This window comes from Desulfolithobacter sp. (genome assembly GCF_054025815.1).
This window is the reverse complement of the sequence record NZ_JBPMMS010000021.1, coordinates 1-57,671: the sequence shown is the minus strand read 5'-3', so window position 1 is coordinate 57,671 and position 57,671 is coordinate 1. Positions and strand designations below refer to the sequence as shown.

45 protein-coding genes and 1 tRNA gene (1 of these 46 running past the window's edge) are annotated in these 57,671 nt (G+C 57.1%); 19 read left to right on the top strand and 27 right to left on the bottom strand.

The genetic code is table 11. From position 1 onward, the window contains the following. The 6 genes from ACXJJY_RS06050 to ACXJJY_RS06025 all read right to left on the bottom strand — a co-directional run. On the bottom strand, window positions 1–2,117 hold the 5' portion of the coding sequence (locus ACXJJY_RS06050; protein WP_456385997.1) for a hybrid sensor histidine kinase/response regulator. It extends 310 nt beyond the left edge of the window; the window shows 2,117 of its 2,427 coding nt (coding positions 1–2,117); it begins with the start codon at window positions 2,115–2,117; its stop codon lies off the left edge, out of view. Window positions 2,118–2,132: 15 nt separating this feature from the next. Continuing rightward, complete coding sequence (locus ACXJJY_RS06045; protein WP_456385995.1) at window positions 2,133–2,501, bottom strand: response regulator; 369 nt, start codon at window positions 2,499–2,501, stop codon at window positions 2,133–2,135. Further along, the gene (locus tag ACXJJY_RS06040; protein ID WP_456385993.1) at window positions 2,467–5,580 is read right to left on the bottom strand and encodes a transporter substrate-binding domain-containing protein; all 3,114 of its coding nucleotides are present in this window, start codon (window positions 5,578–5,580) and stop codon (window positions 2,467–2,469) included. The genes ACXJJY_RS06045 and ACXJJY_RS06040 overlap by 35 nt, the downstream gene beginning before the upstream one ends. 461 nt (window positions 5,581–6,041) lie before the next feature. Then, window positions 6,042–6,118: transfer RNA gene (locus tag ACXJJY_RS06035), tRNA-Arg, on the bottom strand. 89 nt (window positions 6,119–6,207) lie between these two features. Continuing rightward, window positions 6,208–8,586, bottom strand: coding sequence for a cysteine--tRNA ligase (cysS, locus tag ACXJJY_RS06030; protein WP_456385991.1), 2,379 nt, complete (start codon window positions 8,584–8,586; stop codon window positions 6,208–6,210). Window positions 8,587–8,739: 153 nt separating this feature from the next. Then, window positions 8,740–9,231 carry a DciA family protein gene (locus ACXJJY_RS06025; RefSeq protein ID WP_456385989.1) on the bottom strand — a complete coding sequence of 164 codons (492 nt, stop codon included), beginning with the start codon at window positions 9,229–9,231 and terminating at the stop codon, window positions 8,740–8,742. A gap of 180 nt (window positions 9,232–9,411) precedes the next feature. Between ACXJJY_RS06025 and ACXJJY_RS06020 the strand changes: the two genes are divergently transcribed. The 3 genes from ACXJJY_RS06020 to ACXJJY_RS06010 all read left to right on the top strand — a co-directional run bounded on the left by ACXJJY_RS06020 (window position 9,412) and on the right by ACXJJY_RS06010 (window position 13,480). Next, the gene (locus tag ACXJJY_RS06020) at window positions 9,412–10,755 is read left to right on the top strand and encodes a TolC family outer membrane protein (RefSeq protein ID WP_456385987.1); all 1,344 of its coding nucleotides are present in this window, start codon (window positions 9,412–9,414) and stop codon (window positions 10,753–10,755) included. 85 nt (window positions 10,756–10,840) lie between these two features. Continuing rightward, complete coding sequence (locus tag ACXJJY_RS06015) at window positions 10,841–11,512, top strand: transglutaminase-like cysteine peptidase (RefSeq protein WP_456385985.1); 672 nt, start codon at window positions 10,841–10,843, stop codon at window positions 11,510–11,512. Between the two features lie 12 nt (window positions 11,513–11,524). After that, entirely contained in the window at window positions 11,525–13,480 is a 1,956-nt protein-coding gene (locus ACXJJY_RS06010) for a bifunctional diguanylate cyclase/phosphodiesterase (protein ID WP_456385983.1), read from the top strand. A gap of 28 nt (window positions 13,481–13,508) precedes the next feature. On the opposite strand, the gene ACXJJY_RS06005 is transcribed toward ACXJJY_RS06010, so the two are convergent. Further along, complete coding sequence (locus ACXJJY_RS06005) at window positions 13,509–13,838, bottom strand: hypothetical protein (RefSeq protein WP_456385981.1); 330 nt, start codon at window positions 13,836–13,838, stop codon at window positions 13,509–13,511. 102 nt (window positions 13,839–13,940) lie between these two features. Here ACXJJY_RS06005 and ACXJJY_RS06000 point away from each other — a divergent pair, with 102 nt between their 5' ends. The 3 genes from ACXJJY_RS06000 to ACXJJY_RS05990 are packed head-to-tail and all read left to right on the top strand — an operon-like array spanning window position 13,941 to window position 18,150. Continuing rightward, window positions 13,941–16,115 carry a type I secretion system permease/ATPase gene (locus tag ACXJJY_RS06000; protein ID WP_456385979.1) on the top strand — a complete coding sequence of 725 codons (2,175 nt, stop codon included), beginning with the start codon at window positions 13,941–13,943 and terminating at the stop codon, window positions 16,113–16,115. Window positions 16,116–16,122: 7 nt separating this feature from the next. Beyond that, window positions 16,123–17,493 (top strand): HlyD family type I secretion periplasmic adaptor subunit, encoded by a 1,371-nt coding sequence (locus ACXJJY_RS05995; protein ID WP_456385977.1) that lies wholly within the window; start codon window positions 16,123–16,125, stop codon window positions 17,491–17,493. Between the two features lie 6 nt (window positions 17,494–17,499). Beyond that, window positions 17,500–18,150, top strand: a complete 651-nt coding sequence (locus tag ACXJJY_RS05990; protein ID WP_456385975.1) for a response regulator transcription factor — start codon at window positions 17,500–17,502, stop codon at window positions 18,148–18,150. 38 nt (window positions 18,151–18,188) lie between these two features. On the opposite strand, the gene ACXJJY_RS05985 is transcribed toward ACXJJY_RS05990, so the two are convergent. The 6 genes from ACXJJY_RS05985 to ACXJJY_RS05960 form a co-directional block, all read right to left on the bottom strand. Further along, window positions 18,189–20,891 (bottom strand): Ig-like domain-containing protein, encoded by a 2,703-nt coding sequence (locus ACXJJY_RS05985; protein ID WP_456385973.1) that lies wholly within the window; start codon window positions 20,889–20,891, stop codon window positions 18,189–18,191. A gap of 674 nt (window positions 20,892–21,565) precedes the next feature. Further along, entirely contained in the window at window positions 21,566–22,897 is a 1,332-nt protein-coding gene (gene glnA / locus ACXJJY_RS05980) for a type I glutamate--ammonia ligase (protein ID WP_456385971.1), read from the bottom strand. A 147-nt stretch (window positions 22,898–23,044) separates the two neighbouring features. Further along, window positions 23,045–25,666, bottom strand: coding sequence for a [protein-PII] uridylyltransferase (glnD, locus tag ACXJJY_RS05975; RefSeq protein WP_456385969.1), 2,622 nt, complete (start codon window positions 25,664–25,666; stop codon window positions 23,045–23,047). A gap of 49 nt (window positions 25,667–25,715) precedes the next feature. Beyond that, window positions 25,716–26,054, bottom strand: coding sequence for a P-II family nitrogen regulator (locus tag ACXJJY_RS05970; RefSeq protein ID WP_456385967.1), 339 nt, complete (start codon window positions 26,052–26,054; stop codon window positions 25,716–25,718). Window positions 26,055–26,233: 179 nt separating this feature from the next. Next, window positions 26,234–27,451: an ammonium transporter gene (locus tag ACXJJY_RS05965; RefSeq protein ID WP_456385965.1), complete on the bottom strand. Its 1,218-nt coding sequence runs from the start codon at window positions 27,449–27,451 to the stop codon at window positions 26,234–26,236. A gap of 177 nt (window positions 27,452–27,628) precedes the next feature. Beyond that, a complete protein-coding gene (locus tag ACXJJY_RS05960; RefSeq protein WP_456385963.1) occupies window positions 27,629–28,843 on the bottom strand; it encodes an ammonium transporter in 1,215 nt (404 codons plus the stop codon). A gap of 463 nt (window positions 28,844–29,306) precedes the next feature. On the opposite strand from ACXJJY_RS05960, the gene ACXJJY_RS05955 reads away from it, so the two are divergent. Further along, window positions 29,307–29,675 carry a PilZ domain-containing protein gene (locus ACXJJY_RS05955; protein WP_456385961.1) on the top strand — a complete coding sequence of 123 codons (369 nt, stop codon included), beginning with the start codon at window positions 29,307–29,309 and terminating at the stop codon, window positions 29,673–29,675. A 7-nt stretch (window positions 29,676–29,682) separates the two neighbouring features. Here ACXJJY_RS05955 and ACXJJY_RS05950 read toward each other — a convergent pair whose 3' ends face one another. Both ACXJJY_RS05950 and ACXJJY_RS05945 read right to left on the bottom strand, forming a co-directional pair. Beyond that, window positions 29,683–31,113 carry a mannose-1-phosphate guanylyltransferase/mannose-6-phosphate isomerase gene (locus ACXJJY_RS05950; protein WP_456385959.1) on the bottom strand — a complete coding sequence of 477 codons (1,431 nt, stop codon included), beginning with the start codon at window positions 31,111–31,113 and terminating at the stop codon, window positions 29,683–29,685. A gap of 71 nt (window positions 31,114–31,184) precedes the next feature. Further along, complete coding sequence (locus ACXJJY_RS05945; protein ID WP_456385957.1) at window positions 31,185–32,558, bottom strand: phosphohexomutase domain-containing protein; 1,374 nt, start codon at window positions 32,556–32,558, stop codon at window positions 31,185–31,187. A gap of 157 nt (window positions 32,559–32,715) precedes the next feature. Between ACXJJY_RS05945 and rfbA the strand changes: the two genes are divergently transcribed. Both rfbA and rfbD read left to right on the top strand, forming a co-directional pair. Further along, window positions 32,716–33,609, top strand: coding sequence for a glucose-1-phosphate thymidylyltransferase RfbA (gene rfbA, locus ACXJJY_RS05940; protein ID WP_456385955.1), 894 nt, complete (start codon window positions 32,716–32,718; stop codon window positions 33,607–33,609). Continuing rightward, window positions 33,606–34,484, top strand: coding sequence for a dTDP-4-dehydrorhamnose reductase (gene rfbD, locus ACXJJY_RS05935; protein WP_456385954.1), 879 nt, complete (start codon window positions 33,606–33,608; stop codon window positions 34,482–34,484). Before rfbA ends, rfbD begins: the two co-directional genes overlap by 4 nt. Window position 34,485: 1 nt before the next feature. Here rfbD and ACXJJY_RS05930 read toward each other — a convergent pair whose 3' ends face one another. Further along, complete coding sequence (locus ACXJJY_RS05930) at window positions 34,486–35,247, bottom strand: UPF0280 family protein (protein ID WP_456385953.1); 762 nt, start codon at window positions 35,245–35,247, stop codon at window positions 34,486–34,488. A gap of 72 nt (window positions 35,248–35,319) precedes the next feature. Between ACXJJY_RS05930 and ACXJJY_RS05925 the strand changes: the two genes are divergently transcribed. Together ACXJJY_RS05925 and ACXJJY_RS05920 are read left to right on the top strand one after the other, a co-directional pair. Then, the gene (locus tag ACXJJY_RS05925) at window positions 35,320–35,961 is read left to right on the top strand and encodes a TIGR04282 family arsenosugar biosynthesis glycosyltransferase (RefSeq protein WP_456385952.1); all 642 of its coding nucleotides are present in this window, start codon (window positions 35,320–35,322) and stop codon (window positions 35,959–35,961) included. After that, window positions 35,924–36,601, top strand: a complete 678-nt coding sequence (locus ACXJJY_RS05920) for a TIGR04283 family arsenosugar biosynthesis glycosyltransferase (RefSeq protein ID WP_456385951.1) — start codon at window positions 35,924–35,926, stop codon at window positions 36,599–36,601. The genes ACXJJY_RS05925 and ACXJJY_RS05920 overlap by 38 nt, the downstream gene beginning before the upstream one ends. Here the strand turns inward: ACXJJY_RS05920 and ACXJJY_RS05915 are convergent. Next, on the bottom strand, window positions 36,592–37,158 hold the full coding sequence (locus ACXJJY_RS05915; protein WP_456385950.1) for a CvpA family protein: 567 nt from the start codon (window positions 37,156–37,158) through the stop codon (window positions 36,592–36,594). The two genes, ACXJJY_RS05920 and ACXJJY_RS05915, sit on opposite strands and share 10 nt — an antisense overlap. Before the next feature lie 121 nt (window positions 37,159–37,279). Here ACXJJY_RS05915 and ACXJJY_RS05910 point away from each other — a divergent pair, with 121 nt between their 5' ends. Then, the gene (locus ACXJJY_RS05910) at window positions 37,280–38,164 is read left to right on the top strand and encodes a 4'-phosphopantetheinyl transferase family protein (RefSeq protein WP_456385949.1); all 885 of its coding nucleotides are present in this window, start codon (window positions 37,280–37,282) and stop codon (window positions 38,162–38,164) included. Continuing rightward, window positions 38,148–38,990: a bifunctional DNA-formamidopyrimidine glycosylase/DNA-(apurinic or apyrimidinic site) lyase gene (mutM, locus tag ACXJJY_RS05905; RefSeq protein ID WP_456385948.1), complete on the top strand. Its 843-nt coding sequence runs from the start codon at window positions 38,148–38,150 to the stop codon at window positions 38,988–38,990. The genes ACXJJY_RS05910 and mutM overlap by 17 nt, the downstream gene beginning before the upstream one ends. Window positions 38,991–39,217: 227 nt before the next feature. Here the strand turns inward: mutM and ACXJJY_RS05900 are convergent, their stop codons facing one another. The 10 genes from ACXJJY_RS05900 to ACXJJY_RS05855 form a co-directional block, all read right to left on the bottom strand. Then, complete coding sequence (locus ACXJJY_RS05900) at window positions 39,218–40,426, bottom strand: molybdopterin molybdotransferase MoeA (protein WP_456385947.1); 1,209 nt, start codon at window positions 40,424–40,426, stop codon at window positions 39,218–39,220. A gap of 59 nt (window positions 40,427–40,485) precedes the next feature. Next, window positions 40,486–41,154 (bottom strand): methylenetetrahydrofolate reductase C-terminal domain-containing protein, encoded by a 669-nt coding sequence (locus ACXJJY_RS05895; RefSeq protein ID WP_456385946.1) that lies wholly within the window; start codon window positions 41,152–41,154, stop codon window positions 40,486–40,488. A gap of 98 nt (window positions 41,155–41,252) precedes the next feature. Next, the gene (locus ACXJJY_RS05890) at window positions 41,253–41,663 is read right to left on the bottom strand and encodes a hydrogenase iron-sulfur subunit (RefSeq protein WP_456385945.1); all 411 of its coding nucleotides are present in this window, start codon (window positions 41,661–41,663) and stop codon (window positions 41,253–41,255) included. 18 nt (window positions 41,664–41,681) lie between these two features. Then, entirely contained in the window at window positions 41,682–42,242 is a 561-nt protein-coding gene (locus tag ACXJJY_RS05885; protein WP_456385944.1) for a 4Fe-4S dicluster domain-containing protein, read from the bottom strand. Between the two features lie 305 nt (window positions 42,243–42,547). Continuing rightward, window positions 42,548–42,781, bottom strand: coding sequence for a hypothetical protein (locus ACXJJY_RS05880; RefSeq protein WP_456385943.1), 234 nt, complete (start codon window positions 42,779–42,781; stop codon window positions 42,548–42,550). A gap of 74 nt (window positions 42,782–42,855) precedes the next feature. After that, window positions 42,856–44,202, bottom strand: a complete 1,347-nt coding sequence (locus ACXJJY_RS05875) for a sigma 54-interacting transcriptional regulator (RefSeq protein ID WP_456385942.1) — start codon at window positions 44,200–44,202, stop codon at window positions 42,856–42,858. Further along, complete coding sequence (locus tag ACXJJY_RS05870; protein ID WP_456385941.1) at window positions 44,195–44,788, bottom strand: hypothetical protein; 594 nt, start codon at window positions 44,786–44,788, stop codon at window positions 44,195–44,197. The genes ACXJJY_RS05875 and ACXJJY_RS05870 overlap by 8 nt, the downstream gene beginning before the upstream one ends. An 11-nt stretch (window positions 44,789–44,799) precedes the next feature. After that, a complete protein-coding gene (locus tag ACXJJY_RS05865) occupies window positions 44,800–46,239 on the bottom strand; it encodes a sensor histidine kinase (RefSeq protein WP_456385940.1) in 1,440 nt (479 codons plus the stop codon). Between the two features lie 6 nt (window positions 46,240–46,245). Beyond that, on the bottom strand, window positions 46,246–47,178 hold the full coding sequence (locus ACXJJY_RS05860; RefSeq protein ID WP_456385939.1) for a VanZ family protein: 933 nt from the start codon (window positions 47,176–47,178) through the stop codon (window positions 46,246–46,248). Window positions 47,179–47,182: 4 nt separating this feature from the next. Then, window positions 47,183–48,889 (bottom strand): bifunctional sulfate adenylyltransferase/adenylylsulfate kinase, encoded by a 1,707-nt coding sequence (locus tag ACXJJY_RS05855; protein WP_456385938.1) that lies wholly within the window; start codon window positions 48,887–48,889, stop codon window positions 47,183–47,185. 700 nt (window positions 48,890–49,589) lie between these two features. Here ACXJJY_RS05855 and ACXJJY_RS05850 point away from each other — a divergent pair. The 6 genes from ACXJJY_RS05850 to ACXJJY_RS05825 all read left to right on the top strand — a co-directional run bounded on the left by ACXJJY_RS05850 (window position 49,590) and on the right by ACXJJY_RS05825 (window position 57,422). Beyond that, on the top strand, window positions 49,590–49,844 hold the full coding sequence (locus tag ACXJJY_RS05850; RefSeq protein WP_456385937.1) for a ComEA family DNA-binding protein: 255 nt from the start codon (window positions 49,590–49,592) through the stop codon (window positions 49,842–49,844). Between the two features lie 363 nt (window positions 49,845–50,207). Beyond that, entirely contained in the window at window positions 50,208–51,119 is a 912-nt protein-coding gene (locus tag ACXJJY_RS05845) for a hypothetical protein (RefSeq protein ID WP_456385936.1), read from the top strand. A 74-nt stretch (window positions 51,120–51,193) separates the two neighbouring features. Then, window positions 51,194–53,362: a tetratricopeptide repeat protein gene (locus tag ACXJJY_RS05840; protein ID WP_456385935.1), complete on the top strand. Its 2,169-nt coding sequence runs from the start codon at window positions 51,194–51,196 to the stop codon at window positions 53,360–53,362. 131 nt (window positions 53,363–53,493) lie between these two features. Further along, the gene (locus tag ACXJJY_RS05835; RefSeq protein ID WP_456385934.1) at window positions 53,494–54,291 is read left to right on the top strand and encodes a cyclic di-GMP-binding domain-containing protein, MshE-related; all 798 of its coding nucleotides are present in this window, start codon (window positions 53,494–53,496) and stop codon (window positions 54,289–54,291) included. Window positions 54,292–54,467: 176 nt separating this feature from the next. Next, complete coding sequence (locus ACXJJY_RS05830) at window positions 54,468–55,649, top strand: PKD domain-containing protein (protein ID WP_456385933.1); 1,182 nt, start codon at window positions 54,468–54,470, stop codon at window positions 55,647–55,649. A gap of 24 nt (window positions 55,650–55,673) precedes the next feature. Next, the gene (locus ACXJJY_RS05825) at window positions 55,674–57,422 is read left to right on the top strand and encodes a fibronectin type III domain-containing protein (RefSeq protein WP_456385932.1); all 1,749 of its coding nucleotides are present in this window, start codon (window positions 55,674–55,676) and stop codon (window positions 57,420–57,422) included. Window positions 57,423–57,671 lie beyond the last annotated feature (249 nt).

Below are 57,671 nucleotides of genomic sequence, written 5' to 3'. Positions count from 1 at the left end.
TCCACCAACATTCTTTGTGTCATCAGGGCCATTTCCTGCTGGTCATCGACCACCATCACCCGCTCCCTGCCTCCTGACTGAAAAAGCCCGTCGGCAAGCATGCCACTCTCCCTGGTGCTGGTCACCCGGGGCAGATAAACATGAAAAGCTGTTCCGATACCCTTTTCACTGTACACCACCAGATGCCCGCCCAGGCACTGAATTACACTGTTCACAATGGCCAGCCCCAGGCCGGTCCCTTCTCCCTGCGGCCTGGTGGTAAAATAGGGATCAAAAATCTTTTCCCGGATTTCGCGCCCCATACCGCATCCCGTATCGCCAACCTCCAGGCGAACGAAATGCCCGGTTGGCAGGTCAGAGGACAGACCCGGAACATCCGCGGCCTCCACATCCACCGGATTCAAAGAGACACTCAACCGCCCTCCACCCTCCGCCATAGCCTGGATTCCATTGACACAAAGATTCATAACCACCTGGTGCAGCCGGGTTGTGTCGGCCAGAATCATCCCGGAGTTCCGGATGTCTTCACAAATCTGCACCGTGTCCGGAACAGAGAGCCGCAATAGCCTCAGAGCCTCTTTGACGACCTGATCAGGCCGTACACGATAGACTTCCTCTTCACCCTGCCGGCTGAACATCAGGATCTGCTGGACAAGTTTCCGGGCCCGGTGACCGGCCTCAAGGACCATACTCTGCTGCCGCCAGGCCTCGCTGTCTGGCGGCAGTTCACGAAAAACCATCTCGCCATAACCAAGGATGGCCGTAAGGATGTTATTGAAATCATGAGCGATACCACCGGCAAGCGTGCCAATGGCCTCCAACTTCCGAGCCTGGGCCAGCTGCGCCTCCAACTTTCTCTGCCGCTGTTCCTGTTGTCTACGCCTGGTGATATTGCGGCTGATGGAGCGCAGATTGACCACCTGCCCATCTTCAACCTGAACAACCGTGTTGACCTCGACAAAAACATGATCTCCGTCAGCGCTCAGATAGACAGTTTCATAGGTGGCCGACTCCCTGCCCTCAAGAAGCTCCCGAAAAATGGCCGCCACCCGGTCCCGTTCCTGCGGATGGAGAATCTCCACCAGGGCACGCCCCACATAGTTTTCCCTCTCATAACCCAAAGTCGTCAACTCCACCGGATTGACATCCTGTATCACTCCCTGTGGATCAACGATGTGGATCATGTCCAGGGCCGTATCAAACAGAGAGCGGTACTTCTGTTCGCTGCGGACCAGGGCCTCCTCGGCCTGTTTACGCTCTGAGATGTCCTGCACCGTACCCATGGAGCAGATCGGTCGCCCCTCGTCATCGAAAATGGTCTGCCCCCGTTCATGAACCCATCGGATAAGGCCTTCACCTGGCACGAGACGATACTCGATTTCGTAACGGGTCTTTTTTTCCTGTGAATTACGGTGCATGTTCTCGACCAGTTCTCGATCCTGGGGATGAATACGGCTGAAAAAAACGCTGCGCGATGCATCACCAAGCTGAGGGGCCAGGCCGAGAATCCGGTACAGCTCGTCGGACCACCGCATTTCATTACTCTCCAGGTCAAGTGCCCAGTGCCCCAGACCCGCAATCTCCTCGGCTTCCCTCAGCCGCCTCTCCGATTCTGCCAGAGCCCGCTGTTCTTCCTGCAGTTTTTCCACAGTCTCCGCAAGTTTACGGGTTACACTGCTGTCATACAGGCGCAGAAGAGTTTCTTCATCTTCCAGAGGCGCAACCGGCACCGCAAGCTCTCCCCGGCGTTGCTCTTCCAGAACCTCGTCAAGCATCTCGACAAACCGTTCACCTTCTGCCGGTTTGATGATGAAACGGGAGGCTCCCAGACTCATGGCCAGCTCCTCGTCCTCCTTGTCTACAAAGGTGGCCGTATAAAAAACAAAGGGAACATCTCTGAGACGGGGGTCATTTTTTACCTCCCGGCACAACCTGAATCCGTTCATCCCCGGCATCATGATGTCTGAAATGATCATCTCAGGCATTTCCCTCCGGGCCAGATCCAGAGCCTCGGCCCCGTCTGCAGCACAGACAACCTGGTGACCCCGGGCGACAAGGAGTCGCTCCAGCATGTAGCGGCTTTCGTAATGGTCTTCAACAACGAGGATTCTGCTCATTCATGCTTCCTCCCGTCAGGTGAGATATTGCTGAACCTGTACAACAAACGTATCAGGATCAATAGGTTTTTCGATATAGCCCTCCGAACCGGCAGCCAGAACTGCTTCCCGGTCGCCGGCCATGGCGTAGGAGGTTACGGCGACGATGGGAATAGCCGCGGTCGCCGACTGCTGTTTCAATCGCCGGGCCACTTCATAACCATCCATCTCCGGCAACTGAATATCAAGGAGGACAAGATCCGGATGTTCGGCAACCGCCACCGCAAGACCCTGACGACCGTCACGCGCCTGAAGAACCGAAAAACCAGCCGCTTCGAGCAGAAAAGTGACCAGGTAGAGATTCTGCTCGTTATCCTCGATGACCAGAATTTTTTTCTGCCCCATGCCCATGTTCTCCTGCCAGCGGTATGGTGAATGTAAACCTGGATCCCTGCCCGTACGTGCTCTGCACAGATACTGTACCGCCAATCATTTCAACAACGCGTTTGCAAATCGACAACCCCAGTCCGGTACCTCCATACTGGCGGGTTATTCCGGCGTCCAGCTGCTGAAAAGGTACAAAGAGTTGTTCGAGATCCTCTGCCCGGATACCGATACCAGTGTCGGTTACCATCACATCAACCCACTTCCCGCGCCGGACGCAGTCGATGCGGACCTTCCCGTGGTCAGTGAACTTGATTGCGTTATTGACCAGATTGATCAGCACCTGACGAACCCGACGCTTGTCACTGATTATCCGATCGATTCCGGAGTCGATATCCACCTCCAGGGAAAGCCCTTTCTGACGCGCGAGGGGCAAGAGCGATTCAACCACCTCTCCGATCAGATCGCGCAAGCTGAAAGAACTCATGGAAAGAGATACCTCCCCAGCCTCAATCTTCGATATGTCAAGCACATCATTTATAAGCTGCAAAAGATGTCGGGCGCTGCCCTGCACCATTTTGAGCTGTTTTTTCTGCTCCATGTTGAGCGGTCCGGCCAGCTCTTTAAGAAGAATACCGGTAAAACCGATAATCGAGTTAAGTGGAGTGCGCAACTCATGCGACATGCTTGCCAGGAATGCACTCTTGACCCTGCTGGCGGACTCGGCTATGTCTCTGGCCGCCATCAGTTTCCGCTCAGCCACCTGTCGAAGAGACACTTCCCGGGCCAGCCGCCGATTCCAGAAAAAAACCGCCAAAACAACCAGAAATGCACCGGCGGCAATCTTCCACAAAAGAGTATAATCGACCCTTCGCTCATAAGTAACCGCCATCCAGCGCTGATAGATGGCGTTGCGCTTTTCTTCGGGAATGGCGGCCACGGCCTTTCTCATGAGACCAGCAAGCACAGGCTCATCGCCGCGAACCGCTACAGAAAGATCAAAGCTGTAAGGTGTTTCTCCGGAGACCTTGAGATTGGCCAGCCCCTCGCGGCCGATAACATGACTGATAGTAGCCAAATTGCCGACAAAGGCATAGGCCGCCCCCCTGGAGACGGCATGGAGCCCGGCCCGCACATCATCGACCGGAAGCAGGGTCAGTTGCGGATGGCTGGTCGCAAGAATCTCATGGCTCACGTACTTCCTGACCACCGCAACCCTGTGGCCCTGCAAATTATCGAGTCTGCCGATATATGGTGCTTCCCGGCCGGTAACGATAACCATGGGAAAATGGAGATAGGGTTCTGTAAAGCGCAAAAATTTCTTTCTGCCCGGTGTCGGAGCTGCCGCCGAAAGGATATCGAGCTGACCCTGCCTGATCTTTTCCATGGTCGCGGACCAGCTGTCAGGCGGGGCCGGATCGATCCTGACCCCGATAATTTCGCCGATCAGGGTCATGAAATCCGCTGAAATACCGACAAAGCGGCCCTGGCCATCCAGATATTCCACCGGAGGTCTTGCGACATCATATCCCAGGCGCAGGACAGGGTGTTCCCGGATCCAGGCTTTTTCCCCGGCGGAAAAAGAAATGGTTATGCCCGGCTCTTCAGAATCGCCACCCAGCCATTTCCTCAGAATACCGCTGACTTCATCCCGATTCATGTCATCAAGGGCGGCCTGAAGGATATCGCGCAGGACAGGCCAGTCCTTACGGACACCAATGGCGTTGACCGAGGCCACCTCTTCGACCTTTCCCATGGCCCTGAGCCCGGCAATGAGCTCCCGCTCCATAATGTACATGGCCACGGCCCGGTTACCTACAAAGGCGTCCGCCTCACCCTTGATCACTGCATCCAGGGCATCGCTGGTGGAGCCGAACTCCAGCACCCTGATCGACGGCCAACTGTCACGCAGGATCCTGACAAGAAAAAAATCACGCTCCACTGCCACGCTACGACCATCCAGGTCGGCAAGCTTGTCGTAATAAGGCCCGTTGGACGGGGCGAAGATAACCTGGGGCACCACCAGGTAAGGCCTGGTAAAATTGAAATAGGGGTCTCGCTCCGGTCGCGGAGTGATATCCATCAAGGCGTCGACCCGCTTTTCCCTGACCGCGCTATACATTTCCCCCCAGGAAAGCGGCACGATTTTGAGGATATTGCCCAGGCGCCGGTTCAGAGCAGCGATGAAATCCACTCCCACGCCCCGGGGAACACCCTGACCGTCCACATAGTCCATGGGAGGCCAGGCCTTGTTTATGGCAATGGTTATCTGAGGGTGATCAGCCAGCCAGGACAACTGCGCCGCAGTGAGTCCCGACAGGAAGCGGGAGACCTTTTTGGCCGGCGCCATGATTTTTTCCAGTGCCTGGTAATAAACGGAACCAGGATCCTTCTTTAATTCGACCAGACGAGTGTCAATACGATCAAGAATATGCCGGTTTTCTCCTCTGGGAGCGGCAAACATAAGTCGAGAGGGATAGAGCACGACGCTGGTCTCGCAAAGGCCGAAATTACGCATCTGCTGGGCTCCAAAAAGCCTATTGACCACCCCGGCATCGGCAACACCATTTTCCACAGCGGCAAAGACGCCGATCATACTGTCCATCTCCAAAAAAACCGGTTTGATACCAAAAGCCCCGGCATCTTCCTGGAGACGACTCTGTTGAAAAGACCCCCGGACCACCGCGACCTTTTTCCGGTCCAGATCAAGGATGGAACGAACACCAGTTCCATCCAGTACATAAACAACAGACCAGTTTCCAAGAACCACCTCCCGGTTGAAATCAAACCGGCGGGCCCGTTCCGGAGTATGGGCCACATCCATCATCAGGTCCAGAGAGCCCCTCTCCAACTCTTGCAAACACTGGGCCCAGACACATGGTATATACTGAATATCCCACCCTTCGCTGCGGGCGATATCCTCAAGAACGGCCGGAAAAAATCCTGCCGGATCACCGTTGCCATCGAGATAGAGCTTGGGTGGGTTCTGGTAAATCCCCACCCGTAAAGAAGCCGGTTTCTCACCCGCAACCGCATCGGACAGGGTACAGAGAAAAAGAGGCAGAACAAATGATAAAACCGTGACAATGATAGACTTCATGCAGAGCTGCTCCCTTACAGAGCATGAGGGCAAGATCATCCCGGCCAGGATGGCAGGATTTCACAAAAAACAATGGAGGCAGGTTGCCGGGGAAACATTTCAACGTGGCAGCAGGTCAATAAGTCGAGAATTATATTCTGCTGATCCTGTGGCAAACTGGAGAGAGAGCCTCTGCCCGGTCCGACCGGCCCTTGTCCTTACACTTACAGTGTAGAAGAAATCAACTCCCTGATCAAACCGATAAACAGATCCTGGCTCTTTTCCGGCACTGACACAATACTGCAATTTCTTTCGCCCATACAGATCAACGATATTGGAAGAGGCCGTGATCACTGGAACTCAATGAATCAGGCCCCTTCCCTCCGGGAAATATTCCCGAAGGTGTCACTGCCGCCCTCCGCATTCCGGCCACAAAAAAAGCCCGGCCGGGAAAAACTTCCTGGCCGGGCCTGCGTAGCCTCTGGCGCGCCAGGGAGGATTCGAACCCCCGACCTGCGGATTAGAAGTCCGCTGCTCTATCCTGCTGAGCTACTGGCGCAATTACTTTTTTTCTTGTCCCGATCCGAACCCGTCGGGCGGGTGGATCTGTTAATGTACCGGGGAGTTGGGCGGAAATCAATATCCAATTCATCTCTCTTCCAGGGCCGGCAGATTTTTCTGCAACGGTTCCACCCTGTCACACAGCCGACACACATCCGCCTGTTCCCAGACCGGCCCGCTGGCGGTGTCGTGGATGGTAATGCCGAGTCGCTGAAGTTCCTCACGCACCTCATCAGCCCGCTTCCAGTCCTTTTTCTTCCTTGCCTCCTCCCGTTCCCTGATGAGGCGGTCGATTTCCGGAGCCAGGGGGCACTGATCAAGCGACATGATGCCAAGCACGGAATTGATCCGGCGCAGCAGGTCAAATATATCTCTCTTCTGTTCCCGATCCAGGCTGGACTGCTGGAGTACCGGATTGGTATGCTTGATAAAATCAAACAAGGCACCTATGGCGCCCGAGATGTTGAGGTCATCATCCATAGCCTCGAAGAACCGCTTCTCCAGCCGGGAGACGTACACGGTGACCTCAGGATGAGGCAGTCCCGGCGGCAGACAGAGCAGCTTGCGGGTGAACTCATCGATGCGGCGCAGGGCAGTGCGGACCGAGTCGAGTCGGCGATAGGAAAAATGGAGTGGCTTTCGGTAATGGACTCCGAGAAGAAGAAAACGGACCTCACGACCCGTGTAGCCCCGCTCCAAAACCTCGTCAAGAATGACCACGTTGCCGGCTTCGGCCGACATCTTGCGCCCATCCTTGAGCAGCAGTCCGGAATGGAGCCAGTACCGGGCCAGCGGTTTGCCGGTCAGAGCCTCGGCAATGGCGATTTCGTTCTCATGGTGGGGAAAAATCAGATCCTGGCTGGCAGTATGGATATCCAGGGTCTCACCGAGGTACCGGGTAGACATGGCGGAACACTCGATATGCCAGCCAGGCCGGACATTGCCCCAGTCGGTTTCAAAAAAGATTCCCTTTTTCAATTCTCCCAGAGTGGAGCGTTTGAGAAGGGTGAAGTCCCGGGGATTGTCCTTTTCATAATCGTCCAGATCCACCGTACGGCCCACTCTGATCTTACCCAGGTCCACCCCGGAAAGGCGGCCATAACGCTTGAACTTGGAAATATCGAAATAGATCGAGCCATGCTTCTCGTAGGCATACCCCTTATGGATGAGTTCATGGGCAATCTCAATCATGTCGCCGACATGCTCGGAGGCCCGGGGATAGCCGCTGGCCTGCTTGACCCCGAGTTTTTCCGCTGCCGCCTTGAAGGCCTGGATATACCCGTCCGTGAACTCTTTGAGAGCCTTGCCGGCCTTTTCCGCCCCGGCAATGGTGTTGTCATCCAGGTCGGTGAAGTTCATGTAGGACTGCACCTCATAGCCCTTGAGCTCCAGGTAGCGAACCATGAGGTCAGCCACCACCAGCCGCCGGCAGTGGGCCAGGTTGGGTGGTTCATAGGCTGTGGGCCCGCAGGCATAGAAGGTGACCCGTTTCTTGGCAAGCGGCTCAAAGGGTTGCTTCTTCCTGGCCATGGTGTTGTAGAATCGAAGAGAAGAGCGCTTTTTTTCCCGCCTGGCCTGCGAAACGAACAACGGGGTGCTGAGATAGCGCTCACCGCCATCGGGTAAAATGGCCACCACCACCCCCCGATCGAGTTCTCCGGCCCGCTCCAGGGCCGCTACCATGGCCGCCCCTGAACTCATGCCGACAAAAATACCCTCTTCCCGGGCCAGCATTCTCGCCATCTCGAAGGCATCGTCGTCGGCCACGTTGACGATCTTGTAGGGCAGGGACTTGTCGAAAATACCGGGACGATACGACTCCTTCATATTCTTGAGCCCCTGTATTTTGTGGCCATAATAAGGCTCCACTGCGATCACCCGCACCTCCGGATGATGCTCGGCGAACCAGCGGCACAACCCCATGGCAGTTCCCGAGGTCCCCAGGGTGGTGATGATGTCGGTTACCCGGCCGCCGGTCTGCTCCCAGATCTCGGGCCCGGTGGTCTGGTAATGGGCCTGCCAGTTGGCGGGATTATTGAACTGATCGGTGAGATAGTAAAGTTCCGGATGTTCGCGGGCCATGGCGTAGACCTTTTCAATGGCTCCATCGGTGGACCGCCTGGCCGGGGTAAGGATGATTTCAGCGCCGTAGGCCTGCATGATCTGCCGCCGCTCCACACTGGCCGACTCGGGCATGACGAGCTGACAGCGATACCCCTTGGCAGCGCAGACCATGGCCAGGCCAATACCTGTGTTGCCGCTGGTGGCCTCGAGCACGATTTTGTCCCGGGTCAGCTCGCCGCTTTTTTCCCCTGCTTCGATGAGTGACAGGGCTATCCGGTCTTTGACCGAGCCGCCGGGATTGCGGGATTCCAGCTTGCCGACCACCGTGGCCCTGTGGCCGGCTGCCAGCCGGACAATGGGGACCAGCGGGGTGTTTCCGATTAGTTCTATTATGTTTTTCATAGGTTATGATCTCAACTCGAAAAAATCATCCTTGGAAACAATGGATATGTATACGGATAAACCAGTACCGGATCCACTGGGTGATCATATAATACTATTTACAGGCTCCAGGCAAGACAGGCGTAGCGCCAGGATCAACCCACGGGCTGAAAATCACCCATCATTTCTCCCGGACAGCCCTTTTTTGCGGGAGGCGAGCCACAACCGAAACAAGGCCTCCTGGCTCTCCGGATCTGCAATACCGGAAACCATGGTCCGGAAGCTCTCCTCCTCCCCAGGCGTCAACTTTCTCTCAGGAGTTGCCTCAGGCTCCCGGTGCTCATTCTCGGGCAGCAGTTCAGGGGGAAAGAGCAGCCAACGCAGATCAGCCACCTCATCCTGACTCAAGTACCGGCGGATCCGGTCCAGCAGATCCTGCTTCTGCAACTGAAGCTGTTGCATCCAGATGGGACTGGAGACATAGATCCATAAAACATCACGGCGGAAAAAAGCCGGCATGCTCCGGGCGGACACAGTCTCCCCGACAATGGAGGACCAGTCCCGGGCCAGTCCGACCAGGCCCCACTGGACCCTCCAGCTGCGACGGTCAAAAATCTCGGCCAGTCCCTGACCCAGTGGTGATGGCTCCTGATGTTTCTTCAACATGGTGGGTGATCTCGACCGGTCTCCCTTCAAAAAAAACTCCTTGCTCCGCTCAACTGCAAAAAAAAATTGACCACCTGTCAGGGACGTGCGACAATGCAGACAACACGTCTCGATCATTGAGCTTTTCCCTGAACAATGCACCGGATCCCCGATGCCTCTTTTTGTTCGCAGGAGACTTACTTGAACAGAACCACACTCTTTATCGTCACAGCCTGCCTGACCATGACAACCCGACTCCTCGCCGGACCGGTACCCCTGGGGGCGGAAACCCTGGTCGAAGCCGTCGGCTCCATACTCCACAACCACCCCGAGGTCCGCTCCGCGGTTCACAGCCGCGAGGCCGTGGCAACCCAGGTGACCCGAGCCAGAGCCGATTACTTTCCCTCTGTGGATATCCTGGCCGGCAGCGGCACCGGCCGGGTATACGAACCCGGAGGCTCGGACATCAATCCGCAGGAGCTTACCATCAGCCTGCGTCAGAATCTTTTTGCCGGTTTCGCCACTCTCAATGAAACCAGGCAACAGCAATCCAGAAGCAGGGCTGCGTCCTTTCGACTCCAGGCCATTTCAGAAAACATAGCGCTAAAGGCGTCAAGAGTCTACCTCAACGTCCTCCGCCAGCAGGAACTACTCGAACTGGCCAGGGAAAATCTCGTTCTACACCAGCGAATAAGCGATCAAATCAGATTGCGCAGCGAGTCCGGAATTTCCACCCGAACCGATATGGAGCAGATCACCGGTCGCCTCGCCCTGGCCCAGGCAAACGAAATTATCGCCCGGACCAACCTGATGGATGCGAAAACCAGCTACCAGGCCCTGGTCGGTCACCTGCCGGGAAAACTTGTCCAGCCACCTCACCTGGACCAGGAACTGCCGACGGACCTGGAAAAGGCCCAGGCCATGGCTCTGCGACAGCATCCCAGTCTGAAATCCGCCGAAGCCGACCTTGCTGCCAGCCAGGCCAGGGCCAGGGTGGCCAAAAGTTCCCTTCTGCCCCGGATCGACCTGGAAGTGGATCGAAAATGGAATAAAGAATTCGATGCCGGTGACAGCAGACAGGACGACCTGGTTGCCATGGTCCGGTTGCGTTACAATCTCTTCCGGGGCGGAAGGGATCATGCCAGCAGACTGGAAACCAGCCACCTGGTCCAGGAAGCGAGAGAACTGCGCAACAACATTCGCCGCCAGATTATTGAGTCCATCCGTCTCTCCTGGATGGCCTATCAGAGTGTGCAGGAGCGGCTGCCGTTTCTGGAAACCCGGGTCCAGGCCAGCAGGGCAACGGCCCGCTCCTATACCAAACAGTGGAATATTGGCCGCCGGACGCTGCTCGACGTTCTTGATGCCGAAGCCGAACGGATCGACGCGGAGCGCGACCTGGTCCATGCCCGGTATGACTTCATCTATGCCTGCTGCCGCATTCTGAACAGTTCCGGCAGGTTAGTCCAGACACTGGGGCTCAAGTGGCCCCGGGAAGCCCGTATTGACACCCACGACCAGAACTCTGAAAAAAAACAGGACTGATCAACCACCTGTTCCCGGCGGCCCCCCGGTCCACCACCGGCACCATCATGGTGCGGTCAGGGTTTCTTTCTGTCCGCCGTCCATCATGGCACCCTGGTGGCACGCAACCGCTCTCATCCTCCTCCTTCTGGCTGTGACCCTGCAGGGAATCTCTCCCTCCCTGGCCTTGTCCGAAAGGTTTTCCCTGAATTCCTCTGTCCTGGAAGCGGCCCGACGCCGATATGGCCCAGAGGCCGGAGAACGGCTGCACCAGTGGGTCGAACTGATCAACCAAGACACCAGCAAAAATGCGCGCGAAAAACTGGAGAAGGTTAATGATTTTTTCAACCGGCTGGACTTTGTCGACGATACCGTCCACTGGAAAAAAAAGGATTACTGGGCTACACCGGTGGAATTCCTTGCCAGTGGCGGCGGCGACTGCGAGGACTTTGCCATGGCCAAGTACTTTACCCTCCGTGCCCTGGGCATCCCGGACAAACATCTCACCCTTACCTATGTCAAGGCGCTGCGCTACAACCTGGCCCATATGGTAGTAACCTACTATCCGGCTCCGGGCAGTGAACCCCTCATCCTCGACAACCTGGACAAAACCATCAAACCGGCTTCCCGGCGCCGTGATCTGCTACCGGTGTACAGTTTCAACGGCACCGGCCTGTGGCTGGCCAAACAGCGGGGCCAGGGCCGGTTTGTCGGCCCCAGCGACCGGCTCAGTCGCTGGCAGGACGTACTCAACCGACTTCCCAAAGGATTGTTTTAAGCGAGGCCTTCCATGACATTATACCGCCAGCTTCTCCTCTTCATCCTGATCCTGATCCTGACCCTGTTCACGGTGAGCTGGGTGACCCGGCTGCAGGCCACCAAAACATATCTCCAGCAGCAGCTCCAGTCCCATGCCCAAGACACTGCTACCTCTCTGGGCCTGACCATTTCCGCCTACTCGGCCCAGGATGACATAGCCGCAGCCGAGACCATCATCAACACCATCTTTGACCGCGGGTACTACCGGCTCATCGTTCTAAAGGACCTGGATGGCCTGATCCGGGTCAAAAGGTCCATGGAGGTGGCCCTGGACACCGTTCCCCCATGGTTCATCCACCTTGTGCCCCTGGAACCGCCCCGTGCCACGGCCAGAGTCATGGATGGCTGGTTCCAGGCCGGAACCATCGTGGTGGAAAGTCATCCGGGATTTGCCTACATCTCTCTGTGGGACACCACGGTCAGCATGACGTGCTGGTACCTGCTCCTGGCCGCCCTGGCCTGCCTTGCAGGCGGCATAGGCCTGCGCCTGCTGCTCAGGCCTCTTGCCAGGGTGGAAGACCAGGCCCGAGCCCTCAGCCAACGCCGGTTTGAAATCCAGGAGCCCATACCCAGAACCCGTGAACTGCGCCAGGTTGTCCAGGCCATGAACCAGATGACTCTGCGGGTCAAGACCATGTTCGAAGAACAGGCCAGGACCGCACAGCAGCTGCGTCGTCAGGCCTACAGCGACCCCCTCACCAGACTGGGCAACCGCCGCTACCTGGAAAACCAGGTCGTCAGTCGGACAGACCGGCCCGGGACCGAGATCCGGGGGACCTTTCTCCTGGTCCACATAACAGGGCTCAGAGAGCTCAACGAAAAAAAGGGGTTTAAGGCTGGCGATGCGCGGATCCAGACCGTGGCCGATATCCTCCGGACGGGAACCGAAGATATTCCCGGGGCTGCCGTGGCCCGGCTCACCGGCGGTGATTTCGGGGTCTTTCTCCCGGATACCGGCCTGGATGAGGCCAGCCAGGTGGCCGACGCCATCTGCCAGCGATTATGGGACCTGGGAGAGAAACACCATCCCCTGGCAGGCACGGGCTCCATCGGCGGAGTGGTCTTTACCAAAAAGACATCGTTTTCCACCCTCCTGGCCGGTGCCGACTCCGCCATGCAGGCAGCCTCCAGCAAGGGACCGAACCAGTGGGTGATCCGCCGGATCCCCTCACGAACAGAAGATCTTACCCGGGGCCGGATCGGCTGGAAAAAGGTTCTGGAACAGGCCATTGCCGAAGAAGACATTGTCCTGTTCGGCCAGGCCTGCGTAGCCCTGGATGATCCGCAGCGAATCCTTCACCGCGAAATACTGGCACGTTTGCGAAAAAGTGACGGAGGACTGCTCCGGGCCGAACAGTTTGTCCCTCTGACCCACCGGTTGGGCCTGATCACCCGGCTGGACAGGAGTGTGGTGGAAAAAGCCATGGCACTGACCAGAGATGAGGCCGGAGCAGACCAGCTGGCAATCAACATCTCCCCCGTCTCACTGGCCGACAGACCGTTTACGAACTGGTTACTTGCCAGGCTGGAAGAAGACAGCCGGGACAGGCCACGGTTCATCTTCGAGTTTACGGAATTTTCCGCGGTCCGGCACCTGGAACTTCTGGCCGAACTGGGCCGTCGGATCCGCGACCTGGGCCATGGTTACGGCATTGACCATTTTGGCCAGGGATTTGCCAATTTCGGCTATCTGAAGAGTCTCCAGCCCGATTATGTCAAAATCGACCGGGCCTTTACCCGGGAGCTGGTATCAGCGGGCAGTGACAGCCATTTCTTCATCCATTCGCTGTGCAGCGTGGCCCACAGCCTGGGCATCGCGGTCCATGGAGAAGGAGTGGAAACAAAAGATCAGCATCTCCTGCTGAGTGGACTGAGCCTGGATGGTCTCCAGGGATACTATCTGGACCATCCACGGGAGATAGCCTGAAGAGAGAGGTCACCAGCAAGCTCCAAACTCACAGAATGTCGTCCACCATGAGCGGATCCCGGCTCATCCTGCGCCGCAACTGCTTGCGATCCTGGATTTTTTTCTGGGCCTCCTCGGGAAGTTCAGTAAAGAGGATAACCTTTTTGCGCACCAGCAGATCAATCAGGTCTTCAAGGACACGGATGATACTGTTATCTGAAAGAGAGAGAAGCCGGGACAGTGCGTCCTTTTCCCCGGAAGAGCAGAGAAACTCGAGCACCTCAGGATCCAGGAGCTCCTTTGCTTCCACGGCCCGGTCTCCGGGTTGCCGACAGATGGCGACAATCTTTCCCTGTTCATCTCGCTCGACATATAACATATTGATCTCCCAAAGAGTATTTGACCAACCACTGTCCTTGTGCTTAAATCATAGTAGCATGCAACCTCGCCCTGCACAACAACACCCAACCAACCCGAGACCATGACCGTTGCCACGGCTGCCGGACCGGATACTAAATGGACCCCGGGCAGCGATACCGATACTTTTGACGACCCTCTGACCGACTGCCTGGTCCAGCTGGCCCGGATCCACGGCTGTCCGGCCTCGAGGACCGCGCTGCGGGCCGGTCTGCCGCTGGTACGAAACCGGCTTACCGTGGAGCTTTTCTCCAGGGCGGCCGAGCGGGCCGGAATGGCGTCCCGGGTCGTCAAACGGCCCCTGGACTCCATGACCAACCTGGAACTGCCGGCGGTACTGCTGCTTAACGGTCACCGGGCCTGTATCGCCCTGGAGATCGACCGGGACAAACAGCGAATCACTGCATTGTTGCCGGAAACCGGAATGGGCGAAGAAACCTTCGCCTGCGGCGAACTGGAGGATCTCTATACCGGCTATGCCATCTTTGTCCGCCCAAGATTCCGCAACCGGCAGGAAACCATGGACCCATCGGGCGAGGAAAGACCAGGACACTGGTTCTGGTCCACCCTGGCTCGCTCCTGGCGTATCTATCGCGATGTGTTGATCGCCTCGTTCCTGATAAATGTCTTCGGCCTGGCCGGGCCGTTTTTCACCCTGAATGTCTATGACCGCGTCATCCCCAACAATGCCTTCGAAACCCTCTGGGTCCTGGCGACCGGGATCGGCGTGGTCTACTTCTTTAACCTCGTCATGCGGGGTCTGCGCAGCTATTTTATAGACGAAGCCGGCAAAAAGGCCAACCTGCGACTGTCGGCCATGTTGTTTGCAAAGGTGCTCGGGTTGCGAATGGAGTTTCGTCCCAAATCCGTCGGCGCCTTTGCCAAAAACCTGGAACAGTTTGAATCGATCCGCGACTTCATCACCTCCTTCTCCATCACCGCACTCATCGACCTGCCTTTCATGTTCCTGGCTCTGGGCGCGATCTGGTACCTGGGCGGCCCTGTCGCACTGATCCACGCGGGGGCCATCGTTCTCCTGCTCCTCTACGCGATCCTGATCCAGGTTCCCCTGAAAAAAGCCGTGGAAAAAAGTTTCTCCGCCGCGGCCCAGAAAAACGGTATCCTGGTCGAGGGTCTGTCAGGTATCGAGACCATCAAGATGCTCGGTGCCGAAGGCCAGCTCCAGCGTGCCTGGGAGGAAGCGGTCTCCTACATTGCCACATGGAGTGCCAGGGCCAGGTTCCTTTCCTCGTCGGTCAACCATGTGGCCAATTTCATCCTCAACATGACCGTGGTGGGAGTGGTTGTTGCCGGAGTATACCGGATCGCTGCCGGTGAGCTGACCCAGGGCGGTCTCATCGCCCTGGTAATTCTGACGCGCCAGGCCGTGGCGCCCATGTCCCAGGTTGTCAGCCTGGCCACGCGGTTCCACAGGGCCCGGGCCGCCCTGCAGACCTTGAACCGGATCATGGCCCTGCCGGAGGAACGGCCTGCAGGAATAAACTTTCTCCACCGGGCCACCTTTCGCGGTGCTATCAGCCTGAAGCAGGTTGACTTTGCCTATCCGGACCAGAAGGTGGAAACCCTGAAAAACATTACCCTCTCCATCAATCCCGGGGAGAAAGTGGGCATCATCGGCCCCATCGGCTCGGGTAAGACCACCCTGGGCAAGCTCCTGCTCGGCCTCTACCAACCGACCGCGGGCCTGGTCTGCATGGACGGGACCGATATCCGGCAGATCGATCCGGCCCAGCTACGACGCGTCATCGGCTACGTACCCCAGGACATCGTCCTCTTTCGGGGCACCATCCGCGACAACATCATTCTTGGATCACCCGATGTGGACGACGACACCGTCCTACGGGCAGCGGAACTGGCCGGAGTCACTGAAATCGTCAATCACCACCCAATGGGTTTTGACATGGAGACCGGCGAACAGGGGAGCGGTCTGTCCGGTGGCCAGCGCCAGACCGTGGCCATGGCGCGGGCACTGCTCCACGATCCACCGGTCCTGGTGCTGGACGAGCCATCGAGCGCCATGGACAACCGAACCGAATCGCACCTCAAGACCCGCCTGGCCACCCTCCTGGCCCCCAAGACCCTGATCCTTATCACCCACCGGGCCTCCCTGCTTGACCTGGTGGACAGGATCATCGTAATCGATAAAGGTACCGTGGTTGCCGACGGATCCCGGAGCCGGGTGCTGGAAGCGCTCAAGACCGGACAACTGAGCCTGTAAACGAACCATGGCCAGAACAGAAAAACAACCGGACCGGAAAAAACCTCCCGGTATATTCCGACGGATGCCGGCCCGCGACGTGGACATGGTAACCGATATCCGCACAGCTATTCTCGTCCAGTCGCCCCGCGGAGGCCGGATCATCCTGTGGACGGTGGTGCTCTTTTTCGCCCTGGCCATCTACTGGGCTGCCAATTCCGAGATAGAGGAAGTCACCCGGGCCACCGGTAAAGTCATTCCCTCCCGCCAGGTACAGGTGATCCAGAATCTTGAGGGCGGCATCCTCTCGGAGATCCTGGTCCAAGTGGGCGATGTGGTGGAAAAGGGACAGCTGCTGCTGCGCATCGACGAAACCAGATTTTCAGCTCCGTACCAGGAAAGCCATATCCAGACCCTGGCCCTGAAGGCCAGGATCGCCCGTCTGGAAGCCGAAATCAATCAGGTTTCCTTTGAGGTCCCGGAAGAAGTGGCCCGGGAGATGCCTGCTATCGTTGAACGTGAACAACAGCTCCATGCCTCGAGACAAAAGGAACTGGCCGCCTCCCTGCAGGTCCTCAAGGAACAGCTCCGTCAGCGGCAGCAGGAGGTGACAGAGCTGAAAGCCAGGCTGAGGGAACTAACCCGGACCCGGGAACTGCTGCAAAAAGAGCTGCAGATGACCCGGCCGCTGATGAAGGATGGAGCGGTTTCCATGGTGGAGGTCCTGCAACTGGAGCGCCAGCTCAGCCAGATGCAGGGCGAGATCGAATCGACCCGACTGGCCATTCCCCGGGCCCGTTCCCGGATCGTCGAGGCCGAACAGGCGCTCAAAGAGAAACGACTCGCCTTTGCCAACAAGGCCAAAACAGAACTTGGCGAGGCCTATGCCCGGCTGGAAGAACTCTCGGCAACCTCGATAGCCCTCATGGACCGGCTCAAACGGACGGCGGTACGCTCGCCGGTACGAGGAACGGTCAACCGGATCCTGGTCAACACCGTGGGCGGGGTCATCAAGCCGGGAATGGACCTGATCGAGATCGTCCCCCTGGAGGATACCCTGCTCATTGAGGCAAAGATCAAGCCGGCCGACATCGCCTTTCTCCACCCGGATCAGAGGGCCATGGTCAAGTTCACGGCCTATGATTTCACTGTCTACGGCGGCCTTGAAGCAAGGCTCGAGCACATCAGTGCCGACTCGATCACCGACGGGAAGGGAGGCAGCTTTTATATTGTCCGGCTGCGGACCGACCGCAACTACCTCGGCCCGGCCGACAACCCCCTGCCCATCATCCCGGGCATGGTGGTCACCGTGGATATCCTGACCGGGAAAAAGACCATCCTCTCCTACCTGCTAAAGCCCATGCTCCGGGCGAAGATGCTGGCACTGCGGGAGAGATAGCGCGCGATGAACCTCATTATCTGCAGTGACCGCGATCCGGTGCGCCGGCGGTGGCAGGAGCCCCTCTCCGACCGACATGAGATCTTCCACGCCTCGACCCTCAGGGATCTGGATATCCTGCTTCGCGAAACACAACCAGACCTTCTCCTGCTGCACAGGACCATGGTGGACCTGAAAACCGTCGGCCGGATCTGTGGCAATATGACGCATTGCCGACTCTTTGTACTCTCCGACCGGCCGGACAACGACGAGGGGCTGGCCCTGCTCCGTCTCGGGGTGGTGGGATATGCCAACACCTACATTGCCCCGGCCAGACTCCAGGAGGCGGTGCGGGTGATTCTCACCGGCTCGGTATGGGTGGGACAGCAGCTGATGGGTCACCTGATCCGGACGTCGATTGGTGAAGGAAAAGGAGCGAGCAGAAGCCCGGAAACAGCGGCCGGATCGCGGAGGGACAGGATCCTGCCCGAACTCTCCGACCGGGAGTTCCAGATAGCCTCGCTGGTTGCCCTCGGGCTCACCAACCCGCAGATTGCCCACAGGTTGGAAATTACGGAGCGAACAGTCAAGGCGCATCTGAGCGCCATCTACGCCAAGACCGGGACCCGCGGCCGCCTGAACCTGGCCCTGCTCCTCCATGGAACAGAGCAGGGCTGAGAGCTCCCAACCCGGGCAGCAACCAAAGGACGTAACCTCTACACGGTGGGATCAGGCGGGGGCACCAGGTCATCCACGCTGGTATCCCCGGGATCACTGGTGCCATCGACGAGCAGGTCACCACCGTCATCGGCAAAAAGATCGCTGCCAGGATCGGAGGAGTCGGCCACCCCATCGCCGGCCCTGGTATCGACACCGGCTCCTGACAGGCCCTCGGCATCACCCCCGAACAGGATATCATCCCCGTCGCCGCCAGCGAGAATGTCTCCTTCCGGGCTGTCACCGATCACATCCGAACCATGGGTCCCGATAAGATCTCCGTCTCCGTCCAACACCACATTGAGCCGACCTGAGACCGTGTCTCCGTCCCCATCGGTTGCCACCACTTCATAGCTGAGCGCATAATTCATTTCGCTGCTGACCGAGACAACCCTGTAGGCTCCCGCCAGAGCCACCGGCGCGTCATTATACTCCAGCACCACTGTGTCAAAAAGTGATCCGGCCTGGGCCAGGTCGACGGTCAGCACCTGTTCCTGGCCCAGCAGAAGATCACCGTCCACAACTCCGGAGGCAACCTGTTCACCTTCCAGATAGGCGGTCCAGACAGCCTGCTCGCTGTAGATCGTGTTCATGACAGCCACGCTGTCAAGACCCTCCAGGGTGGCGCTTATGAAACTCACCGGACCATCGAAATGCAGCTCCAGAGGATTTTCCGCGTTCACGGTTTCGCCGATATCCTGAACCAGGATGTGGTCCAGGCTATTGGCTGCATCCAGGGACACTGTCCAGGTCGCGGTTTCAGAATCAACATTGACCGTAAAGACCGGGTGGTGGTCAAATGCCCGCACCGCTCTCAGAGTGGACGGATCATCCTCCTGATAAATCAGGGGCTGGCCGTCCGAGGTAAGCTGGCGTCCGGCGTTGTCCACCACGTAACCGTGAGCATCGGTTGTCCCGACAAGCTGGAGGGACTCCCCGAGCGGAGCCGCTCCATCAGCACCAAAAGCAATACCAAGATCCGCGGTCAGGCTGTTGCCGGTTTCGTTGGCAAGATGGATCGTCGGCGTCATGGTGAAGGAGGGCTGATCATCGGTGAGCGTGATCGACAGAGTGGAGGTATCCCGCGAGCCATCGCCGTCTTCCACCTGAACGAAAAAGAGCTCCCGGTCCGGAATCAGGTCTCCGTGGTCGATGTCGGCCGGTGGAGTATAGGTGAACTGGCCGTCATCCTGAAAGATGATGGTTCCTCCCTGGGCTGTTGCCAGCTCTGTATTCAGGGCAAAGCTCACACCGGGACCGAAATCGCCGCTGACCCCAACAAGATGCAGGGCCCCGTCAGCCCCGGCCTGATCGTTTTCCAGCACATTGCCGCGAAGCTGACTACCTGACCCCTCTTGCACGGAATAACTGTCCTGAACAGCCTCTGGTTCATTGTCGAGCACGGTCACGGTGAGGACCGCACTGGCCGGGCTGCCATCCCGGTCCTCCACCGTGTATGTAAACTGTTCCGAAATCGGTTGGTTATGGCCATCGCCATCCAGGGGATTATCGACCCGGTCCGGGGCGGTATAGAGATAGCTTCCATCGCTGTGGAAGATAATGGTGCCGCCAAGAGCAGTGGTCAGGGGAGTATCGAGGGCAAAGGTCTCCCCGGGAGCCAGATCACCTTCCACCAGGACCAGGCGCAACCCCTGATCAGCACCCTGGCTGTCTTCGGCCGCCGGCTCATAGCGCCCATCGTCCCAGCCAAAAATCAGGTTGCCGCCAACGCTTGTCGCACCATCCTGTTCCCCGGCTTCCATGATCATGTTGCTGTCCGGCCTGGCATGGGGAGCGGAATCAAGGATATGGACAGTGAGGGTGCTGGTGGTGGAGTCACCATCGCCATCACTCACTGTATAGACAAAGGTTTCCTGATCGGGCAGCCCGTCGCCCTGACCACGATTTTCGTGCAGGATACCACCCTGGATGGAATAGGTGTACGATCCATCACTGGACACGGTCAGCCGGCCACCCATGGGCGTGGTATGGGTCACGGTCTGACCAGGGGCAATGGTATAGCTTACGCCGCCTATTTCCACCCCGGTTACGGCAAGCCGCCCATCAGCCGGGACATCGTTTTGCAGCAGGTTTCCCGTTGCCAGAACGGCCTCTGCTGCTGATTCCAGTACCAGGGCCTGGTCCGGCTCGGCCACGAGCTGCAGACCGGCAGCCGCAGGCAGTCTCTCCTCCCCGCCCACAGGATCCAGGACAAGAAAATCAGGCGGCTGGTCCGTGGTGACGTCGGGGTTGTCCGGCAGGACCTCGGCTCCGATGGTATCGAATTTGACATAGTAATGATCTCCTGTGGAAGAGGGTGGGCCGGCAGCAGGCGGCTCCTCTTCCAGAGAGGGATCGAAATCCGGATCCAGCAGGGCCTGCTGGATGTCCTTAACCTCGCTGACCATGTCCTGCAGATCCAGACCGTCCATGCCGCCATGAACATCGTCGTCGAGTAACACCTCGGACATTCTCCCGAGATCAAGCCGGGTCTGGAGCTGATCGTCAAAAACAATGGAGACCATCCCATCGGGGCCGGTGACGATCAGCTCGTCGGCAAAAACCGGACTGCCAGGCTGTAGAAGCCGCTGACTCCCATCCCCGGCCACGGCTCGCACCTGTCCGTACAGAACCGTCACCCTGCCAACTTCCACCTGTATCACCGGTTCGACCGGCTGCTGCCCGCGGCTGTTTTCCACCATACCCGCTCTCTTAAGGATTGCACAGTATCACCGCCTCTCCGTTCCCATCCGGGACCAAAGAGACCAGTTATTGTCTATTACAGAAAACCACATCCACAACTTATGTCCATTGTACCATGGTCCAATGGGATATTATTTTCTTTCAAACATTCTAAACAGCCAACAAAACACCCCTGGGCTGGTCTGCTCAAAAACAAACCTGACGCACGTATTTCCAAGTTTCCGGAAAAAATCGCATCCATCTCACCATTTTTCCGGAAAAAAAGCACCGAGCCACTCTCCAGCCAAATATCACAAAGGCAACACCTTGAAACAAAAGCACAAAAAAAATAGGCATCCTGCTTGCAACATTGACATAAAACAAAATATTTCCTGCCGGACGGGCAGAGGCCACAAGCAATACGTCTGGTATTGGCCGTACCCGTTACAACACAGCAGATCGGACTTTCTGCGACGCCATCAGGTTTAATCAAGAAGGAGAAGCACCGTCAGGAGGAGGGGTCGGGGAGAATGGCAACATCTCCGACCACCGGCGCATGCCCGGTCGGGCATGCGCCATTTTTTGAAAACAGAGCGCAACTCGCTGCAAAACGACAAAAGGCCGCTGTCCAGAAATGGACAGCGGCCTTTTGGTTGTTTCATTCCGGAAAATCGGAATTGTCTTCAGGCGACCTTTAGTACCGGGCGATATAGTTGTTGATCTCCCAGTCGGTCACGGCTGTGCGGTAGCAGTCCCACTCTTTTTCCTTGCCTTCGACGTACTTGGTGAAGATATGCTCACCAAGAGCATCCTTGGCAATGGGGTTTGCCTTCATGGCCTCGATGGCCTCATGCAGGTTGGCAGGCAGGCTGTCGATACCCGCAGCTTCCTTCTCGGCCGGAGTCATGGAAAAGATGTCCTGATCAACAGAGGGCGGGGCCTCAAGCTTGTTGACCACACCGTCCAGGCCGGACTTGAGCATAATGGCAAGAGCCAGGTACGGGTTGCAGGTCGGATCCGGACAACGGACCTCGGTCCGGGTGGCCAGGCCTCGGGCAGCCGGAATCCGGATCAGGGCGGAGCGGTTGGAAGCGGACCAGGCAATGTAAACCGGAGCCTCGTATCCGGGCACCAACCGTTTGTAGGAGTTGACCAGCGGATTGGTTACCGCAACAAAGCCCTTGGCGTTCTTGGCAATACCGGCGATATAATGATAAGCGGTTTGGCTGAGCTGCAGGGGACCGTTCTCGTCAAAAAAGGCATTGGTACCGTCCAGGTTGAAGAGCGACTGGTTGGTGTGCATACCCGAACCGTTGATGCCAAATACCGGCTTGGGCATAAAGGTGGCGTGCAGGCCGTACTTGGCGGCGATGGAACGGACAACCCACTTGAAGGTTACGGTGTTGTCGGCTGCGGTCAGGGCGTCGGCATACTTGAAGTTGATCTCGTGCTGACCTTCGGCAACCTCGTGATGGGAAGCCTCGATCTCAAAGCCCATGGCCTCCAGGGTGTGAATGATCTCCCGGCGGCAATCGATACCACAGTCATCGGGATCCACATCAAAATAGCCAGCCACATCATGGGTATCCGTGGTGGGACGACCGGCCTCATCCTTTTCAAACAGGAAGAACTCGCATTCAGTACCGACGTTCATGGTGTAGCCGAGCTCCCTGGCTTCGGCCAGGACACGCTTGAGGTTATTGCGGGGGCAACCTTCGAAAGGAGTGGAGCCGTCGGACTTGTAGATATCGCAGATAATCCGGGCCGCGTTGGTACCGTCCTGATTCCTCCAGGGAAGAACAGTGAAGGTGTCATAATCCGGCTTCAGGTACATGTCGGATTCGTTGATGCGGACAAAGCCGTCAATGGAAGAGCCATCGAACATCATGTCACCGTCGAGAGCTTTTTCGATCTGGCTGCGCGGAATAGCGATATTCTTCGTGAATCCGAAGATATCCACGAACTGCAGCCGGAAAAAATGCACGTTCTGCTCTTCAATGATTTTCATTATTTCATCGCGTGTCATGTTTCATCTCCTTTCAATTATTTGGATGATTGCCTTAAACCGGTTGACCCGGCGTTTTCACCTTATACCACTGGACCTGCCTGCCGGTGCCATACGGCCTGGCAGCTGCCCAGGATATACCATTTTCTTACTGAAACTTCATCAAAATCATGATTCGTCGGAATCCACGACAATGATGTGCAAAAGCGTGTTTCGGACCTTGTCCACCAGTTCCCCGTCGGTCAGCTTATCGCCGGACCGAAGGGTCACATAAAAAATATCGATGAGCTGTTCCACCTCGGTGGCTATCCGGGCCCGATGAATATCAAGATCAAAATCGGCCAGGGTCTGGGCAAGCCGGTACAGGGTGCCCGGCCGGTCGCCGCCATAGACCTCGATAACGGTGAAGCGCCTGGAGGTCTCATTGTCAACCACCACCTCCTGCACCAGCTGCTGGACCTTGCGCCGGGAACGAACCCCCACCACCCCGTGCAACCGCTTGTGCAACTGGTAGGTCACATCGAGCCGGTGATTCAGAGCCAGGTTGACATCGCGCTCCAGGGCCTCCCAGTCCTGTTCTTCGAAATCCGACTTGGCCACCGGCACCACATCAAGCACATCCACCACTGTTTTGTCGGGCCAGGTAAAAATCTGGGCCGCCAGCACCGAAAGGCTGTGCAGGGCCAGCACCCCGCAGAGCTTGGCCAGCAGGCCGGGCCGATCCTTGCTCATGATCAGCAGAGACCAGCTCCCGGGCCTGGCCTCGGGAAAGATCAGCACCTTCTGCTGCAGCACCATAGCCTGATCCCGGTGCAGCCGCAGGTGACGAACCACCATCTCGGGAGTAAAACTGGTCAGGTAGTCGGCCGGGAGCCGGGATACATCCATCCGCAGCTCTTCACCAGGTTCAAGGAGAGAAAGCACCTGCTCGCGCAACCAGTTGACACCCTGCTCTTCCGAGTCACCATCCACCTTGTCTCCGTCTCCGCAGCCGGCCTCAAGACAGGTCTTGAGCTTGAGAAACATGTCTGCCAGCAGGGTCGCCTTCCAGCTCGACCAGGCCGATGGTCCTGTGGCCCGGGAATCGGCAATGGTGAGCAGGTAAAGCATGGTCAGACGATCCACATCGCCGATGAGTCCGGCAGCCTGCTCGATAAAGGCCTGATCTTCCAGGTCGCGCCGCATAGCGTTTTCCGGCAGGTAGAGATGGTAGCGGACCAGAAAAGAAAGACAGGCCCGCTCCTCTGCCGGGAGTCCGAGCCGACGGCCGATGTCCTCAACCAGTTCGGCCCCGAGTATACTGTGATCCCCTCCCTGTCCCTTGCCGATATCGTGCAGGAGGGCGGCGAGATAGACCAGGTGCGGGGAGGCCAGGGAGAGGAACAGGTCCGAATCCTCCTGCTTGAGCCGGGTCAGTTCGGCCACAGTCTGCAGCTGATGCCGGTCCACAGTATAGATGTGGTAGAGATCATGCTGAGCCAGGGACTCCACCCGGGCAAACTCGGGAATGTAGGCCGTCAGCAGACCGGTCTCCAACATGGTTTCCAGAACCGGCATGGGGTCGAGCCCCATGAGAAGCTCGAGGAAGATCCCGGCCACCCGCCTGGAACTCCGGAACCGCTCATCAACCAGTCCCAGGTTGCCGCTGACCAGCTGCCTGGTCCGGTGGTGGATCGGCATGCCAGTCCTTCCGGCCTGGAGGAAAAGCCGCATCAGCAGATAGGGCCGCTGGTTCAGCTCAGCAGGGCGCACCAGACGGATAGTCCCGGAACGGAGCACGACGGCCTTTTCCAGATGTTTTTCATCCCGCCCGACACCGGTTATCCCCAGCACTTCATGCACATGCTCGAAGAAATAATCCGTGGTCACGGCAATAGTCTGCAGATGACCATACACCTGACGCATAAACTGCTCCACCCCGAGCAGCCCCTCCTGGTCATGATAGCCAAATGCAGTGGCGATCTCTTCCTGGTATTCAAAGATCAACTGGTCATTCTTGCGCCGGCTCACGTAATGGAGCCGGTTACGTATCCGGGCCAGCATGTCCCAGGACTCCTGGAAGGTTCGGCATTCTCCGGCCTGCAGCATGCCGGACTCTTCAATGGCCCGGAGATCGGCCAGCCCGAAGACCGCTTTGGCTACCCAGAGCATGGCCTGGATATCGCGCATACCACCCTTGCCTTCCTTGATATGCGGTTCCAGCAAGTAGGCATGACTGCCATACTTCGCCCGCCGCTGCTCCCGAAAATGATCCATGGTCTGAACAAAACGGTTGCGCTTGCCGTCGAGCAGCCTGGCCCGATATCGTTTCCACAGTTTGTCAAAGAGCTCTTCCGAACCGGCCAGAAAACGGGCGTCCAGCAGTGAGACCTGGAATATGAAATCTTCCCGGGCGAAATTGACCGCTCCCTTGACCGAACGGACCGAGTGGCCCACATCGAAATTGGCATCCCAGAGGGGATAGAGGATGGACTCGGCCACATCCTGCATATACCGGCCGGCCTTCCAGTCATGCAGGAGCAAAAGATCGATATCTGAAAACGGATACAGCTCCCGGCGGCCGTAGCCACCGAGAGCTATGAGGGCAATATTGCCGCGGGCACGGGCCACGGCCTCGGAAGCATGATACTGGTCGATGATAAACTGGTCGACCAGGGCCGTGTGCCGAACCAGGAGCTCATGCCCGGAAAGCCCCTGGCGCCACAGCTCTTCCAGGGCCTCCCGCTGGGCCCGCAGGTTCTTCTGCTGTCCGCTCACCTTGCGGCCCTGCCTGAATCGGCCCCCGACCATGGAGCATCAGCACCATGGTGAGTGACAGGGCAGACCGGATAATCCACCATCAGATAGCCTCGTGATCGGTCTCTCCGGTCCGCACCCGGACCACCTTTTCCACCGGCAGGACAAAAATCTTGCCATCCCCTATCTTGCCGGTCCTGGACGCTTCGATGATAGTCTCGATCACCTTGTCCACCTGCTCGGTATCGATAATTATCTCGATCTTGATCTTGGGCAGAAAATCAACGACATACTCTGCTCCACGGTAGATTTCAGTATGTCCCTTCTGACGACCGTACCCCTTGACCTCAGAGATGGTCATACCCTTGATGTCGATACCATTCAGGGCCTCTTTCACGTCATCAAGCTTGAACGGCTTGATAATGGCCTCGATCTTTTTCATAGATACCCTCTTTTCGGTTTATGCGAAAATCACCCGGACCATCCGTTTCCTGCCAGATGATTTCCATGGTTCATAGTGCCACGGGGGCAGGCCCTTGCCGACCCATGCCCATGGCTCTTCAGACTACAGTATAACCCGCACCCGCAGGACCGAAACCCTGCGGACAACATGGAAATAGTTTAATTATACGCTGTCTCCGAATGCTCGGCATAATCAAGACCCTGAACCTCGGCCTCCTCGCTGACACGCAGACCCATGGTGGAGTGGATCAACCGGACAAGGACATAACTGACCACAAAGGCATACACCCCGACCACAACCACGCCGATGAACTGGCTGACCAGCTGGGAGGCGGAGCCGGCGATCAGGCCGTCCACGCCGCCCGGATTCACTGCCCGGGAGGCAAAAACACCCAGAAGCAGGGTGCCGACCGCACCACCCACCCCGTGGATACCAACCACATCGAGACTGTCGTCATAGCCAAGCCTGGACTTGGCGCTCACCGCCAGGAAGCAGACAAGGCCGGCGACAATGCCGATGACAATGGCCGAATTGGGGCCGACAAAACCTGCTGCCGGTGTGATGGTGGCCAGGCCGGCAATGGCCCCGGACGCTGCTCCCAGCGTAGTCGGTTTGCCAAGCTTTATCCATTCCATAAAGGTCCACATGGCCATGCCCGACATGCCGGCCAGATGGGTGGCCACAAAGGCGGTCGCCGCCACCTCGTCCGCAGCCAAAGCCGAACCGCCGTTAAAACCGAACCACCCAAACCAGAGAAGCCCGGTTCCGAGCATGGTCATGGGCAGGTTATGGGGCATAAAATTTTCCCTGCCATACCCCCGACGCGGACCGATAACCATAATCGCTGCCAGGGCTGCGGCACCGCAGGTGACATGAACCACCAGGCCGCCGGCAAAGTCCAGCACACCCATCTTGCCAAGCCAGCCCCCCGCCCCCCAGATCCAGTGACAAACCGGATTGTACACCAGGATGGCCCACAGGAGGCTGAAGACCACGAACGGCGCGAAACGGACCCGTTCGGCAAAGGCACCGGTGATGAGCGCCGGGGTGATCACCGCGAACATGCACTGATAAATCATAAACACGACCTGCGGGATCGTGGTGGCATAAGTGTCACTGGGCGCCGTTGTCACTCCCTTGAGGGCAAACCAGGACAAATCGCCGATAAAACCACCGATATCCGGACCAAAAGACATGGTGTAGCCGATGTAAACCCATTCCAGCGAGATGATCGAAATCATGATCAGGCTCTGCATGATGGTACCGAGCACATTTTTACTCCGTACCATCCCGGCATAAAAAAGGGCCAGGCCCGGGGTCATCAACAATACCAGTCCAGCCGCCGCCAGGATAAAGGCGGTATCCGCTGCATTCATAACTGCTCCCTCCTGCGAGTATATTCGTCTTAATATTTACAAAAATGTAAAATTTAAGACATTATTGTAACGAAGAGAGCAAATTTATCAAGGAACAATTTACAACCATTCAGCAAAACGGGACTGGCCGCCGGCCCGAAGAACCGCCCTCGGGCCGGCAGGGTGTTTTTTCAATGATCAGAAAGTATAGCCGACCTCTTTGTGATCGCTCACATCCAGGCCCTGAACCTCGTCCTCCAGCTCTGCCCGCAGCCCGATCACCAGATCAATGACCTTGAGAATGGCAAAGGTCAGGACCATCGAGTAGCCGATGGCAGCAGCCGCACCAATGGCCTGAACAACCAGCTGATTGGCGTTGCCGTACAGCAGGCCATTGGCCCCATCGGGATTCCAGGCCGTGGAGGCGAAGATACCGGTAGCCAGAGCGCCCCAGAGGCCGCCAACACCGTGGACGCCGACCACGTCCAGGGCATCGTCATAACCAAGCCGCGACTTGGCAAGGACAGCAAAGTAACACAATGCTCCGGCGACCAGACCGATCAAAATGGCCGACATGGGCCCGACAAAACCGGCCCCCGGCGTAATGGCAACCAGACCCGCCACCGCACCGGACGCAGCGCCAAGAGTGGTTGGCCTGCCCTGAACCTTCCACTCGGCGAGGACCCAGGACACTGCACCGGCCCCGGTGGCCACCTGGGTGGTGAACAGGGCCAGCACGGCTATCGGCCCGGCAGAGAGGGCGGACCCGGCATTAAAGCCGAACCAGCCAAACCAGAGTACTCCGGCTCCCAGGATGGTCATGGGCAGGTTATGGGGATGCATGGCTTCCCGCCCCCAGCCCTTGCGCTTGCCGATAACAATGGCTGCCACCAGAGCCGCGGCGCCGGAATTAATGTGAATAACCGTGCCGCCGGCAAAATCCAGCGCCCCCATCTCACCGAGCCAGCCACCGCCCCAGACCCAGTGACAGACCGGAAAATAGACCAGAGTCGACCAGAGAATAGTGAACAGGACAAAGGCGGTGAACTTCATCCGCTCGGCATATGCTCCGGTGATCAGCGCCGGCGTGATGATCGCAAACATCAGCTGAAAGGCGACAAAGAGCAGGTCCGGAATGGTATCGGAATACGGGCCGACACCCGTGCCCACACCCTTGAGGCCGAGATACTTAAGGCCGCCGATAAAGCCGCCGATATCCGGGCCAAAGGAGAGGGTGTAGCCATAGACCACCCAGATAATGGAGATAATCCCCAGACAGAAAAAGCTCTGCATGGTCGTGGACAACACATTCTTCGACCTGACCAGCCCCCCGTAAAAAAGCGCCAGACCCGGAGTCATGAGCATGACCATGGCGGTCGCCACCAGCATAAAGGCGGTATCACCGGAATTCATAAAACACTCTCCTTATTTTTCCTTTTTCTTGTTTTTGTCTTCTGCACCACCCTTGCTCTGATTTTTTTCAGAGACAGGAAAAGTACAGATCAAACCACCTGTGCCAAATCCTCCACATCCTGACACAGGAAACCAGTCAAGGAGAGAATATCAAACGACATGCCAAACCAGCGCAAAAGAGGTAACATATTGACTTTAAAGGAATTACCTGCAACACTCGGTAACCACCTTCATCAACAAACCCTCACAACAATGTCAATTTTGTCAAAAAAAGTTACAAAGATGTGATTTTACGCAAGGCAGGCCACCGGCGGAACGCCCGGAGTCCCGGGCCTGGTCCGGGAAGCACGGTTTGACAAGAATAGTGGAACAATGTAGAATTTCTGAATTCGGTAAAATATACTGTCACGCCCCGGCAGAGAACAGCGGCGGTCGAAACTGAAACCACCTGGACAAAGATTCCATGACCAAAGAACGAAGGCGCGAGATTCGACCGGAGTCCCTGAACCTCCTGGACTACCTTGTGGTGGACAAGGACGGGAAACAGGGCGAATACTCCATGGGCAGAACCATCAATGTCAGTGAAGGCGGAGTTCTCATCGAAACCCATCTGCCCCTGCCCATGGGCCAACAGGTTATGTTGACCATGGGCCTCAAAGATGAGCTGGTGGACGTGATGGGCAGGGTTGTCCATACCAAGACCGTGGCCGGTCGGCACCAAAGCGGCATCGAGTTCTTCCACCTGGCCCGGAATGACAAAAAAGTCATTTCGCACTACGTCAGGACCTTCCACAAGCTCTATCCCGAGGCTAAAGACCAGCCCCTTTTCTGAAAAACCCCTACCCTGACCTTCCGGTCTTTTCCTCCTGGCGCCCGTACACGTCATCAAAGCGGACGATATCATCCTCGCCCAGGTAGCTGCCGATCTGGACCTCGATGAGCTCCAGAGGAATCACGCCGGGATTTTCCAGCCGATGACGGCAGCCGGCCGGAATATAGGTGGACTGGTTTTCAAACAGGAGAATCTCCTCATCCCCCACGGTCACCCGGGCCGTACCCGCCACCACCACCCAGTGCTCATGCCTATGATGGTGCATCTGCAGGGACAGCTTGGCCCCGGGATTGACGGAGATCCGCTTGATCTGAAACCGACCGGCCAGCTCCAGGCTCGTATAGCTGCCCCAGGGACGGTACACGGTCCGGTGAAAACGGAACTCATCCCGGCCTTCCTTTTTCAGCCGTTCGACGATCTTCTTCACGTCCTGGGAACGCTCCAGTGGCGCCACCAGCACCGCATCCGCGGTCTCGAGGATCATGGTGTCGCGCAGCCCCAGGGCCGCCACCAGGGTATCCGAAGCCCGTATCAGGCAGTTCTCCACATCCTCGACCACAACATCACCGTAAAGAACATTGCCCCGCCCGTCCTTGTCCGAGACCTCGTACAGGGTCTGCCACGAGCCGATATCACTCCAGCCCATATCGGCCTCCACCATGGCGGCCCGCCCGGTTTTCTCCATCAAGGCGTAATCGATGGAATCGGACGGGCACCGGGCCATCTGCTCGGCCGCGAACCGGAAAAAGACCCCATCCCTTGTTCCTCTGGCCACAGCCTCACCCATGGACTCGACAATGTCCGGGGCATACCGCGTCATCTCCTCGACCAGTGTTTTGATGGTAAAGGCAAACATCCCCGAGTTCCAGAAGTAGCGGCCGCTTTCGACATATTTCCGGGCCGTCTCCAGATCCGGCTTTTCGACAAACTTTTCCACCCGGCTCCCCTGCCCCCGGGCGATGTAGCCATACCCGGTCTCCGGCCGCTCGGGGACAATGCCAAAGGTGGCCAGGTAGCCGTCCCGGGCCAGGACTTCCGCCCGGGTCACCGCCTCGACAAAGGCCTCGGGCCGGGTCACCAGGTGATCGGCGGGCAAGACCAGGAGAACCGCGTCGTCGTCACCCACATGTTCTCGACCATACAGGGCCGCGCCACAGATGGCCGGAGCCGTGTTGCGGCCCGCCGACTCGAGAAGGAGATGATAGCGGGGAAACGTTCCCAGTTCCTCCACCTGGTTCTTCACCAGAAACCGGTGCTCTTCGCCGACCACGATGACGGGCGGCAGGACACCGGAAAGCAGGGCCACCCGCTCGAGCGTCGCCTGGAGCAGCGAAAGATCACCCAGCAGCCGGATGACCTGCTTGGGATAGAGCTCGCGGGACAGGGGCCATAGCCGGGTACCGGTACCACCGGCAAGAATGACGGGTTGTATGGACATGCAGGACTCCTTTACATCGTTGTTTACATCAGGTCCGGCCGGCAAGGCCAGATCCCTGGCGGGCCGCCTGTTCAGGAGCGAATCAAAGCCAGGAGCTCGTCGGTCTTTTCCCTGAGCAGAGCCTGGTCGCCCCGGGTTTCCACATTTAACCGCAGCACCGGCTCGGTGTTGGATTTACGGAGATTGAAGCGATAGCGGGGATAGCTCACGCTGAGCCCGTCGGTGTAGTCCTTCTCGCCATCACCGTAGCGCTCCTCCACCCTGGCGATCACCGCGTCCGGATCCGAAACCCGGGAGTTTATTTCCCCGCTGACCGGGTATTTCTCCATCCGCTCATCCACCATGTCGGCCAGCGGCGTCCCGCTGCGACCCATAAGCTGGGCCACCAGGAGCCAGGGGATCATCCCGGAATCACAGTAGCCAAAATCACGGAAATAATGATGGGCCGACATCTCGCCCCCGTAGACCGCATCGAGCTGACGCATCCGCTCCTTTATGAAGGCGTGGCCGGTCTTGGTCATCACCGCCCTGCCGCCGGCCTCGGTCACCATCTCGATGGTATTCCATACCAGGCGCGGATCATGGAGGATGGTGGCCCCGGAATGCCTGGCCAGCATGGCCACGGCCAGGAGCCCCACCATATAGTATCCCTCGATGAACCGGCCGGTATGGTCGTAGAAGAAACAGCGGTCAAAATCACCGTCCCAGGCGATACCGAGATCCGCCCCGTGTTCGCGCACGGCCCGGGCCGTGGCCTCGCGCTTTTCCGGCAGCAGGGGATTGGGCACGCCGTTTGGGAAAGTCCCGTCCGGCTCCCAGTACAGTCTGACAAACTCGAACGGCATCTTTTCTGCCAGCAGGTCCACCACCGGGCCGGCACAGCCGTTACCGGGATTGACCACCAGCTTGAGCGGCGGCAGCGATGCAACGTCCACGTAGGAGAGCAGGTGGTCGATGTAGGCAGACTTGTCCTCGGCCCGGATACAGGTCCCGGGCCGGCCGGAAAAACGGGCCTGCATGTCGGCGAACCAGGACTCGGAAGCTGCTTTTTCGGCCACCGCATCCAGGCCCGAATCCTGCGAGACGGGTCGGGCACCGCGCTGGACCAGCTTCATGCCGTTATAATCGGCCGGATTATGGCTGGCCGTGACCATGATGCCACCGTCGACCCCGTCCTTTTCTCCGGCAAACACGGCAAAATAGACCTCTTCCGTGCCGCAGAGCCCGATATCGACCACATCGATGCCATGGGAGGTCAGGGCCTCCACCAGGGCCTGCGCCAGCTCGGGACTGGAGAGCCGCATGTCACGGCCGATAACCACCCTGCGCATACCAAACTGATCGGCAAAGGCCAGGCCGATCCGACGGACGATATCACTGTTGAGTTCGTCGGAGAGACGACCACGGACGTCATAGGCGGTAAAACAGCTAAGGGGAGCAGCCATGGGGAAACCTCTGTTGCTATCGGTTGGGTTTTAATGTATTAAGACTGTCACCACGCCTTATGGTATATTATTCAAAGGATTTGGTCCAGTTAGAAGCACAAATTCATCAAAACCCCTGGCGCAGTAGCCTAAAGGGTCATGCAAGGAACCTTGATCAATGAAGGGCATCGTTCTTGCCGGCGGCTCCGGCACCCGGCTCTATCCCCTGACCCGGGTGATCAGCAAGCAGCTTATCCCGGTCTATGACAAACCGATGATCTACTACCCCCTTTCCGTGCTCATGCTGGCAGGTATCCGGGACATCCTGATCATCTCCACGCCCTACGACCTGCCCCGATTCTCCGAACTCTTCGGTAACGGGCACGACCTGGGGCTCAACATCTCCTATGCCGAGCAGCCAAGGCCCGAAGGGCTGGCCCAGGCCTTTGTTATCGGCCGCGATTTCATCGGCAACGATTCGGTTTGCCTGGTCCTGGGGGACAACATCTTTTTCGGCCACGGGTTTGCCGACATCGTCAAGCGGTGCAGCCAGCTCACCGACGGCGGCATCATCTTCGGCTACCTGGTCAAGGATCCCCAGCGCTACGGTGTGGTCGAGTTTGACCGGGACAACAGGGTGATCGGCATCGAGGAAAAACCGGCTCATCCCAAGTCACGCTACGCGGTCCCGGGCCTCTACTTTTACGATAACGAGGTGGTCGACATTGCCGGCTCCATCAAACCATCGGCCCGGGGCGAACTGGAGATAACCGATGTCAACAACACCTATCTGCAACGAGGCAAGCTGAAGGTGGAACTGCTGGGGCGGGGTTTCTGCTGGCTCGACACCGGCACCCACGACTCCCTGCAGCAGGCGGCCAGCTATGTCCAGGCGGTCCAGGAACGCCAGGGTCTCAAGATCGCCTGTCTGGAAGAGATCTCCTACCGGCTGGGTTATATCGACCGGGAGCAGGTGGAGCGGCTGGCGACAAAAATGATGAAAAACCAGTATGGCCAGTACCTCATGCAGCTGCTCCAGGATACCATTCCCGATGGACGGGCCGAACAGTGAAGATCCTGATCACCGGTGGAGGCGGCCAGCTCGGGCAGGACTGCCAGGCCGTTCTTTCTGAAAAGCATAGCGTCGACGCTCTGACCTCCGTCCGGATGGACATCACCGACCAAGATCAGGTGCACGAGATGGTCCGGAAGCTGGCCCCCGAGGTAATCATCAACTGCGCCGCCTACACCCGGGTGGACCAGGCCGAGGAGGACAGGGAACGATGCATGGCGGTCAACGGTTCGGGCCCGGCCCATCTGGCCCGGGCCGCCAGGAGGCAGGGAGCCCGGCTCATCCATATCTCCACCGATTATGTCTTTGACGGCAGAAAACCGGTCCCCCAGGCCTGGGTGGAAGGGGATCCCACCGACCCGCTGTCGACCTACGGCCGGAGCAAGCTGGCCGGCGAACAGGCCATTGCCCGGGAGATGGACAATTTTCTCATACTGCGCACGGCCTGGCTCTACGGCATGGGCGGGCCGAATTTCCTCAAGACCATGCTGCGGCTGACCCTGGCCAACCCCGAACACACCCTGCGGGTCGTGGACGACCAGTATGGCTCGCTCACCTGGACCTGGCGCCTGGCCAGGCAGATCGAAACCCTGCTGTCGAGCGAAATGACCGGCATTGTCCATGCCACGGCCGAGGGCTTTTCCACCTGGTTTGCCGGCGCGGATCACTTCCTGCGCGCCATGGAGATCCCGTACCGACTCGAACCCTGCACCACGGCCGATTACCCCACCCCGGCCCCTCGACCGACCAACTCGATCCTTGAGAACAAACGGCTGAGCGAGGCGGACATCAAGTGCATGGTCCCCTGGGAGGAGGACGTGACCCGCTTTGCCCACCTCCACCGGGAAGCACTGCTGGCCGAGGCCGGTTGCTGACTCAGGGTTCCACCAGCTCAATATCGCCCCAGGCGCCGAGCTGCTCACCGACGATAACGAGCACCCCGGAGATTCCCTCGATCCCGCGGGCAACCTCCAGGGCCCGCTCCACCGGCCTTCGGCCCGTGGCCTCGTTTCCAAGGCGTGTGGCCGCGGCATCGGCCAGGGCAGTGGACGGGGCGGTCACCACCACCGCGTCCGCCTGCCCGAGACTGAGCGAGTGGCCGATGGCCCCGGAGGAGCAGCAGACCCCCAGAGGCATCCGTTCTGCAGCTATCCGCAGCCCCACCCGTCCGCTCAAGGGGGATTCGCCGGCATAGACCGAAACCACACTCGCCACCTGCCGGGCCAGGAAGATATCACCACCGTTCTCCACGATCACCTCGGCGACATCGTCCCTTGCCAGCAGCCCACGGCCCACGGCCTCGGCCACCATCCCGGCCACGGCCGCCATGGGCCCGACCCCGGCCCGGTGGCCGGCCGTCAGCATCTCCCTGACCAGTACCGGTGCCTGCGTATCATCGGGTAGCGGAACCAGGGATTTAAGAAAGAGGGGGTGGTCAGCAATGTAGTGTTCAAGCTGTCGCCGTGTTTCGGTAACCAGCAGCAGGGCCGGATCCTCCACCTGGCAACTGGCCAGGATATGGAGATCGGTCTCCACCATGCGGACAAAGGTGGAGACCAGTCCGCTGTCGGCTACCCTCCGGTACGCACGTTCCCGGTAGGCTTCCGGTGTCTTTTTCCGGCGTGGTCCACGTTTCATTCTCTTTCCACCTCGGCTGTCCGGGCAGGTCTTTTCATTGGCTTTTCAGCGGGAGTATTTTACCATGACACCATGGATACACCCCTCGCAGAACATCTCATTATCTTTACCAGATATCCCCGGCCGGGTGAAGTCAAGACCCGGCTGATTCCAGCCCTGGGCCCGGAAGGAGCGGCAGACCTGCACCGAACGCTCACCGAACGGATGGTGGCAAGCGGCCAAACACTTGCACGCCGGCGGCCGGTTCAGCCGCATATCTTCTTTACCGGCGCCGACATGTCGCTGATGGAGCAGTGGCTGGGCAGGGAGGTGACCTACCATCCCCAGCAGGGAGCAACCCTGGGCGAGCGCATGGCCCATGCCATGGAAACCCTGCTCGAAGCCGGGGCCAGGCGAATCCTCCTGGTCGGTTCCGACTGCCCGTTTCTCGATCCCGACCCGCTGGCCGGCGCCCTGGACAGCCTCCACCACCGGGATACGGTGCTCGGCCCGGCTGTGGACGGCGGCTACTATCTCATCGGTATTCGCAGGGGAGTAAACATCCAGGCGCTGCGGTACCTGTTTAAAGATATTCCCTGGGGCAGCTCCCGAGTCTTCGCCCGGACCATGGAGCGGATCCGGGAAGCCGGCCTGAGCTGCTCTCTTCTTCCACCACTCCGCGATATCGACCGACCCGATGACCTTGCCCATCTCCATCATCATCCCGGTATATAACGAGGCCGGAACCATTGCCACCACCCTGGAACAGCTGATCCCGTACCCGGGAAAGGAGATCCTGGTGGTGGATGGCGGCAGCACGGACCAGACCCGGGACATCATCGCTTCCTTTCCGGTGCGACTGCTCAGCGCTCCGGCCGGGCGCGGGGTCCAGCTGCACCGGGGTGCCCTTGCCGCCCGGGGGGAGATACTGCTCTTCCTTCATGCCGACACCCTGTTGCCTGGCGACTGGGTCACCCAGGTGCACGAAACCCTGGCCAGCCCCCGGACTGCGGCCGGTGCCTTCCGGCTCGGAATCGACTCTCCGGAAAAGGGCTTTCGGCTCATCGAGCTGGGGGCCAACCTCCGTTCACATCTGCTGCAGAAACCCTACGGTGACCAGGCTCTGTTCATGCTGAGAGAAACCTATTTTCAGGCAGGCGGCTTTCCGGACTGGCCACTCATGGAAGACGTGGCCCTGGTCCGGCACCTGCGAAAGATCGGCCGGATTCGGCTTGCCCGGGCCAGAGTCACCACCTCGGCCCGCCGCTGGGAACGGCTGGGACTTGTGCGGACCACTCTGCGCAACCAGCTTATCCAGGCGGCCAGCCTCCTGGGAATCTCACCCGGGCGGCTGGCCAGGTGGTATTATTCCTGATACTGGTCATAATGCTCGGGACCAGGTTCCGCCTTGATGGCCGGCTCTTTGGGCAGAAAGAGCGCCCGGACCTGGGGATCATTGAGCAGGCCATTAAGGATATCGGCTCCCCGGGCCAGGCAGGGAGAGGTAAGGGATTTGCGGAGCAGCTCGTTTGAGCCGGAAAGGCTGGAAGCCAGGATCATGTACATGAGAGAGACAACCACCATCCCCTTGATCCCGCCAAGCAGGAGACCGAGAAAGCGATCGAACCAGCCAAGCAGGGAAATCTCCATGACCCGGCGCAACACCTTGCCACTGAGAATAAAGAGCATGGCCATGACGAGGAAAAGCAAACTGAAGCTGACCAGGAAGATCAGCTTGGGATTATCCATCACCCGGCTCACATAGGGTTCGAGCTCGCTGGTATATCTGCCGGCAACCCAGTAACTGCCCACCAGGGCCAGAAAGGCTGCAAGCTGACGCATGAAGCCAATCCAGACCCCGCGGATGAGAAAAAAGAAAAAAATCAGTGCGACAATGACGTCAAACGAGGTGATATTGCCAAGAAAATCCATAAGAAACTCTCAGAAAGAGAAAATGGTGAAGGCGCAGCCACAAAGTTTCGGTATTATAGCCTGAAAAACCACCCGAAGCATAGGTTAAAAAGAACCGACAACCTCCTGTTCAGCTGCCACAATGGCAAACGATGAAAAACAAAACAAGCCTGCCGCCGACGTGATCGGGAAAGCCGCTACATGCCGCCACTCAGAGCCGGAATCAAGACGGGAACCTCTTCCCTTCCCCTCCTTGATGTCCCTTTCTGCGCCGTGGATTTCCCGGCAGGACAATCCTGTCCGACACTGCATCACCCTGGCACCCCAAAAGATCCTGCACCATAACCACTCGCCAAAAGAAGTGCTGGGCAGGCGGGAGCTGGCGCATTTCCACAACTTCTCCAGGGAAAAACGCCGCCGGGAATGGCTTGCCGGCCGGATCTCTGCCAAGCTGGCAGCCCTCACGCTGCTCGGCCAGAATAGAGCACCACTGCCGACCCTGGCCATAGGCACGGAACCTGGCGGACGTCCTGTTCCCATGGGGCACCAAAGCAGGACTGATCAGCCACTGTTCCTCTCCATCACCCACTCGGGAGACCTTGCGGGCGGCATGGCGGCCCACGTTCCCTGCGGCCTGGACCTCCAGGAAATCAGCGCCAGAGTCACAGGTGTCCAGGAGCGGTTCACCGGCCCGGAAGAAAAAAAAATATTGCTCCAAATAACAGATGTCCAGGAGAAGAAACTGCTGACCATGATCTGGGCAGCCAAGGAGGCGATCAAGAAATGCTTCCTCCATGACCGCTCTGCTGTTTTCGGGGAGACCAGCCTCATCGCGGCCCGGCCCGAAAAGGAGGGGATTCTCCTTGTCTTGCGAATCCTGGATCTTGCCCCGGCGGCCGAGGTCATGCTGTATGACCTTGAAAATTATATCCTGGCCGTAACCTTTGACATCTCAGAACCGGTGCCAGCTGACCGGTCAGGGCCACCCTTACAAAAGGACTACATGATCCATGCCAGAACTTCCTGAAGTTGAAGTAACCCGCCAGGGCCTGCTGCCACACCTGCCGGACCGACGAGTCGTCCGGGTCAGCTGGAGCGACAAAACGCTCCGTTTTCCCATTCCCGGAGAACTGCTCGCGCGGGAGGTCAGCGGCCAGCGCATCGAGACCATTGACCGGCGGGCTAAATACCTGCTCCTGCGGATGAGCAACAGGGCCGTGCTGGTCATCCACCTCGGCATGACCGGTCGACTGGGCCTCTTTTCAGCCAACTCCCCCCGGGAACGCCATGACCACCTCCACCTCCTGCTCGACAACGACCTGGAGCTGCGTCTTAATGACAGCCGCCGATTCGGCAGCGTGGAGGTCTGGCCGGAGAAACAGGCCCGGGAGATGGAAGATAATTTTTCCGCCACACTTGGTCTGGAACCACTGGAGCGCGGCTTCACCGGCGAAGCCCTGCATCGGCTGGCCACAGGGAAGCGACAGCCGGTTAAAAATTTTTTAATGGACAGCCGACGCGTAGCTGGTATCGGCAATATCTATGCCAATGAAATTCTTTTTGCCGCCAGGATACACCCGGCCACCCCGGTCAACCTTCTCAACCGGATCCAGTGGGAACAAATCGCCAATGCCACACCCGAGATCCTGCAGGCAGCCATCAAGGCCGGCGGCAGCACAATTTCCGATTTCCTGGGATCCAGTGGCAAACCAGGCTATTTCCAACTCCAGCTCAGAGTTTATGACCGGACAGGAAAACCCTGCCCGTGCTGCCGGTCGCCCATTGAAAAGACAGAGCTTGGCGGAAGGACCACTTGGTTCTGCCCTTCCTGCCAGCGGCACAAAGCGATATAAGCGACAGACTCCGCACCCCATCACGCCTTGAAGATGGCTCAACCAAACGCAAAGACCAGGGTGGCAGCAAGAGGTGTCTATATACAACCTGCCTATGAGCCGGTACTTCAGAGCAGTTTTCGGATGCAAATCGCACGATGGGCACAATAGATCAGCCCTGCTGATCCCGGAGGATAAGCCGTGGAAAGACGCGTATCCGGCAGGTTACGCTGGTTGATGGTGAGGGATCAGGCCAGGGGACCGACCAGGTGCAGGGACACGGTTTCACCTGCATCGTACTTCTTCTTGCGGCCGGAAAAGAGCATAATAGCATTGACCCGATCCTGGAATCCGGCCTGGCGGGTAACAAGCCGGCCATCCTGAAGAGTGGCAACCGCACCCTTCAAGTTCATAACGCCCTGTCCGCGCAGGCACAGAGGCTCACTCAGCAGGGCCCGAACCCGGAGGGGCAGTGGGCGGGAAAATCCCTGCAAGCTCCGCAGCCCTGGCGCGACCAGCTCGTGATAGAGCAACCGAACCGCCGGAGGTGGACCGGGCAGGGCAAAACAACGCACCCTTCCCAGCAGGCCAAAGAGTGTCGCCTTGCCGGGCCGAACCCGGAGGCTGTTATAGAGCACCTCGCCGCCAAGCTCCTGAAAAACCTGCTCGATGAGATCAAACTTCCCCGGCCCCATGCCACCGGTGGTCACCAGGACATCGGGCTCCTGTCGCAGGATAGCCCGGATGGCCGAACCAATAGCCCTGGCCTCGTCCGGTACCGGATCTGCCACCTCGCAACCGGTGCCGTCTGCTTCCAGCAGACCTGAGAGCAGAACCGAATTACCCGATATCTTCTGCCCGGGCATGATCTTGCCACCCGGCTTGACCAGCTCACTTCCCGTACACAGCAACCAGACCCGAGGCCTCCGGTAGACCGAAACCTCGTGATACCCGTTCTCCGCCAGGAGCAGAGAGTGATCCGGCTGCAACCTGGTACCCCTGGAGACAAGGAGCCGGCCCCGCCCCATGACACTGCCCTTTTTTCGAATAAAGGTCTGTTTGCGCCTGAGGGCACTCACAGGTATCACCACCCGCTCACCTTCTTCACGACAATCTTCAAAGGGCACAACCCGTTCGCAACGGTGCGGAACCATGCCACCGGTCATGATGCGCATGACACAGCCCGGGTCCAGGGAGCCGCTTTCCAGGGTACCGGCGGCAATCTCCCCTGTCAGGCGAAAAGTGACGGCCTGATCCCGCAACTCTGTCGCACTCATTCCGGGCACGGCGAAACCGTCACGGGTTGATTGGGAATAGGAGGGCTTAGGACGGGTACTTTTAAGTGATGCGGCCAGAACGCGGCCATATCCGTACTGAAGCGGAAGGGTGGTGGTGGAGAGCGGCGCACAATAGGCCAGGACAAGGCGCTGCGCATCCCGAAGCGATAACTCAGTCATTTCGGAATGCGCAGGTCACGATTTCTTTCAGATGCCTCGAGGCTGCCTTGCGACAACTTTCAAACGGTCAAATCTTCCCGAACCTGTTTTCGGGGGCCACCGTGACCGGCTGTGGACCAGTCACGAATGGGTGCGGAATCAACCAGTTCCTTTTGCCGCTCAAGCCGTCCCATGCGGTCATAGATCATCTGCCAGACACAGTCCACCTCCGGATGGATCTCGCAATGGCCGTCAACAGAACCGCCACAGGGACCGTTCATCAGGCTCTTGGCACAACGGGCCACCGGACACAGGCCGCCGGTGAGATGCAGAACACAGTCTCCGCAGCCGGCACACTGCTCACTCCAGATCCCCTGCTCGGCGGAACCACCAAAAAAGGTGGTGTTGAGAGCGGGAAAGACATTGTCCTCCGGACGCAGGTTGGCAATAAAGTTGACCCCGACTCCGCAGGCCGTGGAGACAATGGCATCATATTGACCCTTCCAGGTATCGATGCCGTCCACATACTCCCGATCACACTGACGCACCAGCGAGCCCTCGATCACCTCGGCGTCTCGACCGTTTTTCTTCATGCCAAGGCGGATAAGGGAGGCCAGGATCTCCGCTTCCCGTTCGCCACCGGCCGAGCAGACCGTAACACAGCCCCGGCAGGCCAGAACCAGAATCTTCGTACAATCCTTCACCATATCCAGTATTTCAGAAAGCGGTTTTCGCTCGGCGACAATCATGAATAGCTCCTGTGGTTCGTCACTCTGTCGCGCCTGGCCGGGCAAGGTTGGCCAGCACGTGCACGTGTTCTTTATTCAGGTACTTGTGGGTACCTCGGTTACTTAAAAGGGCTGGGTCCCAACCCCTGGATGCGCTCGTTCATTTCCCGGGCAGCATCGATGAATTCGGGATGCAACCCGCGGGACAGATGATACATTTCCACCCTTTCCGGTTCCACATCAAGCTCCTTCAGCGCCTTGCGGACAGCGGCCACCCTCTTGGCGGCCCGCTGCGAACCTTTCACATTGTGGCAGCCATCGACCGGACAGCCCACTACATAGACGCCATCGGCACCGTCTTCAAAGGCTTTGAGCAGGGTAACCTCCTCGAGCTTGCCGGTGCAGGTCACCCGTGTCAGGCGGATATTTTCAGGGAAACCAAGCTCGGCGAGCTCCTTTCCCTCATGCACACAGCCCTGCTGCGAGGTGTAATGACAGCTGAAAACACGAATATCTGGTGTAAAACTCATTTCTCGTTCCTCGTCGTATCAGGTGCCGCAGGCAGCGATCAGCCTTTCGTCTTCAGACTCGTTCAGCACGATTGCCTGAGCAGGACATTCCGCAACACATATGCCGCACGCCCGGCAGGCCTCCACATCGATAGCGGCAAAGCCACCCTTGTCAATTTTCGGAATATCCCAGGGGCAAACCCTCACACAGGTCAGACAGGAGACACAGAGATCACGCTGTACCTGGGCGGCCTTACCCTTTTCCACCAGGTCCTGCAAAGAGACAAAACCCTTTTTCAGGGCCAGACGGGAAAGCGCTCCCATGATATCGGCAAAGCTGACATCCTGTGGACAGACAAAGACACAACTGCGGCAGCTGGAACAGTACCAGAGCAGATCCGACTTCAGGAGCCGCTCCTCCATGCCCATACGAACCATGTGGATTATCTTGCGGGGATCAAATTCCGGAATGGCCTGGCTGACCGGGCAGGCGCCGCTGCAGGCACCACAGGAAAAACAACTGTTAAGATGTGCTCCTCCGGGCTCGGCAACAACCTCTGTGCTGAAGGCCGGGTTCATCTCCATGGTTTTTTTTGACATACAAACTCCACAATCCAAAGTTACATCGTGTGCACGACACTCAGGCATACAACTGTACACCGGCGGACTGCCTGCTATCCATTAATGACAAGAAAGGGGGGAAAGATGGCCGATACGGTCTGGCACAACGTACGACAATGCCAATGTTCGGCCCGAACCAGGCGAATCACCCTGATTCAGGTTCGAGAAAGACTACTGTATACAGCACCATCTGTCAATTATTTCGACAGAATTAATCATGGGAGCCGTTAAAATACGACCTGATTCCCTGTTTCCAGCGCAGCCGTCACACTCCGACGATGTGGCTAATTTGGGCAGAGGAGCAGAGTGTTGATGACCGAAATCAGGGCCTGCCGACTCTCCAGGCTGGCCAGGCCAGCTACGGCCAGATCGGGGATATCCACCGGATAGGGTGAAGAAAGGACCTCTCCGGATCCTGCTCCCGGATCATCCTGGCAAAAAACAAGTCGCGTTTTTGCGACAACGTCATGCGGCTCTGGAGCGCCCGTTTCCCACTGAGGGATGAAATAAAGTCGCATTTTTGCGACAATGACTGGAAAGCAGGCCCATCGGCCAGATCCGGCCGGAGGAAGATGGCCGCGGGCCGGCTGGCTCAGGACTTGAACAGAGACGGCACTATATGGTGCCTGTTAAGAAGCTTGTAGAAATCGGTCCGGTTACGGTGGGCGATACGGGCAGCCTGGGAAACATTGCCCCGGGTGGTCTGCAGGAGCTGAACCAGGTACTGCTGCTCGAACCGGCGGCGGGCCTCGGCCAGGGGCAGGATCTTTTTCTGGTGCTGCTTGATTGCGTCATGGAGCAGGTCTTCGGAGATAAGCGGCGAGGTGGCCAGGGCCACTGCATGCTCGATGACATTGTAGAGTTGCCGCACATTGCCCGGCCAGGCCGCATCGAGCAGGGTCTGCATGGCGTCCGGGGTGAATCCCTTGACCTTCTTTTCGCCGTTTCTGGAAAGTTGATCGATAAAGTATTCAGCCAGCACGGGAATATCCTCTTTGCGCTCGTGCAGGGGAGGCAGCTCCAGGCCAACCACGTTGAGGCGATAGAACAGATCTTCACGGAACTGTTTTTTCTCAATGGCCTCTTCCAGGTTTCTATGGGTGGCGGAGATGATGCGCACATCCACCGGCACAGGCTTGGTGGACCCCACCGGCCGTACCTGGCGCTCCTGCAGGACCCGCAGCAGTTTGACCTGCAGGTGCAGCGGCATATCGCCAATTTCATCGAGGAAAAGCGTTCCCTTGTCGGCAGAAAGAAACAGCCCGGCATAGCTCCTGGTAGCGCCGGTGAACGACCCCTTGACATGGCCAAACAGCTCGGACTCTAGCAGGGATTCGGGAATGGCAGTGCAGTTCACCGGTATAAAAGGGCTGTCTTTACGGGAACTTGCCCGATGGATGGCAATGGCAAGCAACTCTTTGCCGGTCCCGCTTTCGCCCCGGATCAGGACCGTGGCGTCGGTCTCTGCCACCAGCCTTGCCCGGGAGAGAAGCTCCTCCATGACCGCGCTCTTGCCGATGATGCCCGAGCGCCACTCTTCCTCATCCTCCTCGGACCTGACTCCGCCGGCAGACAGGCGGATGGCCCGGGCCGCTTCTTCAATCAGGTCCTTGCCGTCGATGGGCTTGGTGAGAAAGGAGAACACGCCCTGCCTGGTGGCTTCGACGGCCTCGGGGATGGAACCGTGGGCGGTGATGATGATCACCGGCACACTGCGGTTGCGCTCGCGCACCGCCTCAAACAGGGCCAGTCCGTCGATTCCGGGCATCCGCAGATCGGTTATCACCAGGTGCGGATTGATGATCGACATCTTGGCCAGCGCTTCTTCCCCGCTGAGCGCGGTTTCCACCTGAAAACCATGACTCTCCAGCCGAAGCTTCCAGAGACTGAGCAGATCGGCCTCGTCATCCACCAGTAAAATTGTGTGCCCGTCAATCATAACTACCTTTCCCCACTGCTGAATGTTCCCTGTTCTTTATGATGTTCTCAATATTTTTCAGCTGTTCGATCTGCTGCTGTAACTCGTGAATTCGTACCTCGCGCTGCTGCAACTCATTGTTTAATTCATCGATTTTCTGCTCCAGGTTCTTTTTTTCTTCCTTGAGCTTTTTCCTTCCAGACCAGCGCTGGATCTTGGCCTGGTCAAGGCGACCCGCCAGCGCCAGCAACCCTTTAAGATCAGCGCGGTTCCCGGGATGAGACTCGATATAGCTCTGCAAAACCGTGACCCCCATCCGGAACTGTTTGTAACTGGCCTTTGGATTCAGGCTCAAACAGATCAGACGGAGTTTGTCCTCGTCGGGCCGCTGGTCGATACCAGCAGACAGCGTCTTGAAATAGCGGCTGAACTCACTCTTTTTAATTCCCTGCAACTCCTCCATACAGGCAAGGATATAACTGGCATCGGTGGACTGAAACACCACCGCCGGCACCGATTTTCCGGCAGATACGTTCCCCCGAACCCCCAGCTCAGCACAACCGACGAGAAAAAAGGCCAAAAGAAGACAGATACTCATTGATTTCACAGGTTATTCCTTTATGAGGTCAGCGGCAGGATCACGGCAAACTTCGCCCCCTGGCGGGAGGACAGCAGGCGGATTGTGCCGCCGTGGTTCTGCACGTATTCTTTAGTAATAGCAAGTCCGAGGCCAGAGCCCTTGACAACCGTACTTTTCGCACTCTTACCCTGATAAAAAGGCGAAAAGATGCGGGACCGTTCCTGATCACGGATACCTGGACCATTATCTTCGACCATAACCGTGACCTTATAATCTTCCTGATGCATCCAGATGGAAATCTCTCCCTCATCGGCAACAAACTTTATCGCATTAGAGAGCAGGTTGTCGAAAATGGTCTTCAACTGGGTACGATCCCCGGAAACCACAGCCCTGAAGACCTGGACATTGAGCTTGATCCTGCGGGCAAGTATGGAGTTGCGCTGATCGGCAACCACCTCATCTATCACTTCATCAAGACGCACCGGTTTTTTCTCCAGGGGAATTTTTCTTGCCTGGGCCATGTTGAAATCAAGGATATTCTCGATGAGCTTCTGCAGCTTGGTACAATTTTTATCCAGAATCCTGACCACATCCTGCTGACGGCTGTTCATGGCGCCGACCACCTCCTCCTTAAGCAGACCGGCCCCCTCCTTGATCGAGGAAAGAGGGGTCTTGAGTTCGTGGGAGATATGGGCCACCAGCTTGATCTTTTCCCGATCCAGCTTGGCCAACCGCTTGCGAAGCCAGTCCAGTTTCTGTCCCAGGACCTCCAGATCCCTGGGCCCGGAAACGTGGATGGGGGTCTGAAAATCACCATCACCGAGTTGTTCGATACCCCGGTCTATCTGGGCCACCGGCTTGGAGATCAGGACCACGAACAGGGCGATAAGCAGGAGAGAAAAACCAATGAGGCCGGAAGTCTGCCAGGCCAACATCTGCTTGTTATCCCTCACCTTTTCCTTGAGCGCGTCAACCTCCGAGATCATCAGCTGGTTGCTGGCATGGGCCACGTCAAGGGCCAGGGCATTGAGGTCACGGTACCTGGCCAGTACCTGTTCCTGTTCCTTCTTTCGCAGTTCCGGGCCCGAGGTCATCCGGTTGAGCACCGCCACCTGGTACTGCTCCATGGCCCGCAACCTCTCCAGCTTTTCCTGGAGCCCGGCATCCTCACAGCCCATGAAAAAATGCTCCAGGATATCTGACACCTGCTCATGCACCTGGTTGACCTCGTCAAGCAGGGATGGCTCACCCAGCACGTTGTACAGCCTGGCCTTGCGCTCCTGGTCAAGGAGAAGTTCAACGAGGTGCCGACTGTTGGAAACGCGATCCACGGAACGATAGACGGCAAATGCGGACTGCTGCACCAAATCATCCATAACCTGCACCGAACTGTACAGAGCGGTCAAGAGCGGCAGGGAGACAAAGACAAAGCCGGTCAGCAGGAGGGCGAAAAAGGAGTGAGGACGATAGAATCTCACGGCATCTCAGTTGGAAAGATAAACATGATCAACATGGAGCACCATTGGTTTTGCACGTCGAATCACAAATATACCAAAACTTTCGATATACTGCATGTCCATTTCGCGTTCCGCCGGAGCAAACCGGACCTTCTCCAGGCTGATCCGCAGGTCATTCCATCCAGGATGGAGGATAAATTTATCGTAAAAGCGGTCAGAGAAAGCCTGGCCGGATTTACGGTGCCACCGGTCGTGGATCCGGCAGTGAAGGGTGACAGGCCCTGGCTCTGGATTGTACACGCTCAAGGAGAGCCAGCGGTATCCGCGCCAGTCATGGGGAAAGTAGAAAAGAGCTGTTCCCGAGTACATGGCCGTGCTGAGCTGGACCCGCATGGACTTTTTGCCGTGGCGGACCAGGGTTCGATCAAAGGCAAGCTGCCTCCCCTCGCGCCATCTTGCAAGTTCAAACGGAGTCTCGAAATCGGCAAGGACAGGGAACTGTTTTCTGGCGATCAGCTCGTCGATCAGCGCCCGGCAAAAGGGCCAGGCGGCGATCAGCAGCATGAGCAGTACACAGGCACGCAGCAGGGCAAGATACCTTGCCTTCCGACAGCAGAAAAAAACATAGGCCACCAGGCATCCGAGCTGATTGCGCAAGACATCACAGGGATCTGGATTGCGGCCGGTTATACCCTGCTGCAGAAACTCGACCCCGATCCCGAGCATCAGAACAACAACAAAGACGCCCACGAACAGCCGCAGGCCACAGCACGATTTTCCCCGGACCTGATAATACTGAAAGACGAGCCAGGAAAAACAACCGAAGAAAAGTGTATGGCCGAGATCCCAGGCTGCTTTAAAGGAACGGGCGGCATGGTATCCCGGTCCGCCCCAGAAAAAAAATGGAATACCGAAAAAAACAAGAAAAAGAACCAGCCAGTGTCTGTTTCTGACCTGCACGAAACTACCTGATGTACCCCTGCTCCTCGAGATAGAGAAAAATTTCCTGCACGGCTTCGGCAGGAGTCAGCCGGGTGGTGTCGATGATAATTTCTGGATCGGAAGGCGGGATATAGGGATCTGAGACGCCAGTAACCCCCTTGACCAGCCCGGCCCGGGCCTTGGCGTACAACCCCTTGCGGTCCCGCTGCTCACACACCTCCAGTGGAGTGGCGACATAGACCTCGATATAGCCGCCATAGCGACTGATCAGCTCACGGTTTGCCTGGCGGGATTCCTCATAGGGAGCGATGGGCGCACACAGGGCTATTCCACCGTTCTTGGTAATCTCAGAGGCTACAAACCCGATGCGGGTCACGTTGAGGTTTCGGTGCTCCTTACTAAAGCTCAGCTCCGAGGAGAGGTTTTTCCGGACAATGTCACCGTCAAGCAGGGTCACCGGCCGATCGCGCATCTCCATGAACCGCACCATGAGAACCTTGGCAATGGTTGATTTTCCCGAGCCGGAGAGCCCGGTGAGGAAAATAGTGAACCCCTGTTTGGAGCGGGGCGGAAAAGCACGCTTAAGTTCCCTTACCACCTCCGGATAGGAGAACCAGTCCGGAATCTCCAGCCCCCATTCCAGGCGCCGCTTCAATTCCTCGGAGGTGATGTTCTTGACCGTTTCATTCTGGACCTGGTCCAGAAACACGTACTGCGCCTTCTCCTCCACGTAGCCCATCTGTCGCTGCGGAACCATCCTGATGCCACATTCCTCACTGAAGGAATCCACCAGCTCCTGGGCTGCGTGGCGGGGATAGAACAGCTCCTGCCCGGTACAGGCAAAGGGATCACCATGGTCTTCCGCGACCATGAAATGGCTGCAACCGTAGTTCCGGCGGATCAGGGCGTGCCAGAGGGCCTCACGGGGCCCGGCAAACCGTTCGGCGAGCGGGGTTATCCCCAGCATGATCATGTTGTTGGGAAAATGCTTCACAAACTCCTGGTAACAGTGGACATGGGTGTAATGCTCCATGTTACCGGGATGCTCAAGCCCCACCACAGGATGGAGAAAAATAGAGGCTCCCGCTTCCCGGGCCGCCGCCAGGACCATTTCCCGGTGGGCGCAGTGCAGGTATTCCCTGGTGTGGAAGCCAAGCACCCGTCGCCAGCCGTACTGGGTAAAACGACGGTGCGTCTCCGAGGGCGTCAACCGGAGATCACGAAAATCATAATGAATGGGCAGGGTCACGCCTTCCACCGACCCGGCAACATAGTATTCTCCCACCTGCTCGTAGAGGGCCTTGACACCGGGATGGGCGGCCGGATCATCTGTCCCGTACACAGCCAGGGCCTCTGCCCGCTTGTCCGGACTCCATATTTCCTCAACGGTGAGTAGGGCCAGCAGAAACCCCTCCTGGTCATTGAGCGCCAGTCGCTGACCTGTCTGCAGTTTTTCAGCAAATTCGCCGGACACGTCCAGACAGACAGGTATCGGCCAGACCGTGCCGTCGGCAAGGCGCATTTTCTCAAGCACACTCTCGTAATCAGCCCGGCCCAGATATCCTGACAGGGGATAATAGGCCCGGTTGAGCAGTTGCTCCAGATCACATAACTGCCGGATATTCAAATCCAGGGAGACCAGCCCCACCGCTTCCTGGCGCAGCATCTCGGCCCGCCGGAAATGCACGACAAGGGTCTCGGAATATTCACTTGTGTTGTTTTTCTGCATATCCCTACTCTACTACCTGCTATTTTCTGAATAGTAAAAATCCGAGCCCGAAGGGGCCGGTTATTGAGTTAGTGCCTGTCCAGAAACGAAGATTTTCGTTCGAGATCAAGGAATGCGAAAAAAATAAGGCAGACATATACATGATATTCCAAGTATTATTTTTTTAGCATGACGCAGAGATCGGACGAAAAGACCGTTTATGGACAGGCACGAGTTAAGCTCACAGGACATAATTACAGAGGTACTCTACTCATGCCCGTGCTCGTGAACGTACACGTAAACGATATACCATGGCTGCATCAGGCGGAAGGACGCTGCTCTCCGGGCGTGTTCTCCGCCCGAAAGAAACACAGAACCAGCAACGCACCGACTCCCGTTACCCTGCATCCACGATTTCCGCGGAGAGACTGCGGGACCGTCGTGCACGTTCACGTTAACGAGCACGTTATCTTATGGCAAAGCCGTTCAACTATGACCCTGTCCTGAGGAGATGGCCTCCTGATATAGAATAAAAAGAAGCCATACCATGGCCCCAAAATTTTTTCTGAAAGGACTTTCACCGAAACTCATTGCAGGACAACGGAAAACCATAACACTTCAATTTTGTATACTTTTTACACCTTGACACCTCAAATGCCACGCCCATACACTAACACCATCCAACCTATCTCATGTACCATTTTTCACCACGGAGGTCTCCATGAAAAAAATCTCTCTTGCCCTCGTCCTGCTGCTTTTCCTGGCCACCGCCGCCTTTGCCAAGGTCAACATCAACACCGCCGACGCCAGAGAACTGGCCACTCTTCCTGGTATCGGAATGGTAAAGGCAGAGGCTATCATCAAGTATCGACAGGAAAAAGGCAATTTCAAAACCATCAAGGAACTCACCAAGGTCAAAGGCATTGGTGAAAAAACCATCAGTAAGATTCAGGATGAAATAACCGTAGAAAAATAACTGCACCACACCGCCAAGGGGGCAGTTCCCGCGCGGACCGCCCCCTGTCTCTGCTGGCTGTGACCTTTTCCTGCTGCAGCCTGAGTCTCGCCCTCCACCATGCCCGTTTGCCCCGGAAACTGGCACAGAGAACCGTCACGGACTTGTTTGCTGTATCTTACTCCAGGACCCATAACCTGGACAAAAATACCCCTTGCTCCAGGTCATCTTTGCAGATAAAATAGTCATTTATATTTTCACAGCGATACAGTATAGCTGTGCTGCCATATAGCATAATGCCGACAACGGCTCCCGACTCAGCAATCATTGCCGACACAATCTCACCCCACTCATACCGTGCTGATACTCCGCATCTTCCTTTTCATGAGCCTCGCCTGCGCCTGCTCATTATCCGCATTACTGCCGCCAGCCTGGGGCTACTACCTGGATCCGGCCGAGAACAGCCCGGCATTGCTGCGTGAAAACGCTCCTGCCCGCACAAAACAGGTTGCCTATACTGTGCAGGATAACCTGAACCTCTTTGCAGAAAAAACGATCTCGCCACCGATCCTGCTGCCAGCTTCGGACAACTTTGTTCCTGCCGACATGATCGAAAGCAACATGCCTGTCTTTTCCCTGTTCAGGAATCCGTTGACCGTGAGCCAGGACCCCTTTGCCAATTTTCTCTATGCCAACCTGCGCATCAAAAAACTCCTGGATGAATATGCAAAAATCCAGAAACGAGCCAAGGTGTTGCTCGGCAGCTCGTATCAGTCCGGCATGATTGACCTCATGACCAGCGCATCCGTCGACAAACAGCGGATACAGGCTATCAAAAACACTCTGGCACAGCAAAATAGCCTGGCATGGGAAGTTGGAAAACTCCGGCAACGGCTGGCAACCATCCAGGGGTCAGGATCGACCGGGGCTAAGCCGGTCCGACCCGGCCCCGGTCCAACACCGAACAACAGAAACACCATAGCGTCCTTCCATGAACTGCAAACCATGCTCACCAACAGTAGCCCACCGGGCCTGCCACCTGTCAATACGCAGGGAACCTATGGACGACCTGGCCCCTCTTATTCGTCGTCACAAACGAACAGACCACCGGCTCCTGACCATTCCCGCCCAACTGAAAAAATATCCTACGGCGGACCAGGAGATGTCACCCTCCCCTGGATCCTGGACCTGCCTTTCAAACTCTTTGACTTTGCCCTCTCCCACAAGGTCCTGTCCCTTGCTATCGGACTCATCTGCCTATTTTTTCTCAATATCATCTTTGGTTCCAGATCGTGAGACACTCGCTGGTTCGACAGTTCCAACATACGATTTCAGTTGTTTTTGACTCTTTCCGTGCAAGGAATGGCAACTTGTATTTTGCCCAAATTCCTTTCCTCGTATTGCTGATCGGAACAGCTTTGGCCTGCGCATCCTGCAGTGAGTCGCCGGAAAAGCGCTACCAACGGCTCAACAGCCAGGCACAACAGTACCTGGCCGCCAAACAGTATTCCCAGGCCATTGCCACCTGGAATGAACTGCTCTCCCTGAACCCGGACGCCCCGAATATTTATTACAACCTCGCAAAAACATACGAACTGAGCGGCCAATACCCCGAGGCCCTGCAGGCTTTCCAGAAACACCTCTCCCGGCACCCGGACTCGCAAGAGACACTGCGTGCCATCCTGAAAATACAACTTCAGATTTTCGATGTAGACGGAGCGCGCACCAGTTGGGAGAAACTGACAACGTTCCCCGATTCGGCGGCCAACCTGGTCCTCCACGGGGACCTGCTTGCGGCCCAGGAACGTTACCTCCCTGCCACCGAAGAATACCGGAAAGCCCTGGCCCTTGATCCGGACAATCAGATGGCCCTGGCCCGACTGGCCATTATCCTCCTGGGCCAGAATAAAACCGCAGAAGCGGCCGCCATCTATGAACAGTTGGCCGCTCAGCAGCCGAAATCACCGGGAATCCTCCTGCAGATGGGCAACTACTGGCTGTTGACAGGAGAGCGGGAAAAGGCTGATCGTTTTTTACAGCAAGCCCTGGACCAGGCTCCGAACAACCAGAACCTCCAGGTCCAACGGGCTGAACTGTATCTGGAGTCTGGCGACTATGCCAAGGCCGCGTCCATCTACAAAACGCTGATGGAACAAGCCCCCGAGAACCGTTTCTACAAGAAAATGGAACTGGAAAGCCTGCTCCTGGACGAACAGTTTGACCAGGCCAAGAGCCTGCTGGACACACTCTCGCCGGCAGAAAACCAGGACGTGGACTTTCTGCTGTTAAAGGGCAAATACTACCTGAATACCGGAGAGCACCTGGTTGCAGCCTCCCAGCTGGAACTGGCCCTGGAAAAAGAGCCGCGCCTGCCGATTGCCCACTACCTGCTGGCCCTTGCGCACCTGGCCAGCGGCCAGAACAACCTGGGCCAGAAGAGCCTGATCACATCATTGACCCAGAACTCCTATTTCACCGCCGCCGAGTTGACCCTTGCTGATTATTATTACAAAACCGGAGAGTACGACCTGGCCCTTGAGCATGTGCAGCGCATCCAGGAGCGGGAACCGGAAAATGCCCGGGCCTTCCAGATCCAGGGCAATATCCAGCTGGCGCGGAAACAATACAATGACGCCCTTACGGGATTTAACAGGGCCTTTCTGCTTGACCCGAAGCTGATCGCCCCCTTGTACTATACAAGCATCATTTCTTCGGCCATCGGCAAATCACAGGAGGCTCTGGCACTCCTCCAGGAGTTGATTGGCAAACAACCTGACCTGGCAGATGCCACTCTCCTCTACACCCGAATTCTCTGCCAGCAGGGCCGCCAGGAAGAAGCCCAACAATATCTCAGACAGGCCCTGTCCCAAACCGGGGCCACACCCTACCTGTACCATATCTACGGCCTCACCCTGTTATCCTCCGGCAACAAGAAAGAAGCCGTAAACGCTTTCGAACAGGCTCTGCAGACAAACCCAGAGATGAAAGAAACATACCTGCAACTTTTTAAGCTGTACCCTCAAAACTCAAGGAAACTCGAGCAGGTGCTCCTGCGGGCGATCAACCGTATTAAAAACTTCGAGGAAGCACAGATCAGGCTGGCATCGTACTATACCAGTACCGGTCAACCTGAAAAAGCCATTGACCTTCTTCAGGAAGCCCTGTCCCGCAGTCCGGACTCCCCCCTGCTGGCCAACAACCTGGCCTGGCTCTACCTTGAACATCAACCGGATAACCTAGACGAGACTCTCCGACTGGCAACGCTGGCCTATGACAGTCTTTCAGACAATGCGGCCATCTCAGATACGCTGGGCTGGGTTTATTACAAAAAAAACATGCCTGTCCGGGCCGGCTGGCTCCTGGAAGAAGCCGCCGGCCGTGAACCGGATAATCCGCAGATTCTTTATCATCTGGCCATGATCCAGCTGAAGCAGAAACAAGTTACTCTTGCCAAACAAAATCTGCTCAAGGCAAAAGCAAAGACCAGTGATTCCCACCTCCTCAAGACTTTAGAAGCAGTCATGCAATCTCTTCCCTGATCAATTTGCCTGCAGGTCTAACGAGATACAATCAGACACCTGAAAATACAGCCTTGCAAATGGACTCTCCATCAGCCTATAATCAGTATAGAAGCAACATCAATAAAAATATCTTTACCAGAAGGTGCACAATGGCGACAAAACAACGTCTTGGCGAACTTCTTCTTTCTGCTGGAGTCCTTACACAGGAAGACCTGGAGAAAGCCCTGCAGTTGCAGGCCGGAGGGAATCGCAGGCTGGGTTATCTTCTGATCAAAATGAATATTATCTCGGAAGAACAACTTCATTCGGCCCTGGCGCAACAGCTTGGCCTTGACATCGTCAAGGTAGAGGAGGAGTTCTCGCCAGAAGTCAAAAAGATCCTGCCGAGACATCTCTGCCGAAAATACAATGTGATACCACTCTCCACCGGCGAACACAACACGCTCAAAATCGCCATGATCGACCCCTCGGACAGCGAGGCGGTGTCCACCATAGAAAAATACACCGGCAAAGTTCTGGAACCCGTTCTGGCTTCCCACAGCGACATAGAATCTTCGATTACCAAACTGGTCCCCTGGTCCATCAGAGACCTTTTCAACAACCGAACGTCCACCCGCATTGCCGGAGTACTGGCCACCGCGGCCCTGATTCTCGTTATTGTCCTGATTCAGCAGTATTATAATGACAAAACCATGGAAGAGTACGGCAACATAACCCGTTCAGACACTGCCACTTCCTATGAAAACCACGAACTTGTTCTGAAGTTCGCAAACAACGGCAAGGCATCCCTTCTCGGACGCGGCGCCTATTCGTCCGGATACTATTCCATAACCTTTGACAACCCTGACCTGCTGAAAAAATTCATCCAAAGAAAAAAAGACGATTTTTCCGGCAAGCAACTATCATGGCTTCAATGGGCCATGGCCGAACAGCAACAGCCCAGATAGCCAGCAGGAGATGACATGTCTCTTCCTGCCTTCGTCTCAGGCCGCCTGCGGACAGCAGCCGAGGACCCGCTGACAACGGGACCAGCCACAGGAAGGTACATCCTGGCACGAATCCTGCTTAACAATCAGCGTGACACAAATTCTCTTTTCTGCAACTTCAACTCCCTATACATAACATGAGACTCCTCCTGCCGCTCCTCATACTCTTCAGCCTGATGCTCACGGGCCCGGCCCTGGCCGTGCAACGTCATATTGAAATCACCTGGACTGCGGCGCAATACTCTGACGTGGCCATCGCCGGCTATCGGCTGTATGACGCGGCAGGAAACAATGTCTGTGAAATCAACGATCCCACTGCGACATCCATGTTCTGCGACGTCGAGGTTGCCGACAACAGCACCTTCTTCACCATGACCACCTTCTCGACCACCGGTGAAGAGAGCCCCCACTCGCAACCGTTCACAGTATATTTCAGCGATGAGCTTATCCCCTCTATCCAGTATGCGCAGACCCAAAACTCTTTCACCTACTCCTTTGACGCCACAGGCTCAACCAGTAGCGGAAGCATCATAAAGTATACCTGGAATTTCGGAGACGGAAGTGCTCCCAGTTACGAATCTGTAACAGAACACACCTTTGTTGCTGCAGGAGAATACACTGTCTCCCTTACCATACAGGACGATACCGGCGCCATACAGACAACCTCGGTGCAAATTGCTGTGGCCGACCTCTCAAATCCCAACAATCCACCGGTTGTGGCAATATCCGCCAGCACCACCGTTGGCACCAGCCCACTGACCATCAGTTTCGACGGATCAGGCTCATCCGACCCGGATAACGATCCCCTGAGCTATGTATGGAATTTCGGCGACGGATCCACAGCAACAGGGGCCCAGGTCTCACACGTGTACCTGGCAGCAGGCAACTACACCGCCGAACTTACAGTTCAGGACTCTGCCGGAGCAACGGCCAGTGCCACCCTGCCGGTCATTGTTTCGGCCCCGACCGACACCAGCCCGACAGCCCCGGAGCCAACAGCCATAATTTCACTGGACAGTGCTACAGGCACGGCGCCGCTGTATGTTACAGCTGATGCCACCAGTTCCAACCCATCGGCAACAACAGGGACCATTGTCCAGTACAGCTGGAATTTTGGCGACGGCTCGACAGGAACGGGCTCAGTCGCAGGTCATACCTACAGCGCTGTAGGCACCTATACCATCACGCTGACCATCACCGACGACAGCGGCAAGCAGGACACCGCCACGGCCAGGGTACAGGTCATGACCGAACAACAGTATAAGGCCACTCGGATCCTGCCGGCACTTTACCAGCTTCTGTTGCTCAATAAAAACTAAGAATACCAACTCACTGGCTGAATAATGGGCAAAAGAAAACACTTCATAACACTCATCACGCTCTTCGCTTCGGTGTGCTTTCTCCTTTCGGCAATACCTTCTTTTGCCCGGGATGCCACGTTCACCTGGACCGCGAACCCCGAGCCGGTGGAAGGCTACACCATCTATTACAACGCCGGAACCTCTGGCCCCCCGTATGCCAACTCCATCGATGTCGGCAATGTAACGACCTACACAGTCACGAACCTGGACGACAACACGACCTATTATTTCACCATTACGGCCTATATCGGCACCGATGAAGGCCCGTATGCTCCGGAAGTCATCCTTGAGCCAGTCACCACCATTGCTCCACCTGCAGAGCCACCGGTGGCCCAGGACAGCTCTATCAACACCCTGGAAGACCAGGCGATAACCGGCACAGTCACCGCTACAAACTCGTCCGGACTGCCAATAACCTATCAGGTACAGTCTCTTCCCAGCCTGGGGACTGTCGCCCTGGATGGAACGTCAGGAAGCTATACCTATACGCCGGGTCCAAACGTTAACGGTAACGACACCTTCACGTTCGTCGCCATTGATGATAACGGTACATCCAACGTGGCCTCTGTCACCATCTCCATCACTTCGGTGAACGATCCGCCAACAGCAGGAAATATCACCATCTCAGGAACAGAAGACACCGTACTTTCAGGAAGCCTGGCTGCCACGGATGTAGACTCGACAACCTTAACGTACACCTTACGGTCCAACGTACAGCATGGGCTTGTTGTCATTACGGACAGTGCCAGCGGCAGCTTCATCTACACGCCAAACCCGGACTTTTACGGCACCGATTCCTTCACCTATTCCGTAAGCGATGGCAGCTCAAGCTCAAACACGGCAACGGTCTCGATCACCATCACGCCGACAAACGATCAGCCAACAGCCTACGATGTCTCCCTGAGCACAACTGAAAACACTCCGCTCAACGGCCAGCTCCAGGCCAGCGACCCGGAAAACGATCCGCTCGCGTACACTATCGTCAGCAACGGATCCCTTGGCACGGCAACCCTAACCGACCAGAATACCGGTGCGTTCACCTACACGCCAAATCAGAATGCCAGCGGAACAGACTCCTTCACATTCGCTGTCAGTGATGGCACCACAACCTCGAACACGGCCACTGTTACCGTAACCATTGCAACGACCAACACCCCACCAGTGGCAAACAATGGCACCATGAATGGAACCCGAGGCCAGTCGGTTACAGGTTTCCTCACAGCCGAAGACGCAGACAACGATACCCTGACCTATACCATCGTCTCGGATCCCCTGAACGCCGTAACCCTTACCAATCCGGCAACAGGGGAATTCACCATACTGTTGTCGGATACCATGGACACGTCCTATTCCTTTACCTTCAAGGCGAATGACGGCATCCAGGACTCCAACACCGCCACCATGACGGTTTCCATTACCGAGCCCACCGGCGATACGGTCACCTTCATCTGGAGCCCCAACCCTGAACCAGTGGCAGGATACAAACTCTATTACAAAACCGGCGAATCCGGTCCGCCATACGACGGTACTGGACTTCCAGAAGGGAACTCTCCCATAGACGTGGGCAACGTAACACGCTTTACCGTAAGCGGACTCGACCCACAGCTGACATACCGGTTCACCATTACTGCTTATACCAGTGATGGGCAAGAGGGAGAGTACTCTGGGGAAATAATTATCGGGAACAAACTCGTTGCACCCCAAATCAATAACATTATAGAAATGAGATAATAATTTTCTCTAAATCCGATTTAACCGGTAAAACAACCGACTAACCTTACACCCCTTTTCAGAAGATAACAGTCGATTGAAACAGCAAGCTAAATGTAAACGTGACCAGACCAGACGCGACCTGAGGTAGGTTGAAAAAAATGGACACCAATGTTTTTGTTATCTGACAAAACGGAGGTGTCAGCAATGGTAAAAGTTCCATACGGTCGGTATACCAAGGAGTTTCGTGAAGAGGCCACCTGTCTGGTC

What these genes read in the sequence shown, in the direction of transcription:
- ACXJJY_RS06045 (WP_456385995.1), bottom strand. Translation starts at nt 2,501, where the DNA reads ATGGGGCAGAAAAAAATTCTGGTCATCGAGGATAACGAGCAGAATCTC.
- ACXJJY_RS06040 (WP_456385993.1), bottom strand. Translation starts at nt 5,580, where the DNA reads ATGAAGTCTATCATTGTCACGGTTTTATCATTTGTTCTGCCTCTTTTT.
- cysS (WP_456385991.1), bottom strand. Translation starts at nt 8,586, where the DNA reads ATGAAAAACATAATAGAACTAATCGGAAACACCCCGCTGGTCCCCATT.
- ACXJJY_RS06025 (WP_456385989.1), bottom strand. Translation starts at nt 9,231, where the DNA reads ATGTTGAAGAAACATCAGGAGCCATCACCACTGGGTCAGGGACTGGCC.
- ACXJJY_RS06015 (WP_456385985.1), top strand. Translation starts at nt 10,841, where the DNA reads ATGGCACCCTGGTGGCACGCAACCGCTCTCATCCTCCTCCTTCTGGCT.
- ACXJJY_RS06010 (WP_456385983.1), top strand. Translation starts at nt 11,525, where the DNA reads ATGACATTATACCGCCAGCTTCTCCTCTTCATCCTGATCCTGATCCTG.
- ACXJJY_RS06005 (WP_456385981.1), bottom strand. Translation starts at nt 13,838, where the DNA reads ATGTTATATGTCGAGCGAGATGAACAGGGAAAGATTGTCGCCATCTGT.
- ACXJJY_RS06000 (WP_456385979.1), top strand. Translation starts at nt 13,941, where the DNA reads ATGACCGTTGCCACGGCTGCCGGACCGGATACTAAATGGACCCCGGGC.
- ACXJJY_RS05995 (WP_456385977.1), top strand. Translation starts at nt 16,123, where the DNA reads ATGGCCAGAACAGAAAAACAACCGGACCGGAAAAAACCTCCCGGTATA.
- ACXJJY_RS05990 (WP_456385975.1), top strand. Translation starts at nt 17,500, where the DNA reads ATGAACCTCATTATCTGCAGTGACCGCGATCCGGTGCGCCGGCGGTGG.
- ACXJJY_RS05985 (WP_456385973.1), bottom strand. Translation starts at nt 20,891, where the DNA reads ATGGTGGAAAACAGCCGCGGGCAGCAGCCGGTCGAACCGGTGATACAG.
- glnA (WP_456385971.1), bottom strand. Translation starts at nt 22,897, where the DNA reads ATGACACGCGATGAAATAATGAAAATCATTGAAGAGCAGAACGTGCAT.
- glnD (WP_456385969.1), bottom strand. Translation starts at nt 25,666, where the DNA reads ATGGTCGGGGGCCGATTCAGGCAGGGCCGCAAGGTGAGCGGACAGCAG.
- ACXJJY_RS05970 (WP_456385967.1), bottom strand. Translation starts at nt 26,054, where the DNA reads ATGAAAAAGATCGAGGCCATTATCAAGCCGTTCAAGCTTGATGACGTG.
- ACXJJY_RS05965 (WP_456385965.1), bottom strand. Translation starts at nt 27,451, where the DNA reads ATGAATGCAGCGGATACCGCCTTTATCCTGGCGGCGGCTGGACTGGTA.
- ACXJJY_RS05960 (WP_456385963.1), bottom strand. Translation starts at nt 28,843, where the DNA reads ATGAATTCCGGTGATACCGCCTTTATGCTGGTGGCGACCGCCATGGTC.
- ACXJJY_RS05955 (WP_456385961.1), top strand. Translation starts at nt 29,307, where the DNA reads ATGACCAAAGAACGAAGGCGCGAGATTCGACCGGAGTCCCTGAACCTC.
- ACXJJY_RS05950 (WP_456385959.1), bottom strand. Translation starts at nt 31,113, where the DNA reads ATGTCCATACAACCCGTCATTCTTGCCGGTGGTACCGGTACCCGGCTA.
- ACXJJY_RS05945 (WP_456385957.1), bottom strand. Translation starts at nt 32,558, where the DNA reads ATGGCTGCTCCCCTTAGCTGTTTTACCGCCTATGACGTCCGTGGTCGT.
- rfbA (WP_456385955.1), top strand. Translation starts at nt 32,716, where the DNA reads ATGAAGGGCATCGTTCTTGCCGGCGGCTCCGGCACCCGGCTCTATCCC.
- ACXJJY_RS05930 (WP_456385953.1), bottom strand. Translation starts at nt 35,247, where the DNA reads ATGAAACGTGGACCACGCCGGAAAAAGACACCGGAAGCCTACCGGGAA.
- ACXJJY_RS05925 (WP_456385952.1), top strand. Translation starts at nt 35,320, where the DNA reads ATGGATACACCCCTCGCAGAACATCTCATTATCTTTACCAGATATCCC.
- ACXJJY_RS05920 (WP_456385951.1), top strand. Translation starts at nt 35,924, where the DNA reads ATGACCTTGCCCATCTCCATCATCATCCCGGTATATAACGAGGCCGGA.
- ACXJJY_RS05915 (WP_456385950.1), bottom strand. Translation starts at nt 37,158, where the DNA reads ATGGATTTTCTTGGCAATATCACCTCGTTTGACGTCATTGTCGCACTG.
- ACXJJY_RS05910 (WP_456385949.1), top strand. Translation starts at nt 37,280, where the DNA reads ATGGCAAACGATGAAAAACAAAACAAGCCTGCCGCCGACGTGATCGGG.
- mutM (WP_456385948.1), top strand. Translation starts at nt 38,148, where the DNA reads ATGCCAGAACTTCCTGAAGTTGAAGTAACCCGCCAGGGCCTGCTGCCA.
- ACXJJY_RS05900 (WP_456385947.1), bottom strand. Translation starts at nt 40,426, where the DNA reads ATGACTGAGTTATCGCTTCGGGATGCGCAGCGCCTTGTCCTGGCCTAT.
- ACXJJY_RS05895 (WP_456385946.1), bottom strand. Translation starts at nt 41,154, where the DNA reads ATGATTGTCGCCGAGCGAAAACCGCTTTCTGAAATACTGGATATGGTG.
- ACXJJY_RS05890 (WP_456385945.1), bottom strand. Translation starts at nt 41,663, where the DNA reads ATGAGTTTTACACCAGATATTCGTGTTTTCAGCTGTCATTACACCTCG.
- ACXJJY_RS05885 (WP_456385944.1), bottom strand. Translation starts at nt 42,242, where the DNA reads ATGTCAAAAAAAACCATGGAGATGAACCCGGCCTTCAGCACAGAGGTT.
- ACXJJY_RS05880 (WP_456385943.1), bottom strand. Translation starts at nt 42,781, where the DNA reads ATGCGACTTTATTTCATCCCTCAGTGGGAAACGGGCGCTCCAGAGCCG.
- ACXJJY_RS05875 (WP_456385942.1), bottom strand. Translation starts at nt 44,202, where the DNA reads ATGATTGACGGGCACACAATTTTACTGGTGGATGACGAGGCCGATCTG.
- ACXJJY_RS05855 (WP_456385938.1), bottom strand. Translation starts at nt 48,889, where the DNA reads ATGCAGAAAAACAACACAAGTGAATATTCCGAGACCCTTGTCGTGCAT.
- ACXJJY_RS05850 (WP_456385937.1), top strand. Translation starts at nt 49,590, where the DNA reads ATGAAAAAAATCTCTCTTGCCCTCGTCCTGCTGCTTTTCCTGGCCACC.
- ACXJJY_RS05845 (WP_456385936.1), top strand. Translation starts at nt 50,208, where the DNA reads ATGAGCCTCGCCTGCGCCTGCTCATTATCCGCATTACTGCCGCCAGCC.
- ACXJJY_RS05835 (WP_456385934.1), top strand. Translation starts at nt 53,494, where the DNA reads ATGGCGACAAAACAACGTCTTGGCGAACTTCTTCTTTCTGCTGGAGTC.
- ACXJJY_RS05830 (WP_456385933.1), top strand. Translation starts at nt 54,468, where the DNA reads ATGAGACTCCTCCTGCCGCTCCTCATACTCTTCAGCCTGATGCTCACG.
- ACXJJY_RS05825 (WP_456385932.1), top strand. Translation starts at nt 55,674, where the DNA reads ATGGGCAAAAGAAAACACTTCATAACACTCATCACGCTCTTCGCTTCG.